Annotated in this window: 52 protein-coding genes (1 of these 52 running past the window's edge); 30 read left to right on the top strand and 22 right to left on the bottom strand. The window is 49.6% G+C overall.

The genetic code is table 11. The annotated features are described in order from the left end of the window. Positions 1 to 5: 5 nt before the first annotated feature. On the bottom strand, positions 6 to 437 hold the full coding sequence (gene mraZ / locus LCH85_15690) for a division/cell wall cluster transcriptional repressor MraZ (protein MCA0353435.1): 432 nt from the start codon (positions 435 to 437) through the stop codon (positions 6 to 8). A 300-nt stretch (positions 438 to 737) separates the two neighbouring features. On the opposite strand from mraZ, the gene LCH85_15685 reads away from it, so the two are divergent. The 3 genes from LCH85_15685 to LCH85_15675 all read left to right on the top strand — a co-directional run bounded on the left by LCH85_15685 (position 738) and on the right by LCH85_15675 (position 5,153). After that, complete coding sequence (locus tag LCH85_15685; protein ID MCA0353434.1) at positions 738 to 3,806, top strand: GAF domain-containing protein; 3,069 nt, start codon at positions 738 to 740, stop codon at positions 3,804 to 3,806. Between the two features lie 2 nt (positions 3,807 to 3,808). Next, on the top strand, positions 3,809 to 4,189 hold the full coding sequence (locus tag LCH85_15680; protein ID MCA0353433.1) for a hypothetical protein: 381 nt from the start codon (positions 3,809 to 3,811) through the stop codon (positions 4,187 to 4,189). 97 nt (positions 4,190 to 4,286) lie between these two features. Next, positions 4,287 to 5,153, top strand: a complete 867-nt coding sequence (locus LCH85_15675) for an intradiol ring-cleavage dioxygenase (protein ID MCA0353432.1) — start codon at positions 4,287 to 4,289, stop codon at positions 5,151 to 5,153. A 245-nt stretch (positions 5,154 to 5,398) separates the two neighbouring features. Here the strand turns inward: LCH85_15675 and LCH85_15670 are convergent, their stop codons facing one another. The 4 genes from LCH85_15670 to LCH85_15655 all read right to left on the bottom strand — a co-directional run bounded on the left by LCH85_15670 (position 5,399) and on the right by LCH85_15655 (position 9,389). Continuing rightward, the gene (locus tag LCH85_15670) at positions 5,399 to 5,839 is read right to left on the bottom strand and encodes a DUF1801 domain-containing protein (protein ID MCA0353431.1); all 441 of its coding nucleotides are present in this window, start codon (positions 5,837 to 5,839) and stop codon (positions 5,399 to 5,401) included. 3 nt (positions 5,840 to 5,842) lie between these two features. Beyond that, on the bottom strand, positions 5,843 to 6,817 hold the full coding sequence (locus tag LCH85_15665; protein MCA0353430.1) for an aminoglycoside phosphotransferase family protein: 975 nt from the start codon (positions 6,815 to 6,817) through the stop codon (positions 5,843 to 5,845). Between the two features lie 2 nt (positions 6,818 to 6,819). Continuing rightward, positions 6,820 to 7,272, bottom strand: coding sequence for a hypothetical protein (locus LCH85_15660; protein ID MCA0353429.1), 453 nt, complete (start codon positions 7,270 to 7,272; stop codon positions 6,820 to 6,822). Positions 7,273 to 7,385: 113 nt separating this feature from the next. Further along, positions 7,386 to 9,389, bottom strand: a complete 2,004-nt coding sequence (locus LCH85_15655) for a PAS domain S-box protein (GenBank protein MCA0353428.1) — start codon at positions 9,387 to 9,389, stop codon at positions 7,386 to 7,388. Positions 9,390 to 9,798: 409 nt separating this feature from the next. Between LCH85_15655 and rplI the strand changes: the two genes are divergently transcribed. The 4 genes from rplI (at position 9,799) to LCH85_15635 (ending at position 14,642) form a co-directional block, all read left to right on the top strand. Next, positions 9,799 to 10,305, top strand: coding sequence for a 50S ribosomal protein L9 (gene rplI, locus LCH85_15650; GenBank protein ID MCA0353427.1), 507 nt, complete (start codon positions 9,799 to 9,801; stop codon positions 10,303 to 10,305). A 130-nt stretch (positions 10,306 to 10,435) separates the two neighbouring features. Then, positions 10,436 to 12,217 (top strand): replicative DNA helicase, encoded by a 1,782-nt coding sequence (gene dnaB / locus LCH85_15645; GenBank protein MCA0353426.1) that lies wholly within the window; start codon positions 10,436 to 10,438, stop codon positions 12,215 to 12,217. A 330-nt stretch (positions 12,218 to 12,547) separates the two neighbouring features. Next, positions 12,548 to 13,123 carry a hypothetical protein gene (locus LCH85_15640; GenBank protein MCA0353425.1) on the top strand — a complete coding sequence of 192 codons (576 nt, stop codon included), beginning with the start codon at positions 12,548 to 12,550 and terminating at the stop codon, positions 13,121 to 13,123. Positions 13,124 to 13,262: 139 nt separating this feature from the next. Beyond that, entirely contained in the window at positions 13,263 to 14,642 is a 1,380-nt protein-coding gene (locus LCH85_15635; protein MCA0353424.1) for a putative DNA binding domain-containing protein, read from the top strand. Here the strand turns inward: LCH85_15635 and LCH85_15630 are convergent. Further along, the gene (locus LCH85_15630; protein MCA0353423.1) at positions 14,639 to 15,565 is read right to left on the bottom strand and encodes a lysophospholipid acyltransferase family protein; all 927 of its coding nucleotides are present in this window, start codon (positions 15,563 to 15,565) and stop codon (positions 14,639 to 14,641) included. The two genes, LCH85_15635 and LCH85_15630, sit on opposite strands and share 4 nt — an antisense overlap. A gap of 7 nt (positions 15,566 to 15,572) precedes the next feature. After that, on the bottom strand, positions 15,573 to 16,349 hold the full coding sequence (locus LCH85_15625; GenBank protein MCA0353422.1) for a GNAT family N-acetyltransferase: 777 nt from the start codon (positions 16,347 to 16,349) through the stop codon (positions 15,573 to 15,575). Between the two features lie 171 nt (positions 16,350 to 16,520). Here LCH85_15625 and LCH85_15620 point away from each other — a divergent pair, with 171 nt between their 5' ends. The 3 genes from LCH85_15620 to LCH85_15610 are packed head-to-tail and all read left to right on the top strand — an operon-like array spanning position 16,521 to position 18,701. Next, positions 16,521 to 16,886, top strand: coding sequence for a hypothetical protein (locus LCH85_15620; GenBank protein MCA0353421.1), 366 nt, complete (start codon positions 16,521 to 16,523; stop codon positions 16,884 to 16,886). A gap of 60 nt (positions 16,887 to 16,946) precedes the next feature. Continuing rightward, on the top strand, positions 16,947 to 17,843 hold the full coding sequence (gene accD / locus LCH85_15615; protein MCA0353420.1) for an acetyl-CoA carboxylase, carboxyltransferase subunit beta: 897 nt from the start codon (positions 16,947 to 16,949) through the stop codon (positions 17,841 to 17,843). A 21-nt stretch (positions 17,844 to 17,864) separates the two neighbouring features. Beyond that, a complete protein-coding gene (locus LCH85_15610; protein ID MCA0353419.1) occupies positions 17,865 to 18,701 on the top strand; it encodes an acetyl-CoA carboxylase carboxyltransferase subunit alpha in 837 nt (278 codons plus the stop codon). Between the two features lie 79 nt (positions 18,702 to 18,780). On the opposite strand, the gene LCH85_15605 is transcribed toward LCH85_15610, so the two are convergent. The 4 genes from LCH85_15605 to LCH85_15590 all read right to left on the bottom strand — a co-directional run bounded on the left by LCH85_15605 (position 18,781) and on the right by LCH85_15590 (position 24,799). Beyond that, positions 18,781 to 20,106: a hydroxymethylglutaryl-CoA reductase, degradative gene (locus LCH85_15605; protein MCA0353418.1), complete on the bottom strand. Its 1,326-nt coding sequence runs from the start codon at positions 20,104 to 20,106 to the stop codon at positions 18,781 to 18,783. Between the two features lie 372 nt (positions 20,107 to 20,478). Next, positions 20,479 to 21,495 carry a hypothetical protein gene (locus LCH85_15600; GenBank protein ID MCA0353417.1) on the bottom strand — a complete coding sequence of 339 codons (1,017 nt, stop codon included), beginning with the start codon at positions 21,493 to 21,495 and terminating at the stop codon, positions 20,479 to 20,481. A gap of 133 nt (positions 21,496 to 21,628) precedes the next feature. After that, on the bottom strand, positions 21,629 to 22,705 hold the full coding sequence (locus LCH85_15595) for a hypothetical protein (GenBank protein MCA0353416.1): 1,077 nt from the start codon (positions 22,703 to 22,705) through the stop codon (positions 21,629 to 21,631). Between the two features lie 177 nt (positions 22,706 to 22,882). Continuing rightward, positions 22,883 to 24,799, bottom strand: coding sequence for a S8 family peptidase (locus tag LCH85_15590; GenBank protein ID MCA0353415.1), 1,917 nt, complete (start codon positions 24,797 to 24,799; stop codon positions 22,883 to 22,885). A gap of 280 nt (positions 24,800 to 25,079) precedes the next feature. Between LCH85_15590 and LCH85_15585 the strand changes: the two genes are divergently transcribed. The 9 genes from LCH85_15585 to hemL all read left to right on the top strand — a co-directional run bounded on the left by LCH85_15585 (position 25,080) and on the right by hemL (position 34,472). Further along, the gene (locus tag LCH85_15585) at positions 25,080 to 25,703 is read left to right on the top strand and encodes a helix-turn-helix domain-containing protein (protein MCA0353414.1); all 624 of its coding nucleotides are present in this window, start codon (positions 25,080 to 25,082) and stop codon (positions 25,701 to 25,703) included. A gap of 93 nt (positions 25,704 to 25,796) precedes the next feature. Further along, entirely contained in the window at positions 25,797 to 27,041 is a 1,245-nt protein-coding gene (hemA, locus tag LCH85_15580; GenBank protein ID MCA0353413.1) for a glutamyl-tRNA reductase, read from the top strand. A 49-nt stretch (positions 27,042 to 27,090) separates the two neighbouring features. Further along, positions 27,091 to 27,789: a chlorite dismutase family protein gene (locus tag LCH85_15575; GenBank protein ID MCA0353412.1), complete on the top strand. Its 699-nt coding sequence runs from the start codon at positions 27,091 to 27,093 to the stop codon at positions 27,787 to 27,789. Positions 27,790 to 27,887: 98 nt separating this feature from the next. Further along, complete coding sequence (gene hemE, locus LCH85_15570) at positions 27,888 to 28,910, top strand: uroporphyrinogen decarboxylase (protein ID MCA0353411.1); 1,023 nt, start codon at positions 27,888 to 27,890, stop codon at positions 28,908 to 28,910. A 155-nt stretch (positions 28,911 to 29,065) separates the two neighbouring features. Further along, complete coding sequence (hemH, locus tag LCH85_15565) at positions 29,066 to 29,983, top strand: ferrochelatase (GenBank protein ID MCA0353410.1); 918 nt, start codon at positions 29,066 to 29,068, stop codon at positions 29,981 to 29,983. Positions 29,984 to 30,124: 141 nt separating this feature from the next. Further along, on the top strand, positions 30,125 to 31,027 hold the full coding sequence (gene hemC, locus LCH85_15560; GenBank protein MCA0353409.1) for a hydroxymethylbilane synthase: 903 nt from the start codon (positions 30,125 to 30,127) through the stop codon (positions 31,025 to 31,027). A gap of 159 nt (positions 31,028 to 31,186) precedes the next feature. Beyond that, entirely contained in the window at positions 31,187 to 31,987 is an 801-nt protein-coding gene (locus tag LCH85_15555) for a uroporphyrinogen-III synthase (protein MCA0353408.1), read from the top strand. Beyond that, positions 31,984 to 32,991: a porphobilinogen synthase gene (gene hemB / locus LCH85_15550; protein ID MCA0353407.1), complete on the top strand. Its 1,008-nt coding sequence runs from the start codon at positions 31,984 to 31,986 to the stop codon at positions 32,989 to 32,991. The genes LCH85_15555 and hemB overlap by 4 nt, the downstream gene beginning before the upstream one ends. 191 nt (positions 32,992 to 33,182) lie before the next feature. Next, complete coding sequence (gene hemL, locus LCH85_15545) at positions 33,183 to 34,472, top strand: glutamate-1-semialdehyde 2,1-aminomutase (GenBank protein ID MCA0353406.1); 1,290 nt, start codon at positions 33,183 to 33,185, stop codon at positions 34,470 to 34,472. A 46-nt stretch (positions 34,473 to 34,518) separates the two neighbouring features. On the opposite strand, the gene LCH85_15540 is transcribed toward hemL, so the two are convergent. The 6 genes from LCH85_15540 to LCH85_15515 form a co-directional block, all read right to left on the bottom strand. Continuing rightward, entirely contained in the window at positions 34,519 to 35,346 is an 828-nt protein-coding gene (locus tag LCH85_15540) for a hypothetical protein (GenBank protein ID MCA0353405.1), read from the bottom strand. A 17-nt stretch (positions 35,347 to 35,363) separates the two neighbouring features. Next, positions 35,364 to 36,323, bottom strand: a complete 960-nt coding sequence (locus LCH85_15535) for an endonuclease/exonuclease/phosphatase family protein (protein ID MCA0353404.1) — start codon at positions 36,321 to 36,323, stop codon at positions 35,364 to 35,366. Positions 36,324 to 36,378: 55 nt separating this feature from the next. Beyond that, complete coding sequence (locus LCH85_15530; protein ID MCA0353403.1) at positions 36,379 to 36,897, bottom strand: hypothetical protein; 519 nt, start codon at positions 36,895 to 36,897, stop codon at positions 36,379 to 36,381. Beyond that, positions 36,897 to 37,748 carry a hypothetical protein gene (locus LCH85_15525; GenBank protein MCA0353402.1) on the bottom strand — a complete coding sequence of 284 codons (852 nt, stop codon included), beginning with the start codon at positions 37,746 to 37,748 and terminating at the stop codon, positions 36,897 to 36,899. Before LCH85_15525 ends, LCH85_15530 begins: the two co-directional genes overlap by 1 nt. A gap of 111 nt (positions 37,749 to 37,859) precedes the next feature. Then, entirely contained in the window at positions 37,860 to 38,339 is a 480-nt protein-coding gene (locus LCH85_15520; GenBank protein ID MCA0353401.1) for a hypothetical protein, read from the bottom strand. Next, entirely contained in the window at positions 38,336 to 39,649 is a 1,314-nt protein-coding gene (locus tag LCH85_15515; GenBank protein MCA0353400.1) for a DUF3696 domain-containing protein, read from the bottom strand. Before LCH85_15515 ends, LCH85_15520 begins: the two co-directional genes overlap by 4 nt. A 179-nt stretch (positions 39,650 to 39,828) precedes the next feature. On the opposite strand from LCH85_15515, the gene LCH85_15510 reads away from it, so the two are divergent. After that, on the top strand, positions 39,829 to 41,748 hold the full coding sequence (locus LCH85_15510; protein MCA0353399.1) for a DUF4139 domain-containing protein: 1,920 nt from the start codon (positions 39,829 to 39,831) through the stop codon (positions 41,746 to 41,748). 101 nt (positions 41,749 to 41,849) lie between these two features. On the opposite strand, the gene LCH85_15505 is transcribed toward LCH85_15510, so the two are convergent. The 3 genes from LCH85_15505 to LCH85_15495 form a co-directional block, all read right to left on the bottom strand. Beyond that, a complete protein-coding gene (locus LCH85_15505) occupies positions 41,850 to 42,404 on the bottom strand; it encodes a hypothetical protein (GenBank protein MCA0353398.1) in 555 nt (184 codons plus the stop codon). A 12-nt stretch (positions 42,405 to 42,416) separates the two neighbouring features. Next, the gene (locus LCH85_15500) at positions 42,417 to 42,923 is read right to left on the bottom strand and encodes a hypothetical protein (GenBank protein MCA0353397.1); all 507 of its coding nucleotides are present in this window, start codon (positions 42,921 to 42,923) and stop codon (positions 42,417 to 42,419) included. Positions 42,924 to 43,057: 134 nt separating this feature from the next. Continuing rightward, on the bottom strand, positions 43,058 to 44,113 hold the full coding sequence (locus LCH85_15495) for a WXG100 family type VII secretion target (protein ID MCA0353396.1): 1,056 nt from the start codon (positions 44,111 to 44,113) through the stop codon (positions 43,058 to 43,060). Positions 44,114 to 44,608: 495 nt separating this feature from the next. On the opposite strand from LCH85_15495, the gene LCH85_15490 reads away from it, so the two are divergent. Then, positions 44,609 to 46,309: a proline--tRNA ligase gene (locus LCH85_15490; protein MCA0353395.1), complete on the top strand. Its 1,701-nt coding sequence runs from the start codon at positions 44,609 to 44,611 to the stop codon at positions 46,307 to 46,309. A gap of 207 nt (positions 46,310 to 46,516) precedes the next feature. Continuing rightward, positions 46,517 to 47,332: a pyrroline-5-carboxylate reductase gene (gene proC, locus LCH85_15485; GenBank protein ID MCA0353394.1), complete on the top strand. Its 816-nt coding sequence runs from the start codon at positions 46,517 to 46,519 to the stop codon at positions 47,330 to 47,332. 61 nt (positions 47,333 to 47,393) lie between these two features. On the opposite strand, the gene LCH85_15480 is transcribed toward proC, so the two are convergent. Continuing rightward, positions 47,394 to 48,275, bottom strand: coding sequence for a polysaccharide lyase (locus LCH85_15480; GenBank protein MCA0353393.1), 882 nt, complete (start codon positions 48,273 to 48,275; stop codon positions 47,394 to 47,396). Positions 48,276 to 48,468: 193 nt separating this feature from the next. Here LCH85_15480 and LCH85_15475 point away from each other — a divergent pair, with 193 nt between their 5' ends. The 8 genes from LCH85_15475 (at position 48,469) to LCH85_15440 (ending at position 56,581) form a co-directional block, all read left to right on the top strand. Further along, positions 48,469 to 50,085, top strand: coding sequence for a hypothetical protein (locus tag LCH85_15475; GenBank protein ID MCA0353392.1), 1,617 nt, complete (start codon positions 48,469 to 48,471; stop codon positions 50,083 to 50,085). Continuing rightward, positions 50,082 to 51,338 (top strand): hypothetical protein, encoded by a 1,257-nt coding sequence (locus tag LCH85_15470; GenBank protein ID MCA0353391.1) that lies wholly within the window; start codon positions 50,082 to 50,084, stop codon positions 51,336 to 51,338. The genes LCH85_15475 and LCH85_15470 overlap by 4 nt, the downstream gene beginning before the upstream one ends. Positions 51,339 to 51,560: 222 nt before the next feature. Then, positions 51,561 to 52,709 carry an acyl-CoA dehydrogenase gene (locus LCH85_15465; protein MCA0353390.1) on the top strand — a complete coding sequence of 383 codons (1,149 nt, stop codon included), beginning with the start codon at positions 51,561 to 51,563 and terminating at the stop codon, positions 52,707 to 52,709. 421 nt (positions 52,710 to 53,130) lie between these two features. Next, on the top strand, positions 53,131 to 53,532 hold the full coding sequence (locus tag LCH85_15460; GenBank protein ID MCA0353389.1) for a hypothetical protein: 402 nt from the start codon (positions 53,131 to 53,133) through the stop codon (positions 53,530 to 53,532). 183 nt (positions 53,533 to 53,715) lie between these two features. Then, entirely contained in the window at positions 53,716 to 54,441 is a 726-nt protein-coding gene (locus LCH85_15455) for a hypothetical protein (protein MCA0353388.1), read from the top strand. A gap of 12 nt (positions 54,442 to 54,453) precedes the next feature. Beyond that, a complete protein-coding gene (locus LCH85_15450) occupies positions 54,454 to 55,332 on the top strand; it encodes an ATP-binding cassette domain-containing protein (protein MCA0353387.1) in 879 nt (292 codons plus the stop codon). Then, positions 55,305 to 56,018: a hypothetical protein gene (locus tag LCH85_15445; protein MCA0353386.1), complete on the top strand. Its 714-nt coding sequence runs from the start codon at positions 55,305 to 55,307 to the stop codon at positions 56,016 to 56,018. The genes LCH85_15450 and LCH85_15445 overlap by 28 nt, the downstream gene beginning before the upstream one ends. An 11-nt stretch (positions 56,019 to 56,029) precedes the next feature. Next, the gene (locus LCH85_15440; protein ID MCA0353385.1) at positions 56,030 to 56,581 is read left to right on the top strand and encodes a hypothetical protein; all 552 of its coding nucleotides are present in this window, start codon (positions 56,030 to 56,032) and stop codon (positions 56,579 to 56,581) included. Between the two features lie 36 nt (positions 56,582 to 56,617). Here LCH85_15440 and der read toward each other — a convergent pair whose 3' ends face one another. Continuing rightward, positions 56,618 to 57,671 carry the 3' portion of a ribosome biogenesis GTPase Der gene (gene der, locus LCH85_15435; protein MCA0353384.1) on the bottom strand. The gene runs 314 nt beyond the window's last position, so only the last 1,054 of its 1,368 coding nucleotides appear in the window; the start codon falls outside the window, past its right edge — the gene reads right to left on this strand; it ends in the stop codon at positions 56,618 to 56,620.

Here is a 57,671-nt window from a genome sequence, read left to right as displayed (position 1 = left end):
ACACCCTAAATCCCAAAGGCGGAGACATGCTCAGCCAAGGCAGGCGCTTCATCAGCAAAACTATCGAGCACCGTTTGCCAGCGCTCAGCCGACCAAATTTCAATAAAACTATCCATGCCCGTAACCACCGCTTGGTTGGTAATTGTGGCATACTGACGCAGGTTGGGTGGCAGCACAATTCGGCCCTGTTTATCGAGGCCCAAATCGCTAGCGCCAGCAAACATCAAACGGCGCAAATTGCGGGCCGATGGTTGGGTAATTGGCAGCGCGTTAATCCGGGCAGCCAATTCACGCCAAACTGGCATGGGGTAAAGCAGCAAATTTTGGTCGAAACCACGGGTCAACACCAGACCTTCGGCCAAACCAGCTCGAAATTTTGCTGGAATCGCCAAGCGGCCTTTTTCATCAACCGTATGTTCATATTCGCCCAAAAACATGGCATGCTCCCACTGTCAAGGCTTTTCCGCTCAGATGTTCGCCTACAGAATTCCCCACATTCCCCCACTTTGCCCCACTTCCATCGCCATTATAGGCCATGGATTATGTTTTTTCAACCGCAGGCCATGGCCCAACATGACAAATCGCTAACAGAATTCAGCTCAAAAGGCTTGACGAAGGCTGTTCAAATCTGCGCTAAAATAGGCCCAAAGCATCAAGTTAAATGCCAATTTTGCGCTTGACGCTAGCATGCTCATCGCTATAGAATGAGAGAGCATCTTCCTGAGACGAGGCTCACCATGACAAGGCCGCTCTTGCTGAGTTTTTGCAGTGCGACCATAACCGCGCTCTTGTTTGGATTGGGTTGGCTAGCCAATCTGCCGATGCCTTGGATTTTAGCCTTAGGGGTTGTGCAAGCAGGCATTATGTGGTGGCGCACACCATGGGCTGTTGGCAGTGCCATCAGCATGGCGCTAATCGCATGGTTTGCGGGCATTAATCAGGTTGGGTGGCTAGCACTGTTGGTTGGTGGTTGGTTGGCTCAAGGCGGCTTGCCAGCCCTCATTTTTATTCTGTATCGGTATCCCTACGATATGTCGCGCGAATCGGCCCTGAATGGTTTTTTGGCCAGTGGGGTGTTGTTCAACACGGCGATTAGCGCATTTTGTATGAGCATTGTCGGCTGGCAAGTCGGCTGGATCGAGGAACATTCATTGGTGGTAACCACAGCATTGATGTGGCTCACCAATAGTTTGGGTTCGTTGATCATCACCTTGCCAATGCTGCGTTTAGGCACGCCATGGCTTTCAACCCGTGGCTGGTTTGGCACGCCCGCCGCTTTGCAACGCAGCATTCATCGCAGCACCATCACCCGTAGCGACGTATTGCAATTGATCTTTATGCTCACGATCGTCGGCCTGATCGGCTGGGGTATTGATCGGGTTGCCTATATTCCTGTGCAATTTTTAAATGTGTTATTCCTCTTGCCAATCGTGGCCTTTACTGCCCGCCATGGGTTTGATGGTGCGTTGCTCTCAGCCACCGGCAGTATGTTAATCGCACTCTCATTTTTCCTCGATGAAACCAGCCGCATGCGCCGCGTTGGTACGATGGGCAACGACCGCGTAGCCTTTGCCAGCATTGTGTTTGAATTAGGTGTTTACTACTTAATTAGCATGATCGGTGGTTTATTAATTGATATTCAACGCGCTGAAAAGCAACGCCTCGCCATGCTGAGTCATGTCAATCGGATTTTCAACCAAGCGCAAAAAGAAGATTTGCTTGATCAATTGGTGCAAACGGTCTGTGAAGCGCTCCAAACTAATGTTGGAATTATGTTTCAATATGATGCCCACAGCCAAAGCCTTAAGCCGCTGGCCTGGCAAATGCCCAAAGATTGCTCAATTGACGTGATTGCAACCGCGCTATTAACGTATTTTCCCGATTTGAAGCAGCTGACCCAAACCTCGGCCAGCGCCTATCATCATAACGACCGTCATGCTGCCACCAACACCAGCGCATTTTGGCTCGAAACTGGCTTAGTGTCGGCCTTGCTCATCCCACTGGTTGGACGCAACGGCACCTTGGGCTTGATGGCGCTGTTTGATCAACGACCTGAGCGCTATTTTGGCCGGAGCAATATCAATTTTGCCGAAGCAATTTGTTCGCAAGCAGCGATCGCCCTCGAACAACGCGATTTGATTACCACGCTCCAGCAACAAACTGAGCAACTGAATGCAGTTTCGAATATTACCGCCACGCTCAACGCAACCCTCAACCTTGAGGTGGTTTGCCATCGCATCGCTCAGCAAATCGAGCGGGTCGTGCCCTACGATTGGGCCTGTGTGGCCTTGGCAACCGAGCAAACCCGCTTTTTCAGCGTGTTGATGAAAACTGGCCGTGCCGAAGTTGACCTGCTCGATAAAACCTTGGTGCTTTCACAGGAAATTTGGCAGGATTTTGGGCCGATCGATGCACCGCCGTATCGCATGATTATGAACTCATCGCCAGTTAGTCGCGCTGCCGAGTTGCGCCAAATTGGCTTGGCGGTCGCCTTGTTGGTTCCCTTGCGCCGTGATGATCGCTGGCTGGGCGTGTTGGTGCTTTCCAGCTTTGATCCTGATGCCTTTCCACCAGCCCATCAGCATTTATTGCAAATTTTGGCGCGACACATGGCCTTGGCAATTTCCAATGCGCAACTGTATCAGGAGCTTGAGCAAGCCTACCGCGCCAAACAAGAAGCCCAAGATGTGTTGCTACAAACCGAGCGCTTACGGGCTTTAGGTGAATTATCCAGCGGCATCGCCCATGATTTCAATAATTTGATTGCGGGCATTTTGGGCCACACCCAATTATTGCTAATCGAAGCGCCCGAAGAGCAACGCGAAGGCTTGGCGGTGATCGAACAAGCAGCGCGTGATGGTCGGCACATGGTTGAGCGGATTCAGCAATTTACCCGTGCTCAGCAGCCCGAAGATCATGAAATGGTCGATTTGAATACAATTATTAATGATGTGATTAAGCTGATTCGCCCACGTTGGCGCAGCCGCCCTGCCAGCACCATGATTCAAACCCGCATTGAAAAAGGCCAAATTCCATTAATTTATGGTTCACCGTTTGCCTTGCGCGAAGTGCTAACCAATGTTGTGCTGAATGCGACCGATGCCATGCCCAAAGGCGGAATTTTGACGATCCGCACCGAGCAAGTTGCCGAGGATGTGATTATGGAAGTCAGCGACACAGGCATTGGCATGGATGAAGAAACCCAAATTCGCATGTGGGAGCCATTTTTCAGCACCAAAGGCGAGCATGGCACCGGCCTAGGGCTTTCGATGACCCATGCAATTGTGGTACAGCATCATGGTGGGCGGGTCGCAGTGCAAAGCGAAGTGGGCACTGGCAGCACAATCTCGCTGGTGTTCCCAATTCCGCGCCCCGAAACTTCCAACGATCCGCTGCAAGTTGGCGGAGCACAAGCCTTGCAACGTGGCACAATTCTGGTGGTCGAAAGCGATACGCGGGTCCAATCGGCATTGGCGGGCTTGCTCGAAAGTTTAGGGCATACGGTGGTTTGCGCCGATAGCGGCACCTTGGCGCTCGATTTGGCTTATGCCCGCGATTTTGATGCCTTGATCGCCGATAGTGGCCTGACCGACATCAATGCTTGGGATTTGACTGAACTACTGAAAACCCGCGACCCTCTGTTGGTAGCAATGTTGCTGACGGTTTGGAATGCGCCCGATCTTGATACGCGCCGCCATGTGTTTGATGCAGTGCTGCCCAAGCCATTTGAATCGCAGGTGTTGGGCGAAACCATCGGCTTTTTGCTGAACAACCGCGCCAAATTGGCCAATAATATGGAGAACTAAGCATGAGTTTGCATCCCCAAGCAGTTCATTTTCCAATTGCACTCTTGCTGGTTAGCTCAATTTTGACCCTCTGGAACGAGCGCCGCCCGCATCACGAACTGGCGATTACCGCTCGTTGGTGCTTGAAAATCGGTTGGTGGAGCAGCTTGCTGGCAGTGATGACGGGGATTTTGGCCGCCGCCCTAGCCTTCGATCAGATTCGCCAGCAATTGACTTGGATCAATAGCCACGCCGTGGTTAGCCTTAGCTTGGTGGCGGTTTATTGGCGTTTAGTCTTAGGCAAGCCACTGCCCGCCGCCGCCCAAAAGCGCCGCCATCTGCTTGGCATTGGGCTAATCGTGCTAGCAGGCTGGCTGGGCGGCCAATTGAGTGAGCGAATCTAAACAATTTCAGCGTTGAATCTTCATCGATCCTTCATCGCCGCGCCTGAGAATAGCTCTTGCAAAGCGGAAAGTTCTTAGCGACGAAGGAGCAGCAACGATGGACAATGATGATATTCCAGTAGGCCGAATTTTAAGCCGCCGCGAGGCGCTCAAGCTTTTTTCAGCGGTTGGCGCAGGCATGATGTTGGCCGCCTGTGGGAGCCAAAGCTCAACCGCAACCACCGCACCAGCAGCCACCGCCACAACTGGCACAAGCGCCGCAACCGCTGTACCAACTGCCACCACTGCCGCAACCAGCATTGCCAGTTTGCCATCGTGTGTGGTCAAACCCGAGATGACAGTTGGGCCATATTTTGTCGATGAACAACTCAATCGCTCGGATATTCGCAGCGAGCCATCGGATAATTCGCTACGAGCAGGCGTGCCGCTGACCCTCAATATCAACGTTTCGCAAATTAGCAGCAACGCTTGTACGGCCTTGGCGGGGGCGATGGTCGATATTTGGCAATGCGATGCAGAAGGAATTTATTCGGGGGTGACTGATGCAGGCTTTCAAACTGAGGGCTTAAAGTTTTTGCGCGGCTACCAAATAACCGATGCCAATGGCGATGCCAGCTTTACCACAATCTTTCCAGGCTGGTATCAAGGGCGCACCGTGCATATTCACGTCAAAATTCGCACTACCAGCAGCACCAACGAAGCCTATGAATTTACTTCGCAATTTTATTTCGATACTACCTTGACCAATGAAATTTTGGCAAATGCACCCTACAAAGCTGGCAGCCAACGTGATACCACCAACGAAAACGATATGCACTACGCCAATGGTGGCGAGCAAATGCTACTTAGCTTAAGTAAAACTAACGATGGCTACACCGCTGGCTTTCCAATCGCGCTCGATTTGAGCGACGCTGAAACAGGCCAAGCTGATCGGTTTGAGCAAATGCAAGCTCCGCCACGCTAATTTTATATGGAATTGCTCCACGAAGGAACGAGGGGTCAGGGGTCGGAGATCTGGAACCACGAAGGACACGAAAAGCACGAAGGAAAGTAAGGCTATGGGCTGGTGGCGATTGTTTGAAATACCCCAAAATATGCCTATAGCCTTCAGCCAATAGCCATGGTTGCTCTGCGCCTCTGCGTTAAATTCATAATTTCTTTCTAGCTCCTGATCCCTGGCCCCTGACCCCTGATCCCTAATCCATCAACTTATCCTCGCATCGCCCGATAATAGCCAATATAGTCGTCAACCGAATAGCGCTGAATGACTTGGGCTAGCACATCGGGCAGCAAATCTTCGAATTTGCGAAAGCGCAAACACGATTTGCCCATATCGAATTTTTTGCCTGCTTGGCTAAATTGCTGCTGCAACCACGCCGCATAGGGTTCATCGTAGGCGACAGGCATTAGATATAACGAATTATAATTTTTCTGGGCGGCCAAAGCGACATAGCTCAACGGTTGGCGATTGTAGGTATTGGGAAAGCGCTCCAAGGGTATTTCATAGCTCAACATGCCCCAATTGCAGGTTTCAACATAGCCCTCGGGCAAATGCTGCAAGATCAATTGGCGCACTGGCTCGATCACGCTGTAGCGCTCAGGAGCCAACTCTGCCAGATATTGCTCGACAGTCGTAGCTTTGCTTTGCATCGATTACCTCCATTGATTGATAGCCTGTTGGGCTAGATTTAAATAGCGTTGATAATTGGCTTGAGCCGTAATCAACCAAGCTGGCGGGCGTTGTACCAGTCGCTCATCCAAGCCGCGTGGCACTTCATAGAGATACCGTTGCCAACGCACAACCCACCAAATCAGCATCAACGTGCGATAAATCTCAATTCGCTGGGCAGCCTGTGGGTCGTTGCCAAAGCCACAATAGGCCTGCACAAACCAAGGCCAATGCTCAGTCGGCACCTCAGCATAGGCCGGATGGGTCATCAGATCAACAATATCAAAGTTTGGATCGCCCCAGCCTGCGTTTTCCCAATCGACCGCGACAAAGCCTGTGGGTGTTGCCAAAAAATTGCGCCAATTGCTGTCAACCCGACATAAACTCATTGGCGGGCAAGGCAACTCAGGTGCAGCCCAAGTTTCTAGCCAGATTAATAGATTTTCGACCGCAATCGGCAATTGATCAGTCGGAATTTTGGCGCAATGTTGCTCGATCAAAGCCTTGCCATCAGCCACACTGGTCATATTGAGGGTTGCTTTGGGTAGTTCAAGCGTGGTTGATGTTTGGGTTATTTGGCGAAGCGCCCAGTAGTGGGCAATTAAGCCTTGCCATTGAGCCGAATCCTGGGGAATGCTCGTCAACGATGGAAAATCGATCCAGGTTTGCACCACAACTGGCTGGGCAAAATTGGCTTCATCAAGCCAAACTGCCTGCGGAGCCAGCGAACGATCAAACTCAGCCACTATCTGGAGCGCTTGATACTCACGCCATGCGCGGCGACGCTCATCACGAATCGTCCACTTAATCGCATAATCGGCATGGGTAGATTGCGCTCGATAGACCCGATTGTTCGCGCCACCAGCAATCGGGGTTAACTGCCAATGCTGCCAACGAGTTGGCTCGACCAACGATTGCTTGGCCAAATATTCGAGCACTTCGCGCAAGCGTTGATCCATAACTAACCTGATTGTGCAGCTGTAACGCGTGGCACAGCCAAGGCTTGGGCTACTTTGACGATATTCAATTCGCCATAGGTTTCGCGCACAAAGCTAGTTAATTGCTGGGTATGCTGGAGTAATTGGGCATAACGGGCATCGCGTAGCCAAATTGCATCAAAAAATTGCGAGGTTTTGTCGTAAAGCTTAAACAATTTGGTCAAATCGCTGCGCTGCCACAGATCACGCATTTCATGATCAAAATCATCGAAAGTCATTTCTTGTACCAGTTGACGCACTTGTTCAGGAGTGTTTTCCAACAAATCAGCGCTGGTATCTTCAAGCAAATCGTGCCAGAGCAGCACAATCGAGCCTACGCGACGGGTCGTTTCAGGCAACAAGGGTTCGGCCAAGATGCTCATGGCACACCAAATTGGGTGCATGGCATACGGCGTGCGACCATCCCATAAACGCACTTGATTTTGCGGTGTTCGCGCTTGAAAAGTATGTGCTTGAATGGTGTGGGCGATCGCCGCCGCTAATTCAGTTGCCCAAATTTCAGTTTCAGGGTTGATACAAACCCCCTCGCTTAGGATAAACGTCGATTCAAGGCGCGTTCGATCCCACTTTGCAAATTGCTCAAGGTCACAACATCACCCAAACTAATGCCCAAGCTAACCAAAGTTTGAGCAATTTCTGGGCGAATTCCGGTTAATACCACCTCAGCGCCCAGCAAACGCACCGCCCGCGCCGCTTGCAACAAAGCACTAGCCACTTGGGTATCGACGACTGGAACCCCAGTTAAGTCGAGAATCACCACGCCAGCATTCATTTGGCTCACACCTTGCAGCAACGATTCGACAATTTGGGTCGCCCGTGCCGAATCAATCGAGCCAATCAACGGCATAATTACCGTGCGATCGTTGATTGGGATTAATGGCGTGGAAAGTTCGCGTAGCGCGGCAGCTTGAGCTTCAATAATTTGACCCTGCATTTGTTCGCGCATCACTTCAGCTTGTTTGCGTTCAGTAATATCTTGCACCAAGCCCAACATACGGATTGCCACACCATCGTTGTTTGGAATAAAGAAACCACGATCTAAGAGCCAGAGCCAATGACCAGAATGGTGTAAAAAGCGATATTCAACCGCGTAGGTACTACAATTTTCTTGGGCAATTTCGAGCATGCGTAAGGCTTCTGGCGCATCGTCGGGGTGTAAACCAGCAGCCCATGCATCAAGGCTCAGGCTAAATTCGGCCTTGGGATAGCCCAAAATCTTGGTGACCGAATCGCTCCATTCAATTTTATTGTTGGTAACATCGTAATCGTACATCACCAACTCGACAGTTGACATGATCAAATCGAAGCGTTGCCGCCAATCGAACAGCTCTTGGGCAATTTGGCGGCGCTCGGTAATATCGAAAAAGGTCGCGATGGCATATTCAATTTGATCATTGGGGTCGTAAATCGGGCGAGCATAAACCTCAATCGCGGTTGCAGGTCTATCAGCATAACGAAATTCGAGATCATCAAGGTGCACCATTTCGCCCTTGAGGGCGCGTTGGGTTGGCAACTCTTCGCGCGGATAAAGCGTTTCGCTGCCAATTTTGTAGGTGCGATAGGTCTCGGTTTGCTGGCTGACTGGCAGCATCACTTGTTGGCCGAGCAACTCTTGGGCTTTGGCATTGGCATAATAGGGCTTACCATCAGGCTCGACCACATACAACCCAACAGGCGTGGCATCGAGAAATTGTTGCAAACGATTTTGCAGGCGGCGCAACGCAGCTTCATTTTCGCGTTGCAAGGTAATATCCATCAACACGCCATCCCACAAAATATCGCCAGCCTCGGTGCGAGTTGGCCGCGAAGCACCGCGTACCCAGCGCACAACGCCATCATAGACCACTCGACCTTCCCATTGCCATGGCTCGAGCAGTTGCCCCGATTCGACAAATGAACGAATAAATTCTGGCTGATCTTCGGGGTGAATCCAGTTATAAAGGGCATCGCGCTCCGAAGTCAGGCGTTCTGGATCAATCCCAAAGGCTTGGCGAATGCCCTCGCTCACGTAGGGAAACTCGCTTGTGCCATCGGGATGCAGCACAAACTGAAAAACCATGCCAGGCACATTCGAGATAATCCGTGAAAGTCGGGCTTGGGTTTCGGTCAGTGAGCGCGAAGCTTGGGCCGCGCTGGTGACATCGCGCAACACTGCCACCAAACCAATGACTTGGTTGGCCTCACGCACTGGTTGTTTGATGCTACGGGTGGTAATCAACGAGCCATCGGGCGCATTCGAGCGCTCTTCAAACTCGCTGCCAAGGCCACTGCGCAAAACTTGGCGATCGTGGCTTTGATATTCTGAGGCATAGGCATCATCGCCCGAACGATCATCGGCTACATGAAACTGCTCAAGCGGCAAGCCAAACCATTCGCGAAAAGCGCGATTGGCATACTCAATCGTGAGATCAGCATTTTTAAACACAATCGCATCAGGCACCGTGTCGAGCATGGCCTGTAAAATGCGATTTTCACGTTCAAGCTGAGCCAGCCGAGCAGCTAAATCGACAGATGAAGGCGGGTCTTGGGCCATAGCTGCACTCCTAAACAATCCTTTGGCGATGGGCGCAAATGCGGAAGCAACTTAATTTTACCATAGACGTTTAGGCGAGGGAATAGCCAGAAGGATGAAGGATGAGGGATGAAGGATGAAGAAAACTATCAACGTCGAAAGGATGAGGGATGAAGAAAACTATCAACGATGTGGTCAATTTATAAATTATGCAGGATGAATGATCAAAGTTCAAAGGATTTCATCCCTCATAATTCATAATTCATCCTTCTAAAAGACTTTGACGAGAAATTATGATCTATGGTAAGATAACGCGCAGCCCCAAATTTGGGGCTATTCTCATGGTATGCTCCCTCACCTGATGAGGGTTGTAAATACAAGCCCGCAGATGTGGCGGGCACCAGCACCGCTAAACTAAAGGAGCTATTCCGTGAAGGTTCTGTTGATTCAAGATGTCGAACACCTTGGTACTGCGGGCGACATCAAAGAAGTATCTGGTGGCTACGGTCGCAATTATTTATTGCCAAAGAAGCTGGCTGTGTTTGCAACACCTGGTTTGATCAAGCAAGCTGAAGAACGCTTGGCCAAACAACGCAAACTCGAAGCTAAACAACGTGAAGAATTACGCGGTTTGGCCGACAGCATCAATGGCGTAACCTTGAAGTTCGTCACCAAAGTGGGCGAACAAGATCGCTTGTATGGTTCAGTAACCAGCTCAGACATTGCTGAAAAATTGCAAGCAGCCATCGGTCAAGAAGTTGATCGCCGCAAAATCCAACTCGACGAGCCAATCAAGCGCACTGGTGTGTATTCAATCGGCGTGCGGTTGCTCGCTGGTCTCGAACCACACATCAATGTGGTGGTCGAAGGTGAAAATGGTGAAGGTAGTGTTCAGCCCGCAGCCGAAGCTGCCGAAGTTGCGAGCACCGAAGCCTAGTTCATTCGTTTGGTCCAACCGCTGATGCCGCGCCAATGAGCGCGGCATCAGTGCTTTAGTCGTTGGTTTCCACAGCTTTTCGACTGTGTATCCACCCGTTATCCCAACATTTTCCACATCCGAGGTCGCTATGGATAAGTCGTTACCCGCCGATATTAACGCCGAACGTGCCACCCTTGGTTCGATTTTGCTTGATCGTGATGCAATTATTCCAGTTGCACCTTGGCTTGCTAGCGACTATTTTTATCTTGAAAAGCATGGCTTAGTTTTTAATGCCCAAGTGGCCTGTTACAACCGCCGTGTGCCACCCGATTTGGTCAATGTTACCGATGAGCTACGCCGCAAAGATCAATTAGAGGTCGTCGGCGGGGTTCAGTATTTGCTTGAGCTTTCAAATAGTGTGCCAACCTCGGTGCACGTTGAATATTATGCCCGCATCGTTGAACGCACCGCACTATTGCGTCGTTTGATCATCGCTGGCGGCAAGATTGCGGCCCTCGGTTATGACGAAACTCAAGAGCTTGAGGCCGCGCTCGATCAGGCCGAATCAGAGTTATTTGCGGTTTCGCAGCGCCGCACCACCGATGGCTTTATTCATATTGGCGCAGTCGTCGATAGTTTCTTCGACCAAATTAGCCAAATGCAGGAGCGCGGCGGCGAAGTTGTGGGCCTCAAAACAGGCTTTAGCGATTTTGATAAATTAACTGGTGGCTTGCAACGCTCCGACTTGTTGATTTTGGCGGCGCGGCCAGCCACTGGCAAAACCAGTTTGGCCTTGAATATTGCCTACAACGCCGCCAAGGAATCGGAGGCCTGCGTAGCGATTTTTAGCCTTGAAATGAGTCGTGATCAGCTGATGCAGCGGATTTTGGCCACCGAAACTGGCGTGGATATGCAAAAACTGCGTACCGGCCAAATTCGCGATAGTGATTTGCAGTTGCTGACTGAGGCGCTTGGTAAGCTCTCCACCATGTCAATTTATATCGATGATTCACCTGGGGCCAGCATTATGGATGTGCGCTCCAAATGTCGGCGCTTGCAAGCCGAGGCGGGCATCGATCTGATTATCATCGATTATTTGCAGTTGATGCAGGGCGGCGGCAAACGCGATGGCAACCGTGTTCAAGAAATTAGCGAAATTAGCCGTGGCCTCAAGGCCTTGGCCCGCGAAATCAATGTGCCAGTGATTGCGCTCTCGCAGCTTTCGCGGGCCGTCGAAAGCCGCACCACCCACGTTCCCATGCTCTCCGATTTGCGCGAATCGGGGTGTCTCACAGGCGATACCCAAATCTATTTGCCTGATCAAGGTCATTATGTCCGAATCGATCAATTAGTTGGGCAACAAGGCTTTAACGTTCTAGCGCTGAATCAAGCAACTTGGAAGCTAGAATCACGGCCTGTTACCAATGCCTTTACAACTGGCACAAAGCCTGTTTTTAAACTCCGTACTAAGCTAGGGCGCAGTATTCGCGCCACAGCTAACCATAAATTTTTAACCATTGATGGTTGGCAACGGCTTGATCAATTGCATCAAACCAGTCAAATTGCCATCTCACAGGAAATTGCCCATGAATTGGGTAGCACCAGCCAGCCAACAGCAATTGAATGGGAAACAATCATCAGCATCGAGCCTGATGGCGTTGAGCCAGTTTATGATTTGACTGTGGATATGCTCCATAATTTTGTGGCAAATAACATCATTGTGCATAACAGTATCGAGCAAGATGCGGATATTGTAATGTTTATTTATCGTGAAGAACTGTATGATCCCGAAACAGATAAGAAGGGCATCGCCGAAATTCACCTCGCCAAGCACCGTAACGGCCCAACCGGAATCGTGCCCTTGCGCTTTTTTCGCTCAACAACTAAATTTTCCAATTTAGAGACCTATCGCCAACCTGAAGGCTACTAAGCCTAACAATTGCCCGATGGCTCTTAAGTTTCTGTTTCTAGCCAAATTGTAGAATGTTTGGTTCATCATTGGATGTTTGTCCAGCGTCCATTGCCCTTTAGGGGTGCAGGGGATGAAAACCCCTGCGTCTCCCGCCTTGAGGCGGGACGGAAGGGTGGTGAACAACAAATCCATTATCAAAAAACCACCCTTGTACTAGCTAGCTATGCCGTTATAATCAACAGCATTGAGTAGAACTGAGGGCTATCAGCTCCCATTTTTCCAGCAGCCAAAGCCGTCAAGCAGCATTTGCGCCAGCTTGGCAAGTTAGTTGAGTAAAGGATGAGGACCATGATGTGCTTGCGCTATTGCTGGTTACTCATAGTGCTGATTGGCTGCATCCAAACCGATCAACCTCCACCCACAGCCAATCAGTTTGCAGTATACATTTTCGATCAAGAGGCCGTGCCAGGGCTTGGCCCCACTGCCGAAACCGCGTGGCAGATTTTACAGGCTGTGCCCTTAGCGCAAAGTGCCTTTACCGTAACCGAAGATTTATTGCTCAGCTATCATTGGCAAACTCAAACCATCACCTTCACCAATCCATGGGGCCAAACCAGTATGGATGCGCCTGGTTATATGTGGGGTGGTGATGGGGCATTTGTTGTAGTCTATCAAGGCCAGCGCTTATTTGGAGGCAAGGTGGTTTCGGCAATTAGTCCACGGCGCTTCGACTATCCGGCAATGGCTCTCCCTACAGATTTTATTCTGATGGAAAATCCAGACCTGCAAGGCAAGTTAGTCTATTCGTTTCATCCTCGTTCAGCGGTGATGTATCCATCACAATCGCAGTTTTTAGCAGATGATCCGGCCATTGCCGAGGCGGTCAAGCAGCATCTGCGCGAACTTGGCAAGTTGGTTGAGTAAGGGGTTCTGACCTTCTCACCTGTTGCTGTGGGTGAGGGTTCGAGAGTAAAGAAGCAATCCGTTCATTGATCGGACGCAAAACCAAGCGCTAGCCTCGATCTGCTATAATTGCAGCCCTATTGAATGTTTGGGGTTGTGTATGCTTGAACAGTTACTTGAAAACGGCGAAAGCGAAATGCTGGCCTGCTTCCGTGAACGGTTTCGGCCTGAAGATTTGGCTGAAACTTTAGTGGCTTTTGCTAATGGCGGTGGTGGCAGCGCAGTCATTGGCATCAGTGGGCGGGTCAGGCCTAAAGTCGAGGGTGTTCAAGATATTCAAGCAGCAGAAGAAGCAGCTTTAGAGGCAGCGCTGGCTTGCACGCCGCCGCTGGTTTTGCCTCTGCCCCAACAAATTACCAGCAATCAACAAACCGTCTTGTTGATCGAGGTTCCGCCTGGTTTGCCCAATGTCTACAGTTTACATGGCAAATATTTACGCCGCGAAGGCCCGAGCAATGCGCCAATTCCGCCCAATGCTTTGCGCCAATTGCTGATCGAGCGTGGCGAGGTTGGTTGGGAGCGCGTGCGGCCCGAAAACGTCACAATGGGCGATCTGAGCGAGATGAAAATTCAATCGTATGTGGCCCGCATTGGTCCGCCCGCCGATGTTGACCCCATGGGTTGGCTCTATCGGCGTGGCTGCCTCGTTCGCGATACCCAAGCCAACTATCAACCAACCAATGCTGGCATGTTGCTGTTCAGCATCACCACCGAGCGCGATTATCCCCAATGCGAACTGACCTTGGTACGCTACACGGGCAACGAGATGAGCGATGAATTCGAGCGGGTCGATATTCGCACAACCTTACCCGACCAAGTGCGTCGCGCCGAGCTTTGGCTGGGTGAACATATGCGGCGCGGTTCGCGCATGGTTGGCCTCGAACGCGAAGATTGGACGGAATATCCGCCAGCCGCGGTGCGTGAAGCCTTGGTTAATGCCGTGGCCCACCGCGATTACACCGTGCGCGGCGAGGGTATTCGCATTGCCATGTTTGTTGATCGCCTAGAAGTCTATAGTCCAGGTCGCTTGCCAGGCCACGTAACGATCGATAATATCGCTGCTGAGCGGTTTAGCCGTAACGAAACATTGGTGCAAGTGCTGGCCGATTTGGGCTTGATCGAACGGCTCGGCTATGGCATCGATCGGATGCAGCGCCAAATGGCCGATGCTGGCTTGCCACCGCCCGAATTTCGCGAAACCGCTGCGGGATTTTTGGTAACCCTGCGCAACAAAGGCATGAACGTCGCCAATAATTCCATCATCGATACGGCAAAATGGGAAGCTTTGGGCTTGAACGAACGCCAAATCGGAGCCTTGGTCTTTTTAACTGAAAATCGCCGCATCACCAACCGCGATTTGCAAGACCTTAGCCCCGATGTTTCGCCCGAAACCATTCGCCGCGATCTCTCGGATTTGGTCGATCGGGGCTTGATTTTGAAGATCGGCCAAAAACGCGCAACCTACTATATTTTGCGCTAGGCGTGCAGCACCTGGCCGACACTTTGCTCTTGCAAACGCAGGTCATGGCCTTCCCAACGCTCTTGGCAATTGAACCAATACAACCATTGACTGGGATTATCACTAATTACCGAGGCCATCCACTCATTGAGTTCATCGGTGGCCTCGCGGCGTTGTTGGCGGCTAAAACTTCGCCCCAGATGCACAGCTTCTTCGCAAATGAGGCGATGGCGGTGGCCTTCACGCACGCTGTAGCATGGCACAATTGGCACATTATCTTCTAGCGCAAAGGTTGCCGCGCCTTGGGGTGTGCGTGATTGCAAGCCAAAAAAGCTGGCCTCAGGAAAATTCGGTCGCCAAAAATCGCCCAGCAAAAAGACCACGCCATTGGCTTTGAGATGCTGGCGCAAACCCCGAATCAACTCACGCGGCGACGTTGCATCGTAATCAAAGCCTGCACAGCCCAAGCGATTGAAATGCTCGTAGAGTGGGCGCAACTCAGGGCTGCCCGCTGTACCAACCGTCAAACAATTGTAGTGTTGAGCCAAACGCCAGTAGCTATAGAAGAAATTGCCTTGATGCGGCGTGTAGAGAATCACGCCACGCCCTTGGGCCAGTGCCGTTTCAATATGTTCAACGCCTTCAAGCACCACCTGCTCCGCCGCCAAGCGATCAATCCCGATCATCACTTCATAGAGCAATAACAGCAGATGTTGCAGATAGCGCACACAAATGCCGGTGCGCCACAGCCACGAACCATCGATCAGCACATACACCAAGTTGCGTTGCAAATGGCGGCGTAAGCGCGGCACGCCCCAATACAAACCCAAGGCTAATGGCCATGTCAACGCAATAATCAGTTGTTGCGGCAGCCAACCACCAAAACGCCGTACTCGCGCCAAGCGTTGAGGGTGGGCGGTCAAATGAGCCAGCAATTGATACATAGCCACCTCATGCTGTCGCTTGATACGAGCTGGCAAAATGGCGTTGATAGCGCTTGGTCATTTGGCTGGTTTCAAATACTACAAAAAAATCGGTGGTATGGAATAAAGGATCATAGGCTGGCTCGCCCGCCAATTCAGCGCCCATCCAACGATAGCCTTTAATTAATGGTGGCAAGCGCCGTACCATTTCACGCTCGCTACAAGTCATGGGCAAACAGCGCAAATCGGCCATACGATGGCTGGCTAAAGGCTGCACGTTATACCGATCAGTAATCACATTATGCTGGCGCAGCATACTATATAAGGCACTTACATCAGGCAATTCATCGTGGTTCATGCTGGCGCAGCCAATCAAATGGCTATGTGGGCGCTCAGCGAGGTAGTTGGCAATCCCGCCCCAGAGCATTTGAATGGCGCGTGTACCACGATAATCGGCGGCGATACAACTGCGGCCAAGCTCCAAGGCATTGGCTAAATGGCTAAATTTGGCAAGATCAAATTCGGTTTGCGAATAAAAGCCTTGATTGGCTAAAGCACGCTCGCCAGGCAACAAACGATAAGTGCCCACTACTTGGTCACAATTTTGGTCGATAACTAAGAGATGGTCGCACCATTGATCAAACACATCATATTCAAGCCCATGGTCGTTCCAAAGTCGCGAGTTATTGGCTTCTTCAACAAAAACGCGATAGCGCAAGCGCAGGGCTTGCTCAATTTCGGCGCTCGTCGTGGCACACTTAACCGTTAAACGTGGGGTCGTGCTGCTGATCGTTGCAAGCGTCATAGCGTTGGCTCCTCTGGTGATGATGGGTCACAGGGCTAGCCTAGGCTGCTTGGTTTAATCAATTGCGATTGAATTGTTAACAGTTATGTTAAATTAAGTAAAGTTTTGGCCCAAGTAAGCTCGCCCAACCATGCTCCGTCTGTTAGATTAACTATTATAAGGAAGCAAGTTATGCGATACCCTCATCAACGAACATGTGTTTTGCGGCTAAGCCTGTTTATCATCCTATTAGCAAGTTTGCTGATTGGGCCAGCATTATTGATGAAGTTTTACTATTTCGAGCGAATTTGCCAAGCGTATGCTCAAGCTCATAATTTTGAGGGCAGTCGCTATAGCCCAAGCAGCAAAAATAGCCCTGAGCAATGCTTTTTTGAAGGGCAACGCCCCGTGCTAGTTAAGCAGATTGTGGGCTGGAAACATCGAGTTATTTTAGTAGTATGGCTCTTATATCAGCCATTTGGCGCATTTGGACTAACCTTTGGGATTTTTTTAGCGCCATGGGAAAAACTGAAATGGTTCAAAAATAGCCGTCCATGACGCACTGCGTGCTATGCTATAATCCCAATACGGCTCAAAAATGACCGTGGAGGTTCCGATTTGAAAGATTTTTTTCGGCGTGCGCCGTTACCCTTCACGTCTTCGCGGCGTGAGCAACAAATACCAGATAATGTGTGGGCCAAATGCGCCAATTGTGGCGAATTGACCTATCAAAAACAATTCAATGATGCCTTAAAAGTCTGTCCAAAATGCAGCTATCACTCGCGGATTAGCTCACGCGAATGGATTGAAGTTTTGGCTGATGCTGATTCATTCGTCGAATATGATGCTGATCTACAAGGGATCGACATTTTGGGCTTTGTTAGCCCCAAAGATAATTACGAAGCGAAATTGGCTGCCACCAGCGAACGCACTGGCACTAACGATGTTGTGATGAGCGGTAGCGCCAGCATCGAAGGCTTGCCATTTGAAATCGCAGCCTGTAATTTTGAATTTATGGGCGGCTCGATGGGCAGCGTCTTTGGCGAAAAAGTGGCGCGAGCAGTTGAACGCGCTGCCGATCGCGGCGTGCCTGTGCTGACGATCAATGCTTCGGGTGGCGCTCGCATGCACGAAGGGATTTTTGCCCTGATGCAAATGGCCAAAGTTTCGGTCGCGCTCACGCGCTTGGCTCGCATGCGTCAGCCCCATATCTCGCTCTTGGTTGACCCTTGCTATGGTGGGGTTTCAGCCTCGTATGCCTCAGTTGCCGATATTATTTTGGCCGAGCCAGGTGCGAATATTGGCTTTGCTGGGCGACGGGTGATCGAGCAAACGATTCGCCAAAAATTGCCACCAAACTTCCAAACCGCAGAATTTTTCCTTGAACATGGCATGATCGATGCAGTTGTGCCACGCTCGGACATGCGGGCAACCATCGGGCGTTTGTTGCGCCTGTATCAACGCCCCGTATCATCGGCTGATCATCGCGAACATGTCGTAGCGGGCCACCAATAAGCCCCACGCAGAGGTCAAAACGTGACAACGTTAACTGAGTTATTGCCTTGGGATAAGGTGCAAATCGCCCGTAATCCCCAACGCCCACGTACCCTTGATTATATTCGGGTGCTGTGTGAAGATTTTTTTGAACTCCGTGGTGATCGCCATCATGGTGATGATCAGGCGCTGGTCTGTGGTATAAGCAAAATCGATGGCCGCAGCGTGGCGATCATCGGCCATCAAAAGGGCAGCGACACCAAAGAGAACGTTCGGCGCAACTTCGGCTCACCGCACCCTGAAGGCTATCGCAAGGCCTTGCGGGTAATGGAGCATGCCAAAAAATTCAACATGCCGATTTTGACGTTAATTGATACTGCTGGCGCACACCCAAGCATGGCCGCCGAAGAACGCGGCCAAGCCGAAGCCATCGCCCGTAATTTATTGGTTATGGCCGATTTGCCAGTGCCAATTATTGCGACCGTGATCGGCGAAGGCGGCTCTGGGGGCGCTTTGGCGATCGGGGTTGCCGACCGTTTGTTGATGCTTGAGCATGCTGTCTATTCGGTGGCTTCGCCTGAAGCCAGTGCCGCAATTCTCTGGCGCGATTCGAGTAAAGCCTCGGAAGCTGCCAAAGCCATGAAAATCACAGCCCAAGATCTCCACAGCTTTGGCATTGCTGATACCATTATTCCCGAGCCAGAGGGTGGGGCGCATATGGATGTGCCAGTAATTTTACAAGCAGTTGCGAGCGCACTCCGTGAGCAAATTACGACCCTGAGTGCCCTAACAATCGATCAATTGCTTGAACAGCGCTATGCTAAATATCGGGCGATTGGGCGCTTTCGCCAAGCTCAAACCACGCTTGTCGAAGGCTAGAACGCTCGTAAGGTTAAATAATTTGGCCAGCACCTTGTCTACGAGGTGCTGGCCTTTTTGGCTTAAGGAGCAAGTTTGATTAGCAGGGAACTCCAACCTCAATCCGTTGCAAGGCGAACAGCTCGTGCATTTCGCGCACAATTTCGGCGGCGCGGGCTGGCTTGATGCAACGTTCAGCAATCAAACGCTCGGCCACTTCTTCGACCAAGGCTGGTGGTGCCCCAGCACTCATGGCAATTTGACGAGCATGCAAGCTCATATGGCCACGCTGAATGCCTTCGGTTGCCAAAGCCCGCATTGCTGCCAAGTTTGAGGCCAAACCAGCACAGACACACACTTCAGCCAATTCGCGAGCTGAACTAACATTCAACAACTTCAAGGCCGCCGCCGCCGTTGGATGCACCTTAACTGCCCCACCCACAATTCCAACTGCCAACGGCATGGTCAATGTGCCAACCAAATTGCCTTCAGCATCTTGTTCCCAAGTGGTCAATGAGGTATAGCGACCATCACGAGCAGCGTAAGCATGCGCACCCGATTCGATTGCCCGCCAATCTTGGCCTGTTGCCAACAACACCGGATCGATGCCGTTCAAAATGCCTTTGTTATGGGTAGTAGCGCGATAGGGATCAACAGCAGCGAAGGCATAGGCCCACAAAATCCCCTCGATCACATCTTCACCGCGCAAGTCCGAACGATCCAAGGCGCGAGCCGGAATAACACAACGGGCAGTTGCCAAACGCCGATCGCTCAAGTTCGAGAGAATGCGCAAGTAGGCACGACCGCCAGTTAATGCTTCGAGCCGTGGGGCAACTGCCTCAGCCATTGCGTTGATCGCATTTGCACCCATTGCATCCAAACAATCGACGATTAAGTGCACCACCAACATCGGCCCCATTGGGCTAGCAGGGAATGAATGCACTTCAACATCTTTGGCACCACCACCCAAGGCCACCAACGAGGTACTTTGACGGTTGGCGATTGCCAGCAAATCAGCTTTATTGCGCAAAATAATTTCGCTGGCTGCCGCGTGATCGGCGATATGCACAAGTTGAATTTGACCAATCATCAATGATTCGGTGCTGCTGGTGGTAAACCCGCCGCCTTCGCGAGCCAATTTAGCCGCAAACGAAGCCCCAGCCACGATTGATGGTTCTTCAACAACCATCGGAATCAAGGTATCTTTGCGATTAATTTGGAAGTTGGTAGCAATGCCTAAGGGCAAGCTATAGGTTCCAACCACATTTTCAATCATTTTATCGGCGCGTTCGATGGTTAAACTGCCAGCGCCATGTAACGCTCGCAAATCATCGTTATTCAAGCCATCGAAAGCCCCCACGGCTTGCAAACGATCGAGCGGCGAAAGTTGGTAGAATCCTTGTAAACGGCTATTTTTTGCTTTCATAAGAACGAAGCTCCTCTGTCGCCAAAAATGGATCGGCATGTTGTAGACGGCTGAAGTGTAGCATGTGACGCATGCCAAACCTAGCGAAAAAGCTGCCAAAACCTCTCATTCCGCTGTCGATTTAGCTACCGCTGCCAGTTTCTACGCAGATCTCAGGCCGTAGGATGGTTAACCGATTAACAAGCCATTAATAGTACTCAAGTAGGAGCGATGTGGAGAGCAATGCTTGAGCAACCAACAATTGCCATACACCAATGGCCGATAGCCTAACAGGAATATATCTCTAGCGCTAGACTACCTTGGTACTACCCTCGAGCACAAAAAAACCCCACAGCATTTAGGAAGCTGCGGGGCCATGGTCAAACGATCAGCTTAGGGCATGACGGTAAAATAAATATCAGCAATATGCCCGCTGGTCTTGCCTTCCAACGAAATCAGCCACAAACCCGTTTCTGAACCAGCCGTTGGCCATTCAGCGTTCTCAATTGAGCCACTTGGCCCAATCGTAGTTCCTTCATCAAATTCATAGACTTCGCCAGCAGGATCGACAACCCACAAAACGACTTCTTCATTTGGTTGGAAACCAAAGAAATCGAAGAAGACAACCGTGCCAACTTGAGGGCATTTGGTGGGCCGAATATTCGCCGACACGGGATCGGGAGTTTGGGCACATTGTTCGGCTGGTGGCAGTGGTTCGCTGACATCATCGAGAATTTCTTTGCCGAGCAAGCCCAAAAGTACCTTAAATTCATCAGGATTGTTTGGATGCCATTCGAGACGGGCACGTTCAAACCATTGGGTGATCACGGTATCGCCGCTGGCGTTGGTTTCAGTTTGGGCACTAGTTAAGGGCAAACCAAATAATTGCAATGAACGAGCATAGGTATCTAAGCCTTCAATTTTCAAGCCATGCGATTGCCAATAACTCTTGAAACCTAAATTGCCTGCTTGGTTACAAACATTATGGCCCGTTTGTTCAAACCACAAACAGCCTTCAACTGGGCCAGCTTCGCGTGGCTCGATCTCACGGCCAAGTTGGCTCAAGCGTTCTTTGCCCAACAAGCCCAATAACACCTCGTAAGGCGTGCCGGCATTTTCGGGGTGCAACTCAAAACGATTGCGTTCGAGCCATTGCGTCCAATAGAAATCATCGCTATCAACATTATATTGATCAGCCGCTTCAGTGATCGGGTAACCAAACACTGGCAAGCCACCGTTATTGCGCCAATAGCTCAAGAAATCGTCGTCCAAACATTCGACAATTCCAGGCACATCAAAACATTGGGTTTCAAGGATAATTGGCTCAGCGGCGGCGGTTGGGCGTGGCTGGATTGCTAAGGCAGCCACTGCCAAGGTTGCAGTCGCCAAACCAAGCATTCGACGGATCACACTCACTATTTCCTCCAAACATGCTGCAAACAGCATCAAAATAATGGAATAGCCTAATCATAACAAAAACCCAGTTTATTGCCACAAGCAACAAACTGGGTTTGAAATCACTCAATCAATTCGAGCAATCAACTTATTGGGTGATCGTAAAATAGATGATTGAAGTATGGCCACTCGATACACCTTGCATAGTAAATTGCCATGTACCTGAGTAGAAACCTCGGGTGTTAAATTGAAGCCCATTGATTCCACCTTGTGGACCAATATTCAAGGTGTCGGCTGTGCCAACATTGTTTCCGCTGGGATCAGTGATCCAGAAACCAACATCTTCGTTTGCTTGGAACCCATAGACATCAAAAGTAAAGACGGTTCCAGCAGGGCCACATTTGGCAGGTTTGATCCGTGCTGAAATTGGCTCAGGTGTGCTGGCACAAGGGTCAGTTGGAGTTGGGCTTGGGATGGGCGCTGGAGTTGGGCTTGGGATGGGCGCTGGAGTTGGGCTTGGGATCGGTTGGCTGCGACCATCAAGGATTTCTTTGCCAAGCAAGCCTAAGAGTACCTTAAATTCATCAGGGTTGCTTGGGTGCCATTCGAGGCGAGCACGTTCAAACCATTGGGTGACAACCGTATCACCATTAGCGTTAGTTTCAGTTTGGGCGCTGGTTAAGGGCAAGCCAAACAATTGCAATGAACGAGCATAGGTATCCAAGCCATCAATTTTCAAGCCATGCGATTGCCAATAGCTCTTGAAACCCAAATTGCCTGCTTGGTTACACACGTTATGACCAGTTTGCTCAAACCACAAACAGCCTTCAACTGGGCCTGCTTCGCGTGGTTCGATTTGGCGATTCAATTGCGCAAGCCGTTCTTTGCCCAATAAGCCCAACAAGACTTCGTAGGGTGTGCCGGCATTTTCGGGGTGCAACTCAAAACGATTACGTTCGAGCCATTGGGTCAAGTAGCTTTGCTGAGTGTCGGCGTTAACTTCATTGGCAGCCGCAGTGATGGGGTAGCCAAAAACTGGCAATCCACCATTCGAGCGCCAATAGGTCAAAAACTTGTCATCTAAACAATTGGTAATCCCAGGAACATCAAAGCATTGGGTATCAAGCTTGATTGGTTCAGCGGCGACGGTTGATCGAGGTTGAACAGAGAGGGTAACTACCGCAAGGGCTGCAGTCACGATGCCTAAAATCCGACGTAAAACCACAAAGTCCTCCAAATAAATGCTGCTCTCAGCAGCCTAAAACCTATCAACGCGCCTCTTCATCAAGTTGTGTACCACGCTGGTTGTTCTCTCGCAACCGAATCGAGCGTCGTTTCCCCATCTTATGTGATACTGAAGCCAGCCCAAGAGACAAGCTGGCTTCAGCCATTCTAAACGAGATTAGCGCCAACTGCGATTGTTGGCATATTCTTTGGCCAACAAACCTAACAGCACACCTTGACCTTCGTGATACTCAAAGCGCCCGCGTTCAAACCATTGGGTCGTGACGGTTGCTCCATCGCGATTGGTTTCAGTAGTTGGCTCCGATAATGGCAAACCAAACAATTGCAAGCTGCGATCATATTTGCTCAAAGCAGGATCATTCAGCCCATTGTTTTCCCAATATTTGCGGAACTCGCCACAAATCTTATGCTGGGTTTGATCGAAATAGATACAGCCATTTTCTGGCCCAGTTTTGGGGAAGTTAGACCAATCGTCGCCGCGATCCCGCAGCACAGCATCGCCTAAGCGACCCAGCAATACGTTGTAAGGTGCAGCTTTTTCAGGGTGAAATTCAAAGCGTTGGCGTTCGAAGTATTGCACCGTAAACGAACCTTCAGGGGTTTGTTCGGTAAATTCTTCGCTAATTGGGAAACCAAAGACCGCCAAGCCACCATTACGATCCCAGTAGTTTTTGAACTCGCCACGCAAGTTATGGCCAGTTTCGGGGAAATAGACTTCGCCGACAGGTGCAGGCAACGGGGGCGCTCCCACAGGCACAAACGCCGGATTACCTGGTTGTGGTTGTGGAGTTGGTGGCTGCGGCGCTGGCGGAGCTGGTGGTTGCGGTTGTGGTTCGCCTGGAATCGTGCGCAAAACAGCATTTTGCACGGTCTTATAGGTATCCAGTCGGCCAAAACCACTATAAACATCCTTGCCAGGAGTCATAATATCAACGGCACTACCAGTAATCAACTTTTCAATTTGATCGACTGAAAGTTCAGGCCAAACACTCAACGCCAAAGCCGCCGTGGCAGCCACAAACGGACAGGCTGGCGATGTACCGCTACCAATTTCATAGCCATCACCACGATCCCAACCAGTCGTCACAATATCTACGCCTGGAGCAGCAATATCAACATAATCGCCATATGACGAGAAGTTTGCAACCCGATCATCGATTGACGTGGCTCCAACCGCAATCACATGATCAAAGGCGGCTGGATACATCCGAGGATTGCCTTCATCGCCCGAATTGCCGGATGAGGCAAACAGTGGAATATTTTTGCTATAAATGTAATTGACTGCATCTTGTTCGGCTTGCGTGCCCCGTGGGCCACCCAAACTCATACTAATGATCCGTGCACCATTATCAACAGCCCAATACATGCCTTCGACAATATCTGCCGAAGTGCCTTGACCACGACTGTTCAGCACTTTGACTGGCAAGATTTGGCAGTTCCAACAAACTCCAGCTACACCTTGACCATTATTGGTTAGGGCAGCGGCAATCCCAGCCATGGCGGTACCGTGGCCTTGATCATCTTGGCTATTGTTATTATTTTGCAAGGCATTGTAGCCAGGCAACACATGGCCAGCCAAATCGGGGTGGGTTGGTGAAACACCAGTATCAATAATGGCAATCACCAAACTGTTGCCTTGGGTCATATCCCAAGCAGCATTAGCGCCAATCTTGGGCAAGCCCCATTGTTCGGTGTAATATTCATCATTGGGATCGACCAAAATCTCACGCACAGCATTGTATTCGGCATAGCGTACTGCGGGATTTTTGAGCAATTGGGCAATTTTGGCATCGCCATTCGTGCCTGCCGGAAGTTTCAGCATTGCCACTTGACCAGCGCCATCAAGTGCTTGGGTCGAGACCAACGGCCCAATGCCTAGCCCATTTTTCAATGCCTTAGAACCTTCGAAGAATGCCCCATTCGCACTGACACGATAGCCATCATTAAACGTTACCAGAATTTCATCGGCAATAATCTGATCATCGAGGGTCGCTGCCTGCGCTGGGCGTTGAATCAAGGGCATTAATCCAAAAGCCAACAACAGTAGCAAGCCCATGCGAACGGTTCGTTGCATACGTTGCCTCACTCATTCAGTTAAATATCTGGGGAGAGGTAGCTCTCCTCTACAAGCTTGCATTATACCAGCAGCCACGCCAAATCGACAATATGCCAAATTTATGCTCGCCCCTAGTACTTTAGAGCGATACGTTATGCCATTGCAAACGTTACAACAATTGTTAGCAATTGTGATGTGTCGTTAATTGCGTGTTTTGTCAACTAGACACTCTGGCAGCTTTTAGATACAATACCAATGATAGATTTCTAGTGGTAGATTTGGTAGAATTTATAGATTCATGACAGAATTAAGCATCGACATCGACCCAGAATGGCTTTCATTGAGCGAGGCCAGCGATTTACTCGGCGCAGCACCTTCGACGGTGCGGCGTTGGGGCGACGCTGGTTTGGTACCAACCAAACGCACGCTTGGCGGCCATCGCCGTTTTCAGCGGGCAGCGGTTGAGCGCATGGTCAATCAGCAACAGCCCGATCATACGCCAGTGCCTGAATTAGGCCAAACCCGCCATTGGCATCTCGATACTCGCGAGTTGATGGGCCAAGGTTGGCACGCTCGTTTTGACACCAACCCAACCACCGAGCGCATGCGTGGCTTAGGCCAACGTTTGTTTGGCATGTTGATGCAATATGTCAATAGCAACGATCTTGATGAGCGCATCTTGGCCGAGGCCAAAGCTGTTGGGGCTACCTATGGGCGCGAAGCTCGCGAAATGGGAGTCTCGATGCACGATACAGTCGAGGCCTTTTTGTTTTTTCGGCGGGCGTTTGCCCAGTTGGCCAAGCCACAATCGGTCCGTCCAATCGATGTGGCAACCGTCGTAGAACTGCGGACACGCCTCGATTTGTTTATGGATGCAACGCTGCTCGGAACAATCGAAGGTTTTGAACAAGCAGGCTCGTAAGTGCAAAAGCAAATTCGCATCGATCATGCTTTGGGGATTCTTGTTGGTTGCGCTCGATGATGATTGCTATTTGCTTTTTACTGGGAGTTTACTGTGCAACTGGTGGTTGTGGGGGCACATCAACGCACGGCCCCAATTTCAATTCGCGAGCGAATCGCCTTTGCCGAGGCCGATTTAGCTCAAGCTCTGAGCAGCCTACGCCAGATCGCCGTTGAGGGCTTTATTCTCTCAACCTGCAATCGGGTGGAGTTGTATGCCTTGGTCGAAGAAGCCGACGGCGGGCGTTCATTGCGCCAATTTTTGGCTCAGCAGCGCTCAATCGATCTCGATGAACTCATGCCGCATGTCTATACCTATCTCGATGAGGATGCTGTGCGCCATTTGTTTCGGGTGGCTTCAGGCCTCGATTCGATGGCGCTGGGCGAAGCTCAAATTTTGAGCCAAATCAAAACAGCCTATAACGCGGCCCAACAAACCGAGTTGCTGGGCACAACCATGCATCGATTGATTCAGGCTGCCTTGACCACGGGTAAGTTGGTACGCACCGAAACGCAATTGGCCCATGCTCAATTATCAGTCGTTTCGGTTGGCCTTAGCCTTGCCCGTCAACACCTCGATCTCACTGATCGTTCAGTGGTGATTATCGGAGCTGGCCGCACTGGCGAGTTGGCGCTCAAACATTATTTGGAATATACCAGTAACATCACTGTGCTAAGCCGCACATTTGAACGAGCAGCGCGTTTGGCGGAGCATCATAAGGTTGCAGCCAAGCCAATCAGCGAACTTTCGGCAGTGTTGCAGGCCAGCGATGTGGTGATTAGCTGTACGTCATCGCCTGAATTGATGCTGGATTTCGAACAAGCGCAAGCCTTGCAAGCGCAACGCCAACGCCAATGGGTACTGCTCGATTTGGCCGTGCCCCGCGATATTGATCGCCATGTTGGGGCATTACCCGAGGTTTGGCTCTACGATGTCGATGATATGCAGGCAATCTGCGAACGCAATCGGGCTAGCAAAGCTGCCGAAGTTGCCGGAGCCGAGGCGATTGTCGAACGCGAGCTGATCAAATGGCAGGAATGGTGGCTAACTCAGGCTGTTTTGCCAACGATTCGCGCCTTGCGTGCGCACGCCGAGGCAATTCGTTTAGCCGAGCTTGAACGCACGCTCGCCCGTTTGGATCTTTCTGAGCAGCAGCAGCAAGCAGTTTCCGCCCTGACCAGCGCGATTATCAATAAATTATTACATCAACCAATGCGGGCGATTAAAGATACTGCGGCCAGCCCACAGTTGGCCCACGCCGCCCAGCAATTATTCCGCCTCGATTTTGAGGCAATCTAATTCAGTGTTGATGGGCAATCCATCACTGTTATAAAGGAATTAAGCTTCCATGGAAGACGTTAAATTGCCAAATTCCACCGAAGGCCAATTGTTTGTTCAATACACCACTTTCAAGGCTGCCCCCGAATGGCGACGCTTGCCCGCCGCAGCCCGCGAAGATTTGCGCGAACAATTCGCCCAAGTGGTCGAAGAGGCCTATCCTTCAATTGTGACCTATGCCTATAGCACAATTGGCTTTAAGCTCAACTCCGATTTGTTGCTGTGGCGCAAGGGTACGTCGCCAATCGCCATGCAAGAAATGACCAGCCGCTTGCTGCAAACTGGCATCGGCGCTTATTTTGAGCAAACCAACCTCTATTTTGGCTTTACTCGGCCTTCCAACTACACCAAACGCCCCACGACCCAAGAACAAGCGATCGACCTCGAAGATCGCGAACCCTATTTGATCGTTTATCCCTTTACCAAAACCAAAGAATGGTATTTGATGAGCCGCGATGCCCGCCAAGGCATGATGAATGAACACATTCGCGTCGGCCACGAGTATGCCGATGTACGCCAAGTGTTGCTCTACACCACTGGCATCGATGATCATGAATTTATTGTGGCCTATGAAACCGATAGCTTGCCACGCTTTGAAGAATTGGTAATTGCGCTGCGCTCAACCGAAGCTCGCCGCTACACCCTCAACGATACGCCAATCATCACTGGGGTCAATCGGCCAATTCGCGAAGCCCTAGCCATGATTTAGGCGGCAAACCGAGCCAGAATAGTTGTACCAACCGCAATTCTGGCTCGGTTGCCTGATCGAACGGATTCAGCAAACCATACAAGGACATATCAATTATTATGCAAGATCGATTTTTGCGAGCCTGTCGGCGCGAAGCTGTGGATGCCACCCCAGTTTGGTTTATGCGTCAGGCTGGCCGTGCGCTGCCCGAATACCGTGCCATCCGTGAGCAATATGGCTTTATGGATATTTGCTATCAGCCCGAATTGTGTGCTGAAGTAACCTTGCAGCCAGTGCGCCGTTTGGGCGTTGATGCAGCAATTATGTTTGCCGATATTATGACCCCGCTGATTGCGACTGGGGTGGGCGTTGATTTGGTTGAAAGCATCGGCCCTGTGGTTGCCAACCCGATTCGCACGATGGCCGATGTTAGCCGCATTCGACCAATTGAGCCAGAAGTTGATGTGCCTTACATCAGCAAATCGATTCATTTGCTCAAAGCTGAGTTGGGCCAAACGCCCTTAATCGGCTTTGCTGGCGCACCATTTACCTTGGCAGCCTACTTAGTCGAAGGCAAAGGCTCGAAGAATTTTCTGAATACCAAAGCGCTCATGTATGGCAGCCCCAACGTGTGGAACACCCTGATGGAGCGCTTAGCTGACCTGACGATCAGTTATTTGCGGGTGAAAATTGCGGCTGGGGTTGATGCGCTGCAACTGTTTGATAGCTGGGTTGGCTGTTTAAGCCCCCACGATTATGCAACCTTTGTGCAACCTTATACCGCCCGCATTTTGAAAACCCTGCGTGAAGAAACCAATATTCCATTAATTCACTTTGGCACCAACACCACCAACCTTTTGCCCTTGATGCGCAACGATGGTGGCTCAGTGCTGGGAGCCGATTGGCGAATTCCAATCGACGAGGCTTGGGAACTAATTGGTGATGACAAAGCGATCCAAGGCAATCTTGATCCGGCGGTTTTGCTGGGGCCATGGGAATATGTGCGCGAACAAGCCGCCGATATTTTGCGCCGCGTCAATCGCCGCCCTGGCCATATTTTCAATCTTGGTCATGGCATTCACCCGCAAACTCCAGTTGCTAATCTCGAACGATTGGTAGCGTTTATTCACGAAAGAGCATAGAACATAGAGCATAGAGCATAGGATTGAGGACTGGAAATTGGAGAACATAGAACATAGAGCATAGAACATAAAATAATTCTTCGCGCTCTTCGTGTTCTTCGCGGTTTCAAGCCTTGGTGTTCCTTCGTGGATCATTAACAGATAAGAGGTAATCCATGTCAGCCAAAACAGCAGTCTTGCTGATGGCCTATGGCACACCCAATCGCATCGATGAAGTTGAACAATACTACATCAATGTGCGTGGTGGCCGTATGCCAACGCCTGAGCAGGTCGAAAATCTCTCAGCTCGCTATCGAGCAGTTGGTGGGCATACCCCACTGACCACATTAACCAAATCGGTGACCGATCAATTGCAAGCCCAACTTGATGCCGAATTTCCAGGCCAATATCAGGTTTATTTTGGCATGAAATATTGGCATCCATTAATTCCTGATGTGGTCAAGCAAATTCATGCTGATGGTATTAACAAGATAATTGGGCTTGCGCTCGCGCCGCATTATTCCAAAATCAGCATCGGCGGCTATCAAAAACAAGTCGATCGCGCTAACGAAGAATTTAACACCAACATCGAATTAACCATGATCAATAGCTGGCAAGAGCAGCCAAAGTTTCGCAATTTAATTGCGAGCCGGATCAGCGAGGCCTTAGCTCAATTTCCTGCCGATGTGCGCGATCAAGTGACGGTGTTGTTTAGCGCTCATAGTTTGCCGCAACGGGTTTTGGCATGGGGCGATCCCTATCCTGATGAGTTGTTGGGTAGCGCCAAAGGCATTGCCGAAATGCTCGAATTGCCAGATTGGCGCTTTACCTATCAAAGCCAAGGCGAAACTGGCGAACCATGGCTTGGGCCTGATGTGCTCGATACCTTGGCCGAATTGGCGGCTGAAGGCAAAAAATATGTGCTGCAAGTGCCATTTGGCTTTGTTTGCGACCACCTCGAAATTCTTTACGATATTGATATCGAGGGCAAGCACAAAGCCAACGAATTAGGCTTACAACTTGAGCGCATTCGGCTGCTCAACGATGATCCAGCCTTCGTCGATTTGCTCAAAACCGTTGTAACTGGCCAATAAGTCTACGTTCCCTCACCCCCTCTTCTGCCCGCGAGGCGAGGGGGAACTGTGCTCGAAGTAATTCCCTCGCCCGCCGCAGTGGGCGAGGGGTTGGGGTGAGGGGAGTATTGATTCGTCGATTACCTAGCAAGAATGATCAGCATGAACACATTAACCATTGGAACGCGCAAAAGCCAATTGGCCTTGGTGCAAACCCACGCCATGCGCGATGCCCTATTGGCGACGCATCCTCAATTAACGATTGAACTTGAACATATCACCACCAAGGGCGATGCAATTTTGGATCGACCGTTGGCGGCGATTGGCGATAAGGGTCTGTTCGTCAGCGAAATTGAGGATGCCATGCGCAGTGGCAAGGTCGATCTGGCGGTGCATAGCGCCAAAGATTTGCCTTCAATTTTAGCGCCCGACATGACCATCGCGGCCTATCCCGAACGGGCTGACCCACGCGATGTCTTGGTTGGAGCCGAAGGGCGCAGGCTAGCCGATTTGGCGCATGGAGCCAAGGTTGGCACGAGTAGCCCGCGGCGTGCCGCCCAACTGCGCCATTTGCGGCCCGATCTGACGATTATTGATATTCGCGGCAATGTTGATACGCGATTGCGTAAACTTGACGAGGGCCAATATGATGCAATTGTGTTGGCGGCAGCAGGCTTGCAACGCTTAGGATTATTGAACCGCGTGACCCAATTTTTCGAGCCAGCCGAAATGACTCCAGCAGTTTCGCAGGGCATTTTGGGCATCGAAGCCCGCGCGGGCGATCAACGAGTTGCCGAATTGCTCAAGGTGCTCGATCACGCTGAATCACGGGCGACTGCTGAAGCCGAAAAAGCCTTTTTGGCCACAATTGGCGGCGGTTGCCAAGTGGCGGTTGGCGCATTTGCCACCTATCAGGCAGGCCAATTGCACTTAATCGGTATGATTGGAGCACTTGATGGACGCTTAGTGCGCGGTGCATTAACTGGCAGTGCGAGTGCGGCGCAAGCGCTTGGGGCAAGCCTAGCCCAACAATTATTAGCTCAGGGTGGGCGAGAACTGCTCTAACTCGGTTGCGATTTAGAGCAGTTTTGGCATAGCCGATCGTGCTTGAATTAACAGCGGGCAGGCCATAATCTTGTATACTACCAAGGCCGACGATTAATGAATTGCATATTGACTACTCGCCTATAGCTGCGTGCTAGCAACAGATTGTGGATTGCAACAATGACGATGCACACACCCTTAACGGGCAAGCGAATTGTGTTGACCCGCGCCCGTGAGCAGATGACCGAGTTCGCCCAACTCTTGGCAGACCATGGAGCCGAAACGCTCTATTGTTCGGCAATTCAAACCTTACCGCCTGACGATTGGCAAGCTTTTGACCGCGCCCTGAGCCAAATCGAAGGCTTCGATTGGATTATCGCCACCAGCACCAACGCCGTGCGGGCATTCTTCGAGCGTTATGGGGTTTTGGGCTTACCCTGCAACGCCTTAAATCAACTAAAAATCGCCGCGATTGGCAAGGCTACCGCTAAATTATTAACTGATTTTGGCCATGCGCCCGATTTTGTGCCGCATGCCTATATTGCCGAGCAATTTCTCGTCGAATTTCAAGATATTGCTGGCCAACGCATTTTTCTGCCGCAAGCTGATATTGCACGCCCACTGTTGCGCGAAGCATTAATCGAACGTGGCGCAGACGTAACGGCGGTGGTGGCTTATCGCACCGTGCCCGATCCACAGGTGGTTGCATTGGCTGAGTTGCTACGTCAGCAACGGGTTGATGTGGTGACATTTACCTCAAGCTCAACCGTGCGCTACACCATCGAAGCCTTGCATGCAGCGGGCATGCGCAATTCACAAGAATTTTTAAATCAGACAATTATTGCAACAATTGGCCCTATCACCAGCCAAACCGCGTTTGATGTGGGCTTGCATGTTGATATAGAGGCGGCGGAACATTCAACCCAAGGCTTAGTTGAAGCCCTGCTTGAATGGGCCAAAACCGAGAAGGAACTGGCATGAGTATGCTCGAAGGCGTGCCAACGCCCAATCGTCGCTTGCGGCGCGGACGGCGCAACGCCACATTACGGCGCATGGTACGCGAAACTCAATTAACTGTTGATAATTTAATTGCCCCATTATTTATTGTTGAAGGCCAGAATATTCGCAAGCCAATTAGTTCGATGCCTGGTCAATTTCAGCTGTCGCTCGATCAGCTTGGCACTGAGATTGATGAACTGGTTGCGGCGCAAATTCCAGCGGTGCTGCTCTTTGGCATTCCATTGCACAAAGATGCCCAAGGTAGCTCAGCTTGGGATGCGAATGGCCCTGTGCCTAGCGCAATTCGGGCAATTAAGCAGCAAGCACCACATTTGGTGGTAATTGCCGATGTTTGTATGTGCGAATATACCGACCACGGCCATTGTGGCATTTTAACCAGCGGTGAGCCAGAAACGATCACTGTTGATAACGACCCAACCTTAGAACTTTTAGCCCGTGCTTCGGTAGCTTATGCCGAGGCTGGCGCTGATGTGGTTGCGCCCAGTGCCATGATGGATGGCCAAATTGCCGCAATTCGCTATGGCCTTGATCAAGCAGGCTATCACGATACCATCATTCTGTCGTATGCAGCCAAATTTGCCTCAGCTTTCTACGGCCCCTTCCGCGAAGCTGCCGAATCAACGCCCCAATTTGGCGACCGCCGCTCGTACCAAATGGATGCGGCCAACGCCCGGGAAGCGATTGCCGAAACCGCGCTCGATGTTGCCGAAGGAGCAGATTGGCTGATGGTCAAGCCAGCTGGAGCTTATTTGGATATTATTCGGGCAGTTTACGAAGAATTTGATCTGCCACTGGCGGCCTATCAAGTTAGCGGCGAATACGCCATGATCAAAGCTGCTGCTGCCAACGGCTGGATCGATGAGCAACGGGTAGCGCTCGAAAGCTTGCTGGCAATTCGCCGAGCAGGTGCAAGTATGATCATCACCTACTATGCCAAAGCGGCGGCGCAGTGGTTGAAAGCCTAGGGACGAAGAACATAGAACATAGGGCTGGGGATCGGCTGTTGGGGATTGGGGATTGGATTTAGTGCAGAGCATAGAGCATAGAACATAGAGCATAGAACATACAGGGTTTCTTCGCGCTCTTCGTGTTCTTCGTGGTTTTAAATCCCCAGCCCCCGATCCCCGATCCTCAAGACATATGGAGACATAAAAACGTGATCAACGATGCTTCTAGCGCGGCGTTTGAACGCGCCCAAGCACTTTTACCAGGCGGAGTGAATAGCCCGGTGCGGGCTTTTCGGGGCGTTGGCGGCGTGCCACGCTTTATCGATCATGGTGCAGGAGCCTATCTCTACGACATTGATGGCAACCAGTATATCGATTATGTCTTGTCGTGGGGGCCGTTAATTCTAGGCCACGCCTATCCAGCAGTAGTCGAGGCAATTTGTGCTCAAGCCCAACGTGGCACAAGCTTTGGCGCACCAACTGAGCTTGAAAGCGAATTGGCCGAGTTGGTGATCGCCGCCGTGCCAAGTGTCGAGATGGTGCGCTTTGTTTCGTCGGGCACTGAAGCCACGATGAGCGCAATTCGGTTGGCGCGGGCTTACACTCAACGCGAGAAAATTATCAAATTTGAGGGTTGCTATCACGGCCATGCTGATCCATTTTTGGTGCAAGCTGGCTCAGGTGTGGCAACCTTGGGCTTGCCCGATAGCCCAGGCGTGTTAAAAAGCGCTACCAGCAACACCCTGACCGCACCATTTAACGATCTTGAAGCGGTCGAAGCCTTGTTCAAAGCCAATGCTGGGCAAGTTGCCGCCTTAGTGATCGAGCCTGTGGCAGGCAATATGGGCTTTGTGCTGCCGCGCGAAGGCTATCTTGCAGGTCTGCGCCAACTTTGCGATCAACACGGGGCGCTATTGATTTTCGACGAAGTGATGACGGGCTTTCGCGTGGCCTATGGCGGCGCACAAGCCTACTTCAATGTGATGCCCGATTTGACCTGTTTGGGCAAAGTAGTAGGCGGCGGTTTGCCAGCAGCGGCCTATGGTGGGCAACGCGAGATTATGCAGATGGTCGCGCCAGCAGGCACAATGTATCAAGCTGGCACGCTTTCGGGCAACCCACTGGCGATGGTCGCAGGCATTGTAACCTTGCGTGAAATTGCCAAGCCCGAAGTTTTCGAGCGCTTAACTGGCGTAACTTCGACGCTGTGCCAAGGCTTTTGGAAGGCCGCCTTCAAAAATGGCATTCCCTTCCAAGCGCATAAAGCTGGTAGTATGTGGGGCTTCTTCTTTGCTGGCGATGAAGTTTACGATTTCACATCGGCCAAGCGGGCAGATACCACCATGTTTGGCAAATTCTTCCATGCGATGCTTGAGCAAGGCGTGTATCTCGCGCCATCACAATTTGAGGCCGCCTTTGTCTCAACTGCCCATACCGATGAACTCGTCGCTCAAACGATCAATGCAGCCCAAGCGGCTTTTGCCAGTATTCGCAGCTAAAACAAATCCAGCGCCAGTTTGATGATTAAACTGGCGCTGCTTTGATTCAACGGGTCAAATACCAAGCAAATCCTGCAATCATCATCACCAAAGCTACTGAAACCAGTGCAAATGGCAAACGATAGGGCTGTGATGATGCCACAGTTGGCACAAACATCTGCTCGTGCTGCTCACGCTGATTATGCTCAATCGCCTGTAAGTTTTGCGGAAATTGGGCCATTAATAAAAAAGCCCAACGAAAAGAAGTTAGTCCAACTGGTGCAATCCAGAATAATTGATTTATATAGATATGTGGATTATCACGTTCAAGCTGCTGGATAAACAAACTAGAAATAATTATTACCCCAATAAATACAACATAGGCCCACATCGAGGCTTTTTGATTTAATGGTGGTGAAAATGAACTTAATTTGGATATCATTTTTGGATTATGTCGATAATAAATCGATTGTAAATAGGGTATATTGCGATTAAATGCTATCTGGTTCTCTTCAGCTTTTTGAATCATATAGGCAACAATTGACCGAAAATCTTTCGGGTTTAACATCGAAGCCGATACTGCGAATATTTGGGTTTTACTCACTGCGCGAATCTGATACATCCCATTATTATGGGTCATATCTTCAACTGCGATAATCTCACCCCAGTTAATTTTTTTACCATCCACAATCGAATCAACTTGCATATAATCATCAGCAGCGATAAATTTCCACTTATAAGCTAACCACGTAAAGCCAACTGGAATTACAGCGAGCAACAGACAAACTATTGCTGCAAAAATTGTACTTTCAATAGCAGCTATAACCGTAACAACGAGTAAAAGAATGGTAAACGGAATTCCATATTTTCCAACAGGCGACTTATAAACCGTCATACGTCTTACCCCTCAAACTATTCAGCTGATCGCTGCAAATCGGCGACCACAAAGCCATGATCCGACAAATTAGCCGTGCCAGTCCAAGCCCGCAAGGGCTGCCAATGGGCGTTAGGCATAATATAATCTAGGCGCACCGCTTTGGGAATAGCATCATTGCTCGGAAAGGTATAGCCCAAACCCCAGCCCCGTTGTTGGTAGGCATCGCCAAGCTGCTGACGTAAACGCACATAATTGGGCTGGCGTTCAGTCGTATTCAAATCGCCTGCCAAAATTAAAGGCTGGCTTTGGTCGGCAATCAATTTCAGCAAATGATCGAAGGTTGGGTCTTGCTGGGTTTTGGTGTAAATGCCCTTGAAACTGGCCAGCGGAATATGCGGGTGGGTGTTGATCAGGCGGGTTGGGCCGTTTGGGGTGGTAATTTCCAAATACTGGCAGCCACAACTATCAACGCCACGCGCAACCGGAGCCAACTCGCGCAGCGGCCAGCGGCTAAGCGTCGCCAAACCACCAGCGCCCGAATGGGGATCAAGCACGGCATAAGGGTACAAATCCTCCAAGGCTTCGGGGAGTTGCGGGTCGAGCTGAAAATTATATTCCTGCAACACCACGATATCAGGCTGTTGCTGGCGAATTGTCGCGGCCAAGCCATCAATATCTTGGGTATTATAAAACACATTCCAAGTCATAATCCGCAAATCGTGCGGAGTCGAATTGGTTGATTGGGGTAGCCAGCGCCCGCCATACAAGCCCAAAACCACCAGCAAATTCAAGCCTAGCACGCCCAACAAATAATTGCGACGCAGACCGACCGCCACCAGGGCAATCGGCAATAAACTGGCATAAACCCAGGCATCGAATACCAGCAGCAGCATGCCTTGCGGCGTAGTGGCCAGCGCAGTCCAGCGTAAAAGCGACCACAAACTGCATGGCACAACGCCCAGCCACGCCAAATAGATCAAGCCACGGTTAATCATCGTAGCATCTCCCTTGCTCTACAAGCTTGAAGTTCATTGATCGTCAAATGATCCATTAATCATCACGACCAACCAAAAATTCATCATGCTGCAAACTAAATTCATTTTTTCTAACGTATTCAAACAATTGTTTGCGCATTTTGATCTTATATTGGCGGCAATATCGATATAATTCTTGTTCAATCGCGACGCAATCTGCTTGGTTAAATATGCTAGCAGAGATTCCATCCTCGCTGATTTTACCATTATTATAAATGAACTTAAATTTCATATAATCAGCAGCCTTGGGTATAAGTTTTTGAGGATAGTAATATGACTCAACCGTCACCAAGCGCATACATTTCCAATCTATTCTCATTCGCTTCAAATATACTTGAAATTCAATATATTCAGCATTAATATTCAAATATCCTTGTTTTTGAATGTAAAATAAATAAAAAGCTAGTGCAGCAGTTAATCCTACAACGATAGCCAAAGCAAATTCATTATTAATTAGCAAGATGCTAGCGATACTTATCAAAAGTATCATAATAACCAGTGGAAAATAGATAGTTTTTCTGTGTTTATAGGTCATTAGAAACCTACAATCCCATAATATATCGAAATCAACACAACGATTAATCCATATAAGCCCAATAAGCGAGCAAATAGGGCTTTATCAAGCAATTTGGGCACATACAAGGCCGATTCTTGTGGATTAATCAACATGTCTGGTTGCTTAATCACATTTGGCAACAGTGCTAAGCCTAATTTGAGCACTTGATAGATTACAAATGCTGCCAGTGCAACAAAAAATTCTTGTTCGGTTACGGCTGCATAGATCATTGCAATTGCCAATAAAAACCAACAAAACCGACGCAAAATTTCAAGTGAATTAATTAGTGGTGGTCGATGCAGTCGCATCAGCTTTTGCCAAATGCTCAATCGCTCTGGATAGATCACAGGATAATCGAGGGTATCGATAGTTTTGTTAGGAATTGCATAGTGTTGAATATAATGCACTAGCTTGGTTTTAAGTAGTGTGCGATCATGCTCAGTAAAGCGCGTATGCACAATGATTGAGCGTTGGGCATCAGAAAAACGCACTGCAAAGGTTGCCCAGAGGTAGCTCAAATCGCGATCCATAAAACGTGGTTCTGCTGGCTCAGCCACAAATTCAATCGCATGCAGCGTATTCCAAGCAAAACTATAATCGCCAGCGTAATTTTTCACCCGAATGCCGTGATCGCTGAGATAGACATGCTGCCACGCTAATAAGCCAAAACGCACCAATAGCCAGAGCCACCACACACTAAAGCAGGCTGCTGACCAAAAGGTATAGTTGCTTAAAAAGCCCAACCCAAACATCAAACCAAGCAACCAAGTTAGGCCGACTAAAACAATTAAATTCCGCGAAATGCGCAAGTGAATAATTGGCGTATCCATTGAAGTCCTCGCTTCTCACAATATTGATTAAGTGTACCAGCGGTTAATACGAACCTTTGAGGAGCTAGGATACAAACCTTAAAATGGTGTTCATCAGCATATTTGCCCAATTTACGCACATAATTGAATCACTTGTACTTGATATTCATCGCGCAGAATCTGCTCAATCTCAGCCCAATCACTATCAGTTGCATTAACAATTGGTGGATGTTCAGGATGGGTTAAGGCAACTGCTACAAATTTGCGATCTTTAAGATCAAATTTGGTCAAGCGTAGATCAGTATTGGGGAATTCAATAAAACTTAGTTTTGCATCAATCTCTATCACATTGATATTTACATGTTCACAACGGCCATTCCATTCATTAATTAAAAGCCATTTCAAAAATTTATCACCCAATCCAGGTTGACCACTATCACTCACATCTTGACGGTATTCGCCCATAATAAAGTAGCCATCATCTATAATGACGATACCCTGTTCTTTAACTATTTCCAGAAAATCGATACAAACTTCCATACAATCAAGGCCTTTGTGGTCAGCAGCACCATTAGCAGTCACTAAAACATTTGTATCAATGATGTATTTCATCGCCCAGCCTCGGCCTTTTTACGGCGAATTGTCTCCCGCGAAAGTGCCGCTAAATCAGCCATTTCATCACCAAAGAAATCTTTGGGCCAGTTGCGAATATTGCCATATTTATCAACATCAAGCGGTACGGCATGCGAAGTACCAGTATCATCCATATCGCAAAAATAGAGCGCGGTGTCGGTATTGCTCAACTTTTCTTCGGCAATTCGACGTTGCAAGCGGTGCAGCAGATGTTCGCTATGGCTTTCGAGCACAATTTGCACGCCACGTTTAATCGTTTCAATCAAAATATCGGCCAAGTTTGATTGCACCACTGGGTGCAGGTGAATTTCGGGCTGCTCTAAAATAATCGTTGAGCCATGTTTGGCCGAGGCACACAACACCAGCACAGGCAAAATTTGGGCAACTCCAAAACCAACATCAGTCAGTAATACCTCGGCTGCATTGGATTTGATTTTCACCCGAACTTCATGTAAATCAACATTAGGGGCAATTTGCTGTAAACGAAAATCAGCAATTAAGCCTAAGTCCTTCAACCAGCTTGCTACTTGTTTAGCTAAGCGTGTCTCTGAATCACGCTTTTGATCGGCTAATAAGACTAAAACTGCATGCTCACCCCGATTGCCCAAACTGCGAATTTCACCAGTCCACTGATAAAAGCGCTTGGGATCTTCACGAATTGGCCCGAGGTATTGCACATCGCGAAACTGTTCTTCAAAGATTTGAATAAAGTATAGTAATTCTGGCATATTTATTTTGCCTGCTAAAAGGCTAGTTGGATTCCAGAAATCATGGGGAAGAGTATAGAATTTACTCGCAAAATAAGGGTTCCCCTTTTCAATTACGATATTGGTTTCTGAATCAGTATAAGTATAGGTTTCTTCAAATTCTACAACTTTATAATTCCGATAAACTGATTTATCTTTTTTTAAAAATGTATAAATATTCCTAGTAATTGATGGACTTTCATTTTTATAACGCATAGCTGATTCTAGATTGATCTCAAAGATCTCTGTAAAATGTATTTGCTGGGTATGTATATTCATAGAAATATCAAAATCTAATTTTTGGTCTAAGTTTTTTTGATAAATTACATCCTCAAAACTGCCAAGCTCAACATAGCCGCCATTCAGATTGAGCACTAATTGCTGATCATTTGACTCAACCGTTTGCTTGAGCATCAAGAGAAAGCGCAAAATCGCGGTTTTACCAGAGCTATTGCTGCCAAAAAAGCCAGTTAATGGGGCAAAACGCAATTCGCCTGTATCATTCCACGATTTAAAATGTTGAAAACGCAAATTTGTAATCATCTGCTGAATCTCCCTGGCTAGCCAATGGGTTGATTGTACTTGCAAGCTTGGGGCTTGGCAACGCTGCTGGTTAGGTCGTTGCCAAATCGTGTACAATAGCGCTAGCTACACACCCAAAATTCCGCCCACCCAACAAACAGCCCCAAAATTTCAGCCGATTCAGCCGAGGAGTAACGATAATGACTGAACTTCCACTGCGACGATTGATTTTGTACAAACATGGCGTTGGCTATTTCGAGCGGCGCGGTCAGTTCGAGGGCACGAAACTGGCCTTGGCCTTCAGTCGCGAAGCCATGGACGATGTGCTGAAAAGTTTGGTGGTGTTGGAAAAAGGCGAGGGTCATGTTAAGGGCATCGATTATGAACGACCTGAATCATGGAGCAGCCGACGGATTGAGCTTGGCGCTGGCCGCCCATTGCGTGATCTCTTAACCGAGTTGCGTGGGCGACGAATTCGCCTAGCCTTGCGTGATGAAGCCGCTGCCGAAGGCTTGATCGTCGGGATCGATGAGCCACCGCCAGAAGAGCCAATTTCGCAATCGCTGGTGACCATTTATCGCAGCGATGTGCGCCAAATCACCTTGCATCGTTTAAATGATATTCGCGGCGTGCAATTGCTTGATGCGGCTGCCGACGAAGTGCTGTGGTCATTACGCGCCAACAGCGATAAACAAGATTCGCGCACGGCCACGATTCAGCTCGATGAGGGCAAGCACGATCTTTTGGTGGCCTACCTTGCGCCAGCCCCCAGTTGGCGGGTTTCGTATCGGATTATTGTCGATAATATCGAAACCGAATTGCCCGATGTGCTGCTGCAAGGCTGGGGTTTATTCGATAATGTGCTTGATGAAGATTTAGAAGATGTGCGGATTTCGCTGGTTGCAGGCCGCCCAGTTTCGTTCCGCTACCCGCTCTACGAGCCGCAACAACCGGAACGCCCGTTGATTGAAGATACAATTCGGCCTGCTGCGCCACCAGCCTATACTTTGGCGGCTCCGGCTCCTGCTGGCGCACCACGACCAAAAATGATGCGAGCCATGGCCATGCGTGAAGAAGCATTCGGCGGCGCTGACCTTGATGCTCTAAGTCTTGGTATCGATGAAATGGCATCAATTGCGCCGGTTGCCGAAGGTGCTGCCCAAGGAGCATTATTCCGCTACGATGTGCGCGAACCAGTCAGCGTTGGCCGTGGTCGTTCGGCATTAGTGCCATTGCTCAATTTACGCACCGCCTGTCGGCGCGAGTTGGTCTATCGCGGCGCGGCGGGCGAGACCCATCCCATGGTCACGGTACGCTTTGAAAATAGCAGCGGCCTAACCTTAGAACGCGGCCCAATCACAATTATGGAAAGTCGCTCATATGGCGGCGAAGCGGTCTTGAATTGGACAGCCGAAGGGGCAATGGTCACAATTCGCTATGCCCAAGCCTTAGAAGTTTCAGTTAAAGAAAATCAAAACTCGGCGCATCAAACTCGGCGTATCCGGCTTGGTCGCGATGTATTAATTCACGAAGTTGAAGAATCGCTAACTACGATTTACACTGCAACAAATACTGCTGGCGAAGCCCGCGTGATCAAAATTGAGCATCCCTTGCGCCACCCCTACGAGCTATTTGATACGGTGCAACCAGCCGAAGCCAATAGCCAATTGGCCAGTTGGTTATTGCCAATTCCAGCGCGGGGCGAAGCGGCCTTGCGGGTGCGCGAACGACGCTTGGTCGAACGCCGCGAACACATTCGCTCGATCAATTTCGAGCAATTGCGCCGCTATTTGATGGATCGCATGCTTGATCAAAATACCGTCAGCGAGTTGCGCGAAGTGCTCACACTGTATGCACGAATTGACAGTATCATCCAACGCTATAACGAAATCGAGGCCTTACGCCAGAAGATCTACAATCAACAAACGCAAATTCGCGGCAACCTCGATGTACTCAAAAACGAAGGCGGCGAGGGCGAACTCCGCACCCGCTATATCACCACCTTGGCCGAAACCGAGGATCAACTCAATGCCCTGCGTGAGGAAGAAGTGACGTTGCGCAGCGAAGAAGCCGCTTGCCACACCAAACTCGAAGAACATCTCAGCCGCTTCCCTGGCTAATTATTCCCTCTCTCCCTTGTCCACACGCGAGCGAGGGGGCAACCGTAACTCCCCTCGCCCGCTCAGTAGGCGAGGGGTTGGGGTGAGGGCATGAACTTCCCTTACTCAACCAACTTGCCAAGTTGGCGCAAATGTTGCTTGACGGCTTCGGTGAGTGTTGGATCGGGGTTAGGAAAACTATGGGGAGCATCACTACGAATCGTTCCACTATTTGCGCGTAACTGATAAACCGAAATCGCTTGCTGATTGCTATACGATTCGATTGTATCAAGCAATAAGGGATAATCGGCGGCCATTGCGGTTGAGTTTGAACGCACGCGACCCATGACAATGCGTTGTTGATTAAAGACCAGCACAAAAAAGCCCTCAATATCCATCTCAGCAGGGCGATTGTTGGCAAGTACGCCTTGGGGATTACGAATCCGCAGTTGTTGCTGAGGCCAATGATAGTCAACGAGATCAGTTTGATCGAGAACAATAGAAGCTTCAGCTAAATCAATTGTCTGGAGTGCTGTCGTTGGATTTTGATTTGGTCCTTCAAATTGACTGATTGCTGTCCGTTCGAACATATAAATCGCAAACTGATTGGCTGCGGGTGGAGTTTGATCGGTTTGGATGCAGCCAATCAGCAATAAGAGCAACCACCAATAGCGCATGGTCAGAATCCCTTACTCAACCAACTTGCCAATTGCACGCAAATGCTCTTTAACGGCTTCGGTGATGGCCGGATCAGCTGCTAAAAACTGCGATTGTGGCGGGTACATAACTGCCGATTTTGGATGAAATGAATAGACCAACTTGCCTTGTAATTCTGGATTCTCCATCAGAATATAGTCATTTGATAAGGCCATCGCTGGGTAGTCAAATCGCCGAGGACTGATTGCGGCTACGACCTTGCCACCAAACAAGCGTTGTCCGTTATAGATTACGACAAATGAACCTGCACCATTCCACATATAACCTGGCGCATCACGATCAGTTTGCCCCCATGGATTGGTAAAGGTGATGGTTTGGGTTTGCCAATGATAACTGAGCAATAGATCTTCGGTTACGGTAAACGCACTTTGTGCTAAAGGCACAGCTTGTAAAATCGGCCATGCCGTTTCGGCGGTTGATCCAAGTCCCGGCACGGCGGTTTGGTCGAAGATATACACAAAAAAACCTGTATCATTCATAGGAGTTACCTCGCTAGAAGGGAGTATTGAGTTATTCGATGGTCTTGATTGATTGCTACAACTAATCATCATTACAAGAAGAATTAGAATAACAATATTTTTAATTATATTTTTCATCATAAGCCTTATTATCATTATGGCTGGCAATATCCAGCATCAACACATTGTTGCTTATAATCTTCAAGTACATCTTGTGCATATCCATCAATTTGTGATCGTTGAGCCTGATCATAGAAATAATTTGGACCATACGTTGTATGATCGGTAATTTCTGTAATAGCATCAGGATCATTCATAATCGTTTTCCATTGTTCAATAGTTAGAGGTCGGTTTGATAACGAAGGGTCTATAACCATTGGGACATTTATATCACCTTGACGTACATTAATAATGGGCGCAACATGCCAACCCCAATTAACTGTGCCATCAGCAGTTGATGATGTATCAGTAGTACCACCTATCGTAACTTGATCATAAATAAAGCTAGTTTGCGCTTCTAGATTGCCATAGATAAATACTTTATCGACATCATTAATATTAATTCCATAGCGTTCAGCAATTCGATAAGCCATAAAATGGGCACGAGCATAACACCCATCATCAGGAAATTGAAAAGGGATATCAGGTTCATTCGCCATATCATCAAAAATCAAGGTGGCATCGGCATAACTGACCGAGCCGTCGGCATTGACTTGCACGCCATCGGCACGATCGTTCTGCCATGTTTCGACCGCTTGGAGAATAAAATCAATTAATTTTTGGAAGAATGGCGGCAGCAGCGGTTTGTCGCTCGGTGGCGTTGGGGTTGGGGTAGATTTCGATCGTATCTCGCCATCAACGAATTGGGCAAACATCGCACCATTACCACCTACGGCCATCGCGCCAACATCGCCGCGAAACAGTGCGGCGGCTTCAGCCTCGGCATCGGCCATGATTTTCCGAATGGCCTTGGTGGTTTCAACACTGCCTTGCAACGAATGCAACAAGCGCTGAAAAGCTGGCTTGACTACATGGTCAAATTCTTGAAAACAGGCGTTGGCGGCGCTGCCTTGCCATTGGCCGGCTTGTAACGCGGCCATGGTTTGGCAGAGGCTGGCTTGAATGGTTTGGCTCTGGTCATGCAGTTTTTGGAAACGTTGGATGATCGTATCGACAACGGCATAGTCGATCTGCACAATCGGTGCGGACATAGCGTCAGACCTCACAACGAGGAGGGGAACTCTGGCAAGCATGCAGGAAATTGGAGAGGATCGCCCTCAGTTCTACTCAATCAGCTTGAGTATAATGCCAGAAACCGCAATTGCAAGCTTAAATTTTTAACTAAATCGGTCAATTGACAGGTTTGCATAAGCTATGATAGAGTTGCAGCCACAAAGTTGATAGCAAACGTTGATGGGGATTAGTAGCGCAGCAAGAGCCAACCAGCGATTCGAGGATGGTGTAAGCTCGAAATGGACTAGGCTGCCCGAACCCACCCCAGAGTTACCGCCGAACCAAGTGTGTACCCCACACCCAAACAAGGTTGGTCGGGTTTGTCGCCGAGATCACGACACGTCAATTCACTGGTTGACGACCAAGGGGAGGCTCATCTGAGCTTCAACTAGGGTGGTACCGCGGTTTTTTAGCCGTCCCTAGATGCAACAGCATCTGGGGACGGTTTTTTATTGGCTGCAAGGAGGTTGGTTATGCGGATGAGTAGTGGTTTCGGGCGCACCTTGCGCGAGGCTCCAAGCGAGGCAGAATTAGCTGCGCATCAATTAATTTTACGCGCTGGCTTGGCACGGCAATTATTAGCTGGTGGGATGGCGCTGTTGCCACTCGGCATGCGGGTGTTTCGTCGAATCGAAGCAATTATGCATGCTGAATTGGCTGCCATTGGTGCTGGTGAATTTCGCACGCCAGTTGTGCATGCTGCCAGTTTGTGGGAGCAAACCGGACGTTATGACCAATATGGCGAGGCCATGCTGCGTTTCAACAATCGCAATCAACAGGCGTTGTTATTTGCGCCAACCCACGAAGAGGCGGTTGCCGACCTCGCCCGTCGCGAAGTTGATTCGTATCGCCAATTGCCAAGCCTGCTCTACCAAATTCATACCAAATATCGCGATGAATTGCGGGTTCGTGGTGGTTTATTGCGGCTGCGCGAATTTACCATGCTTGATGCCTATTCGCTCGATGCTGATTGGGCAGGCTTGGATGGGGTGTATGATCGGGTTGCCCTCGCTTTTGAAACAATTTTTGCGCGGTGTGGCGTGCGTTTTACTGCTGTCGAGGCCGACGGCGGCGAGATGGGCGGACGCGAACCACGCGAATATATGGCTTTTTCGAGTAGTGGCGAAGACACCTTAGCGGTTTGTGCAAGCTGCAATTACGCCGCCAATAGCGAAGTTGCAGTGCGTGGCCAAGCGGTTGCTAATATTGATGCCGTGCCAGCCATGAGCGAAATTGCCACTCCAGCCTGCACCACGATCGCCGAACTTGCCGCGTTTTTACAAGTGAGCGCAGCCCAAACTGCCAAAGCCGTCTTTTTTAACTCAGCCGAAAAGGGCTTGCTTTTTGTGGTGGTGCGCGGTGATCGTGAAGTCAACGAAATTAAATTGCGGGCTGCGGCAGGTGTTTCGGCACTTGAGCCAGCCACGCTTGAGCAAATTAGCGCGGTTGGGGCGGTTGCTGGCTATGCTTCACCAGTTGGCCTGAGCAATGTCACAGTAATCGCCGATCATTCGGTGGTTGGCGTTGGCGGCTTGGTCGCAGGAGCCAATCGCACTGGCTACCACCTACAAAACGTCGTTTATGGCCGTGATTGGCAGGCAACCGTGGTTGCCGATATTGCCAACGTCGAGGAAGGCGATGCTTGCCCAGTCTGTGGTGCAGCCTTGAGCTTGGAACGGGGCATCGAAATTGGCCATATCTTTAAATTAGGCACCCGCTACACTGAAGCGCTCGGCGCAACCTACCTTGATCCACAAGGCCAAGCCCAGCCAATCGTCATGGGTTCATATGGCATTGGCCTCGAACGCTTGTTGCAAGTTATTATCGAGCAACATCACGACGAAAAAGGCATTGTTTGGCCTGCATCGGTCGCGCCATTCGATCTGCATTTGGTACAACTTGGCACCAGCGCCACGGTCAGCGAGGCCGCCAATCAACTTTATCAACAATTGAGCGATGCTGGCCTCAGCGTGCTCTACGACGATCGCAATGAATCGGCGGGAGTCAAATTTAACGATGCTGATTTATTGGGCATACCATTGCGGCTTACGGTTGGCGAACGTGGCCTCAAGCAAAATGTTGTCGAGCTACGCCAACGGGCAACTGGGGTGGTCGAGACAATCGCGCTTGATCAAGTGGTGAAGAGTATTAAGAACATAGAGCACAGAGCATAGAACATAGGAACGAGGGGTCGGGATTCAGGGGCTAGGGGTCAGGGGTTAGGATTCAAGGGCTAGAGGTCAGAAGCTTAAAACAAGCTGCATTAACTCCTCTGATCCTTCGTCCCTCGCCCTTCGTGGATCAACATTAACATTTCCGCAGCGTTGCGGCTAGGCAATGGAGCCTGTGAACCTTCAGCCAATCATGGAGAACACCAGACCATGTTAACCAATCTCAATGTTGCAGTTATTGGCACAGGCACCATGGGCGAGGCCGTCATCGGTGGCCTGCTCCAAGCCGAATTAGTGCAACCAACCCAAGTTTTGGCCGCCACCCCACGCCCTGAGCGTCGCCGCGAGCTATCACAACGCTGGGGCATCGCCACTACTGGCGATAATCGCGAGGCCGCAACCTGGGGCAATGTGGTCATTTTGGGCATCAAGCCTCAGATGACTGAGCAAGTGCTGCCCCAACTCAACGGCGCATTTCAAACCGATGATCTGATTGTTTCAGTGTTGGCTGGGGTTAAGATGCGCCAAATTGCCGAAGCCACCGGACATAGCGCAATCGCCCGTTCGATGCCCAACACTCCAGCCCAAATTGCTGAAGGAATTACGGTTTGGACAGCCAGCAAGGGGCTTGATCAAGCGCGACGTGGTTGGGCCAAAATCGTGCTCAGCGCGATTGGCGAGGAAGTTGAGGTTGAGGACGAGAAATTTATGGATATGGCCACAGCGCTCTCGGGCACAGGTCCAGCCTATGTTTTTATGGTAATGGAAGCCTTGATCGATGCTGGCGTGCATATGGGTTTTCCTCGTCGGATCGCAGCGCAACTGGTCGAACAAACCGTGATTGGGGCAGTGCGCTACTCGGCCCAATCGGGCAAGCATGTCGCCGAATTACGCAATATGGTCACTTCGCCAGGCGGAACCACCGCCGCAGCGCTTTACGAACTCGAAAAAGGTCGTTTGCGGACGGTTTTAGCCGATGGAGTTTGGGCGGCGTATCGTCGCGCTCGTGAGCTTGGTGGCGAATAATTGCTGATGCAAATCAACCCCCGATCTGAGCCGATCGATCGGGGGTTGATTTGATTAAGGGTTAACGTCGCGCCAACGGCAAATAGAGATTGACAATTGGTTGGGTTGGAAAGGCCGCGTCAACCACTTCATCAAAGCTGGTTGCCCGACTAAATCCATCAAGCCAAAGCACGTTGGTTACCCGAGTTTGCTTCGAGCGATAAAAGCCATGCTTCCAATAGTGGTCGCCAACGCTACCTTCGCTTGATTTGTATTGCAGAGTTGGCAGATTATCAAGGCTGAGTACATGGCGAAAGTCGAGTTCTTGCTCATCACGTCGCCACACATCAAACGTGCCAGTAAAATCTTCGGCAAAATCAATCCGAAAAACAAAATCAGTCCAGCGCCCTAAATTCAGGGTTGCATCCCATAAAGCAAAGCGCTGGTTGCGCAACGATTCAGTGGTTGAATCGAGATCGCCGCTATAAAATACGACCGAATAGCCATCAAGGGCTTGAAACGAAAAGGCTGGTGGAAATATCAGGGTATCTGGGCCATGCAGTTGCGCCAAAATCCCCCAACGCCCAGCCCCAGCTTCAATTTCGGGGGCTTGCCAATCGTGAGCCAAACGCACACTAAACGCAATATATTGCACGCCACTTTGAGTATTTTCTTGAATTGCGCGGCCATCCAAACCCTTCAAGATCGAGACCTCAGCCCGCTCGCCCGACGAACCTAAGGGATCATCGCCAGGCCGAACTTCCACGCGCACCGCATACTGACCCTTGCGCACTGGTTGCTGCACCCGTTGAAAACGATCATCGGCCATAATTTGGGTATGATTCCACATCCCATTGCCCGTAATTCCCTGCTCCCAACCATTGGAATACGAAACCACCTGCGGCGTAGCTGCCGCAACCCCTACCAACCCCAACAAGGCGATACAAGCCAAAATAACCCGCACAACAGCATTCCTCGCACTACATAAATTGCACTTAGTAATTACAATGTAATTACTAAGTGCCAACTATAGATGAAATAGTCTTTAATTGTCAAGACTCAACATTATGCTGAGCGTAGCATTCTGGTCAATTGCTTTTTTGGGCGGTGTATGTACCATTAAGCCTAGATTCGCGCTGAATTAAGGTTGGTGGCCTATGCTGGAGTTTCGTGATATTCGGGCCTTAGAAGGGCCAAATGGCTATGCTCATGCCCCGGTTGCTTTAGTTCGGCTGGTTGGCGAAACTGTGGAGATCGATGCTTGGCTCAAACAAGTGGCGCTAGCCTGTGCCAACTATGGCATTGCCCATGCTGAGCCTGTTTTACAACACCACCCAAGCTTGGGCGAATATGCAATTACTTGGCGAACCGCCACGCCCGAAAGTTTAGCGCTGCTGCTTGAGCAATTGGCAAGCACAGATGCAGCCGCTAGCTCTGCTGAAATTCAGGCTATGCTGGCGCAGGAGCAAATTCCAAACGAATTGCACGATTTAGCCAAGCAACACTTGCCACTTTGGCGCGAGGCTGAAGCTTGGTGGATTGGCTATGGTCGTTATCGCCAAAATGCCGCTCAATTCGACCTTAGCACGCACCAAACCTTGCCAATTATTGCGATTAGTGGCACTAACGGCAAAACCACCACGACCCGCTTGATCGATTTTAGCCTGCGCACGGCGGGCTACCAAACAGGCCGCACCGATACCGACGGCGTTTGGATTAACAACCAAGCAATTGAGCAAGGCGATTGGACGGGTTTTGGTGGGGCGCAACGGGTGCTGAGCCATCCAGCGGTCGAGGTGGCTGTGTTGGAAACTGCTCGCGGTGGTTTATTGCGCCGTGGCTTGGCCTTCAACCATTGCGAGATTGCGGTGTTAACCAATGTTGCCGACGATCATCTGCCAGATCGCGGTTTGGCAACCGTCGCCGAAATGGCTCATTTCAAGGCCACCATCGTGCGTGCCGCCCAAAAAGCCGTTATTTTGAATGCTGATGATCCAGTGTTAGTTGAGGTGGTTGCCCCTCAAGCAACAGCCCCTATTATCTGGTTTAGTTTGCAAGCCAATAATCCCTTGATTGTGCAAGCGCAACAGAACCAACAAACCTGTTTATATCTCGATGCTAACCAATTAATCCTCGCCAATGCGGGCCAAACCCAAGCATTAATTGCGGTGGCTGAGTTGCCCTTGAGCTTTGGCGGAGTGGCTCAGCACAATATCGCCAATGCTTTGGCTGCTGCTGCCGCACTGTTTGCGTTTGGATTAAGTGCTGGCCAGATTGCGCTTGGCCTCGCTGGATTTCAACCAAATGCCGAGCATAATCCAGGCCGTTTGAATCAATTTCAGCGCGATGGCATCACCTTGTTAATTGATTATGCGCACAATAGCGATGGACTGCGGGTATTATTAGCCAGCGCCGCGCCACTCCGTACCGCCAATGGAAAAATTGCCATGGTGTTCAGTGGCACTGGCGATCGTACCGACCAACAAATTCAAGAGCAAATGACGATCATCGCTCAGCATGTCGATCGCTTGATCCTCAAACGCGACCCATGGTTTTTGCGTGGACGTGAACCAGGCGTTTTAGAGCCATTGATGATTGCTGCGGCCAGTGCTGCTGGCCTTGATCCTGCCGCGATCACTGAGCTAGAGGGCGATGAAGCTGCTTTTAATGAACTGACCCAACCAGCCAAGGCGGGCGATGTGCTGATTTGGATTGTTTATAAAGATCGGGCTAGCAAAATTGCCATCGCCCAAGCGTGGGAGCGCAACTTATGAGCGAAGCCATGATCGAGCCTACAACCATCCAAGAGGAATACTTGTGGAATAGCGCCCGTGAGGATCAGCCACCCAAGAAACCATTGGTTGAAATTGGTTGGGTGTTAATTGGCACATTTGAAAAAATCGACGAAGGCGCAATTCGCACGGCTCGCGAACGAACTCGCGAATATTTACGCCAGCACTTCCCTGAATTTTCGTGGCGTGTGCCAATTGTGGTGCGCCCCGACCCTGACCCTGGCGATGTGCTGGCCGAGCCAATTCGTTTAATTGATATGGCGGTGACCGAGCGTTTGACCAAGGGCTGGGATTTTGCGATTGCCTTTACCGCGACCGATCTGCATTCCCTGAGCAAACAATATACGCTTGGCACGCCCGCCAGTGGCCTTGATGCAGCGGCGATCTCGACTGCGCGGCTCGACCCAACTGCTCAGCGCTCGATGGTCCGCAAAGCTGAGCGCGAATTGGTGCTGAGCAATCGAATTTGGGCTTTATTTTTACATTTGCTGGGCGATTTATTGGCCTTGCCGCATAATGACGATCACAGTAGCCCAATGAGCGTGCCGCGTGTGCCCGAAGATCTCGATGCAGTGCATGATTTTAGTAGCGAGGAGCATGAGTGGATGCTCGAATCGCTGACCGAAGTTGCCGACCTGCGGGTTGAAGAAACTGGTCAATCATCGCGCAATCCATTCTTTTTTACCTTGCGGGTGCTGGTGCGCTCAGGTCGCGAAATTATCGCCGCAGTTGCCCGTAACCGCCCATGGATTTTGGTTTGGCATCTGACTAAATTTACGGGCGCAGCATTATCAACCTTGCTAATTCTGCTCTTTACCGCCGAAGTGTGGGATGTTGGCGTGCGCTTGCCATTAGCTGAGGTAGCTGGCGCTTTAGGAATCACGATTGCGGGAACCACCACCTTTGTAGTGACGCGCCAACGCTTGCTCACCCGCCGCACCCGCTTTCGGCTGACTGAGCAAGTTGTCGTAACCGATTTCGCGATTATCCTGACGATTTTAGGTGCGATGCTTTCGATGGTATTGCTGCTAATCAGCGCCGCAATGCTGGTGATTTGGGTAGTGCCGAATGAGCTAGCCGAACGCTGGACTGATTTTGCGCTTCTGTCGCTTGAACATAATCTGGCCTTGGCTGGCACGGTTACGATCATTGGGCTGATTGTGGGCGCACTTGGGGCCAGCATCGAAGACCAAACCACCTTCCGCCATGTGGCCTTCATCGATGAAGAAACTTAATTATAAGGATGAATGATGAGGAATGAAGGATGAAATTTAACCACGAAGAACACGAAGAGCACGAAGGTCGATAAACTTTGTATTCTTACAATATTCCCAAGCTCAATTCTGACTTTTGGCTCTTGCTTTCATCCCTCATACTTCATCCTTCATCCTTCCGACAACTTCTTGGTATACTACAATTAGGCAACGAAGCCGACCAAATCATAGGAGATATGCTCAATGGATTTCCAGTTAACCCAAGAACAGCAAGAGTTACGTCAAAGTGTGCGTGAATTTGCTGAGCGCGAGTTATTGCCCAAAGCCAAAGACGTTGATGAAAAAGCCCAAATTCCAGCCTCGACCTGGCAAAAAATGGCCGATATGGGTTTGATGGGCTTGCCTTTTGCTGAAGAATTGGGCGGCGCAGGAGCCGATGCGATTAGCGCAGCGCTTGCAGTCGAAGAAATTGCCCGTTGTTGTGGCTCGACGGCGCTTTCCTATGCAGCCCATGTTGGTTTGGGCAGTGCCCCAATCGCCATGTTTGGTAACGATCAACAAAAAGAGCAATTTCTACGGCCAGCTGCTGAAGGTCGTTACCTTGGAGCATTTGGTTTAACTGAACCCCATGCTGGCTCGGATGCTGGCTCAACCCGCACCACCGCCGTGCGCGATGGCAACGAATGGGTGATCAATGGCGCAAAAATGTGGATCACCAACGCCGCCGAAGCAGGCCACCTGATTGCCACCGCCATTACCAACAAAGATCGCGGCAAGCGTGGCATCAGCGCGATCATCATTCCTAAAGGTACGCCAGGCGTGCATTTCGGCAGCCCTGAGCACAAAATGGGCTTACGTGGCTCGAATACCCACGCCATCACCTTCGATAATGTGCGGGTTCCGCTTGAAAACCTACTAGGAGCCGAGGGCGATGGCTTTGTGCAATTCCTCAAAGTGCTCGATGGCGGGCGGATTTCGATCGGGGCAATGGCGATTGGTTTAGGTGTGGCTGCGATGGAAGCTGCGGTCAGCTATGCCCGTGAGCGCCAAGCCTTTGGTCATGCGATTGGCAGCTATCAATCGATCAGCAATATGTTGGCTGATATGGATACTGAGCTAGAAGCTGCCCGTTTGCTGATTTTACGTGCCGCATGGCTCAAAGAAAACGGCAAACCATTCACTCGCGAAGCAGCGATTGCCAAGCTCTATGCCTCGGAAGCCTCAGAACGCGCCTGCCGCAACGCCGTGCAAATCTTTGGCGGCTACGGCTATAGCAGCGAATATCCAGTTGAGCGCTACTATCGCGATACGCGTTTGCTGACGATTGGCGAAGGCACATCGGAAATTCTGCGCATGGTTATCTCGCGTGGTTTACTTGGCGAATTAGCCTAATTGATTGGCTCGATTGCGCTGCTGATCGCCCCCAAATTGATCAGCAGCGCAGTAATTGCTTGACAGGCACAATAATCTCGTTATAATCGTGGGCAACGGTTTGCTGCGAGAGAAGCCCGTCGATTATATTGCATAATCACTCATCAAACTCCTCCATCATTTAATCCCTCGCCAAATGCCAATAATTCATTGGTCTTTTCGCTATATCTAAAAATAAGCCTTTATAAGGATATATAAATACGTCAAGATTTTTAATTACATTCATTTAAATACCAGAACTATTATGCATATAATAAATATGCTATTATTTTGTATTTAAAAATACAAAATATAATTCTAAATCAAATAAATTAATACTTGACAAATAAAATAATTATTAATAGTATAAATATAATGATTATTAGATCAGGAGTGAAGATTTATGGTTAAGTTCATTGGTCGAGGGATTATCGCATTAGCAATTGTGTTAGGCGCAGCGAGTGCGGGAGAAGCGTTTGCAGCAACAAATGCTGCTACGATTAATTACGGCAGTGGTTCCTGGCGGGAATGGCCAGCACGCGTAGCAGGTGGTGGCTCTAGCTCGGTTGATGATCCAACTGGAGCAAGTCATGGTGTAACAGTTAATGGGTCGTTAAAAGTTAGCGGTGTATATGCAAATGGAACCTGCGCCTTCTCTGATTCGGATACAGGTTCATCGGTGGGGGTTGAGGATTCTTGTTCATTTTATGCACCAGGGCTACACAATGCCGATGTTAGTGCAAGTCATACATGGTCAAATCCGACCGTCACTAAAAGTACAAGCTCATCCAAAGCCCATCCATAATTCTTTAACCTAAGCTTCCGATGGATGCTAAATAATATTAGCATCCATCGACTTGAGAATCATCCTATGATACGAACATTTTGTCTTGGATCTCTACGAACTATTAGCCGTAATCGCTTTTTATGGGTTATGCTACCTTTATTAGTAGTATTCAGTACGTTTCTTGGTTTACAGGGTGATGCTATGTATACATTAGTCACTCAATGTTGTGCCTGTTTAGCAATTGTATTTGTACACGAAAGCAAGCGCGATCTACAAGTGCGTGAAATCTTATGGAACACCCGCTATAATTTATTCAACTATAGTCTTGGGCGCTTACTAGCGTATAGTATTGCAACACTGATTATTATTGTGATATGTGCAATTATCTTGTTATTTTTTGGTGGTAAGGGCAAAATAGGTGCTGTTCTCCATCATAATGGTCAGAATGTGCTTATTTCAATGCGTTTTCCATGGCAATTATTCTTCAAGACCTTCTTTAGCATGGTACCAATATTTGTGTTGTTATTATGCTTGCGACGACATTATTGGCTAGGTCTGATAACATCGGTCGGCTATTGGCTATATATTTTCGCCTTTGTTATCCTGCTTAGTCCAGAAATTCTCAAAGGGACGCTTACGCCAGGCTTTAATCCGTTACGCTGGTTAGCAATTATTCCCAGCACCAATGTCTTTTTATTTGCCTGGGCTGATCCAATTCCATGGATTTTGCCAAGCCTTGGGTTGGCTGGTTTGGGCTTGTTTGGCTATTTGGGCAAATGCTTATGGTTTGGTCACACTGCCGAACCACTCCAGATGCAACCAGCATGGATTGGGCTAGGACTTGTACTGAGTTGCCTCAGCCTCTATCTTGGTTATCAGCAATTTATCGCAATGTTACACATCTATAACCCATCAACCGTGTTTTAAGGAAACAACACCATGAGCTTGATTCAGCTTGAAAATATCTCCAAGCGTTATGGTAAGTACCAAGTGCTTGAGCAATTGAATGTGCAGCTTGAAGGTGGAATGATCGGCTTGCTTGGGCCAAATGGCGCAGGCAAAACCACCTTAATTCGGGTTTTGACAGGCTTTTTACAACCATCACAAGGCCGCGCTAGCCTCGCAGGCTGCGATTTAGCCCAGCCGGAGCAACTAGCGCAACTGCGCCAGCAACTTGGCTATGTTCCGCAACATCCCGCCTTTTACCCAACTTGGACATGTAGCGAATTTGTCGATTATATTGCTCAGCTCAAGGGCATGCACAATTCGGCTGAGCGCAAAGCAGCGGTCGAACGCAGCATTCAGTATGTTGGCCTAAGCGACCACGCCAATAAAGCAACTCGCCAACTTTCCGGCGGCATGCAACGACGGCTTGGCATTGCCCAAGCGATTGTCAACGATCCTAAAGTGTTGATCGTCGATGAACCAACCGCTGGCTTAGACCCCGAAGAACGGCTGCGTTTTCGGCATTTGCTAGCCGGACTGGGCAACCAACGCTTAGTGATTTTCTCGACCCACATTGTTGAGGATATTGTGCAAACCTGCCGCCAAGTGATTATGCTCAAAAAAACTATTTTATATGCAGGCGGCTTAAACGACTTGTTAGAGCAAGCGCGGGCGGCCCAAGTAACCTGGGAAATGACCAGCCCAACCCCGATCTACGACCAGCAATTAGCGATTGTTAGCAGCAGCAACGATGAACACGGCTACCATTATCGAATTGTTGGGCAGCCGCCAGTTGGTAGCAATGCCAAACCAGCGAGCAGCATTGGCCTAGAGGAAGCCTATTTATGGATGATGCAACGAGCCAGCGCCTAAATCGCGTACCAACCATGCAGTCACTAGCACTCTGGCGCAGCCAAGCGCGGATTGTGCGCTGGCGCTGGATCAGCAGTTTGAGCAGCATAACGGGCTTATCACTCTGGGCGATCACTCTCAGCTATTACAATGCAATGCTGCTAATTCAAACAATTATGCCCACGATTATCGTCTGGCTCAGCGTTGGTTGTTTAATCGACGACCCCACGATTGAATTGAGTGCAGCCACGGGCCTTGGCATCCGGCGGCTCTGGTGGATGCGCAGTAGCCTGATTATCGGGCCAAGTTGGCTGGTGATCATGCTCTGCACATGGGTCGTTGCCAACAATTGGTTGGTGTTTGGCTATAGCAATTTGGCGATGTTTACTGCATTCAGCCTGAGCCACTGGCTAGCGCGAATGACCCGCAATAGCTTGATTGGGGCCATGCTCCTTTCCTTCATGCTCTTAACCCAGTGGGTTGCCCCATTTTGGTGGCTGCCTATGGTTATGGAGCAGCGCAGCGGCCTTGAACAATTTAAGCAATATCTCTTTTTCCCATTAGATAGCCATGAAATGTATCTTAAACTGCATCATGAGCGCATGTGGAATATGCTCACACTGGGCAGTTTGGGGTTAGTTACTGCGCTTTGGGGTTGGTGGTTGTATGGCCAAGAAGAAGCGCTAATTTTGCCTAAAACTGAGTAAAGGAATCGTTAATGTATACAATTCCGTCATCAAACATTTCAGTATTCAAAATATTTTGGTTTGGAATCAAAAAATCATTATTATATGCATTAATCGGTGTTACAACTTATATCCTTTTATTATTTATGCTCGGCACGCTTAATCTTCATCTCAATATTGTGCTTTATGGAATTTCAATAATTTTCTCAATGTATATTGGTTTATCTTTCCTCTACTCAATGATCGCCCTAGTTTCATTAATAAAATCAGATATGCTGTATATTCATCATTATATGTGCATTTTCGTTTTAGTATGTGAGTTTCATCTGTTTACGATGAATTCGATTGATCGATTCTTTTCAAATTTCGCAAGAGAGCCTATGTCAGAGCAATTTATTAATACAAATAAGCAAATTTTCACAAATATTATTAAACCAGAAAATATTAATCAATGGATCAATAGCATCATGTTTATATCTCCAGCCATAATTGTGGTATTAGCAATCTATCGTTGCCAACAGCAAAAACAATTTTATCAACAAGATCACACAATTCCAAACAAAAAGCACCTTAATCGTGATTGATTAAAGTGCTTTCTGCTTGATCGAACGTTAGGAAAGTTAGCGTTTGCCGGAAACCGAGACGGTTTGCTCTTCCTCGCGACCCTTGAACACCAAAATAATTGGCGTGCCAATAAAGCCATATTGCTCGCGAATGCGATTTTCGAGGTAGCGCTTATAGCCAAAGTGTACTTGTTCTGGCGCATTCGAGAAGAACAAGAACACTGGTGGCTCGACTTGGGCTTGAGTTGCATAGAATAAGCGCAAGTGAGCGCCTTTATGCATTGCTGTTGGTGGATGTTCGCGCACCGCCGCCCGCAACAAGTTGTTAATATCCGAGGTGCTTATTCGTTTGTTGCGTTCGCTCTGGATTGTTTGGGCAATATCGAGCACTTTAGTAGCGCGTTGGCCAGTTTTCGCCGAAATAAATTCAATCGGCGCATACGGCGCAAAGTGAAACACCTGCGACATCGTAGTTTTAGCATCTTCGTAGCTGAATTTGGCTTTATCGATCAAATCCCATTTGTTGACGATAATCGCCAAACCTTTGTTGGCTTCCAAAACCATGCCTGCAACGTGAGTATCTTGGGCGGTTGGGCCTTCTTGGGCATCGACCAAAATCAAGGCAATATGGCAACGCTCGATTGCTTTCATCGTGCGTAACACGCTGTAGCGTTCAATTCCTTGCTCAATCGAGCCACGCCGCCGAATCCCAGCGGTGTCGATCAAGGTGATTGGAATGCCTTTATAGGTCAATTTGGTGTCGATTGAATCGCGCGTTGTGCCTGGAATATTGCTGACAACTACCCGCTCTTCGCCGACCAATTTATTCAATAAGCTCGATTTACCAACGTTTGGCCGCCCGACAATCGCAATCTTCAGCGAATTGTCGTCTTCCTCTTCTTCTTGGCCAGCTGGCAAATTGCGGACAATTTCATCGAGCAAATCGCCTGAGCCAGTGCCATGATAGGCGCTCAAGGCAATTGGGTCGCCCAAGCCAAGGTTATAGAATTCGACAGCATTTTGGCGGCGATCTTCGGTGTCGGCTTTGTTTACACCCAAAACCACGGGTTTGCTGCTGCGGCGTAACAAGGCGGCAACCTCTTCATCAGCA

The organism is Chloroflexota bacterium, assembly GCA_020161265.1.
In the GTDB taxonomy this organism is placed as follows: domain Bacteria; phylum Chloroflexota; class Chloroflexia; order Chloroflexales; family Herpetosiphonaceae; genus Herpetosiphon.
This window is presented reverse-complemented; position numbering and strand designations above follow the sequence as displayed.

What these genes read in the sequence shown, in the direction of transcription:
- mraZ (MCA0353435.1), bottom strand. Translation starts at nt 437, where the DNA reads ATGTTTTTGGGCGAATATGAACATACGGTTGATGAAAAAGGCCGCTTG.
- LCH85_15685 (MCA0353434.1), top strand. Translation starts at nt 738, where the DNA reads ATGACAAGGCCGCTCTTGCTGAGTTTTTGCAGTGCGACCATAACCGCG.
- LCH85_15680 (MCA0353433.1), top strand. Translation starts at nt 3,809, where the DNA reads ATGAGTTTGCATCCCCAAGCAGTTCATTTTCCAATTGCACTCTTGCTG.
- LCH85_15675 (MCA0353432.1), top strand. Translation starts at nt 4,287, where the DNA reads ATGGACAATGATGATATTCCAGTAGGCCGAATTTTAAGCCGCCGCGAG.
- LCH85_15670 (MCA0353431.1), bottom strand. Translation starts at nt 5,839, where the DNA reads ATGCAAAGCAAAGCTACGACTGTCGAGCAATATCTGGCAGAGTTGGCT.
- LCH85_15665 (MCA0353430.1), bottom strand. Translation starts at nt 6,817, where the DNA reads ATGGATCAACGCTTGCGCGAAGTGCTCGAATATTTGGCCAAGCAATCG.
- LCH85_15655 (MCA0353428.1), bottom strand. Translation starts at nt 9,389, where the DNA reads ATGGCCCAAGACCCGCCTTCATCTGTCGATTTAGCTGCTCGGCTGGCT.
- dnaB (MCA0353426.1), top strand. Translation starts at nt 10,436, where the DNA reads ATGGATAAGTCGTTACCCGCCGATATTAACGCCGAACGTGCCACCCTT.
- LCH85_15640 (MCA0353425.1), top strand. Translation starts at nt 12,548, where the DNA reads ATGATGTGCTTGCGCTATTGCTGGTTACTCATAGTGCTGATTGGCTGC.
- LCH85_15635 (MCA0353424.1), top strand. Translation starts at nt 13,263, where the DNA reads ATGCTTGAACAGTTACTTGAAAACGGCGAAAGCGAAATGCTGGCCTGC.
- LCH85_15630 (MCA0353423.1), bottom strand. Translation starts at nt 15,565, where the DNA reads ATGTATCAATTGCTGGCTCATTTGACCGCCCACCCTCAACGCTTGGCG.
- LCH85_15625 (MCA0353422.1), bottom strand. Translation starts at nt 16,349, where the DNA reads ATGACGCTTGCAACGATCAGCAGCACGACCCCACGTTTAACGGTTAAG.
- LCH85_15620 (MCA0353421.1), top strand. Translation starts at nt 16,521, where the DNA reads ATGCGATACCCTCATCAACGAACATGTGTTTTGCGGCTAAGCCTGTTT.
- LCH85_15605 (MCA0353418.1), bottom strand. Translation starts at nt 20,106, where the DNA reads ATGAAAGCAAAAAATAGCCGTTTACAAGGATTCTACCAACTTTCGCCG.
- LCH85_15590 (MCA0353415.1), bottom strand. Translation starts at nt 24,799, where the DNA reads ATGCAACGAACCGTTCGCATGGGCTTGCTACTGTTGTTGGCTTTTGGA.
- LCH85_15585 (MCA0353414.1), top strand. Translation starts at nt 25,080, where the DNA reads ATGACAGAATTAAGCATCGACATCGACCCAGAATGGCTTTCATTGAGC.
- LCH85_15575 (MCA0353412.1), top strand. Translation starts at nt 27,091, where the DNA reads ATGGAAGACGTTAAATTGCCAAATTCCACCGAAGGCCAATTGTTTGTT.
- hemE (MCA0353411.1), top strand. Translation starts at nt 27,888, where the DNA reads ATGCAAGATCGATTTTTGCGAGCCTGTCGGCGCGAAGCTGTGGATGCC.
- hemH (MCA0353410.1), top strand. Translation starts at nt 29,066, where the DNA reads ATGTCAGCCAAAACAGCAGTCTTGCTGATGGCCTATGGCACACCCAAT.
- hemC (MCA0353409.1), top strand. Translation starts at nt 30,125, where the DNA reads ATGAACACATTAACCATTGGAACGCGCAAAAGCCAATTGGCCTTGGTG.
- LCH85_15555 (MCA0353408.1), top strand. Translation starts at nt 31,187, where the DNA reads ATGACGATGCACACACCCTTAACGGGCAAGCGAATTGTGTTGACCCGC.
- hemB (MCA0353407.1), top strand. Translation starts at nt 31,984, where the DNA reads ATGAGTATGCTCGAAGGCGTGCCAACGCCCAATCGTCGCTTGCGGCGC.
- LCH85_15540 (MCA0353405.1), bottom strand. Translation starts at nt 35,346, where the DNA reads ATGACGGTTTATAAGTCGCCTGTTGGAAAATATGGAATTCCGTTTACC.
- LCH85_15535 (MCA0353404.1), bottom strand. Translation starts at nt 36,323, where the DNA reads ATGATTAACCGTGGCTTGATCTATTTGGCGTGGCTGGGCGTTGTGCCA.
- LCH85_15530 (MCA0353403.1), bottom strand. Translation starts at nt 36,897, where the DNA reads ATGACCTATAAACACAGAAAAACTATCTATTTTCCACTGGTTATTATG.
- LCH85_15525 (MCA0353402.1), bottom strand. Translation starts at nt 37,748, where the DNA reads ATGGATACGCCAATTATTCACTTGCGCATTTCGCGGAATTTAATTGTT.
- LCH85_15520 (MCA0353401.1), bottom strand. Translation starts at nt 38,339, where the DNA reads ATGAAATACATCATTGATACAAATGTTTTAGTGACTGCTAATGGTGCT.
- LCH85_15515 (MCA0353400.1), bottom strand. Translation starts at nt 39,649, where the DNA reads ATGATTACAAATTTGCGTTTTCAACATTTTAAATCGTGGAATGATACA.
- LCH85_15510 (MCA0353399.1), top strand. Translation starts at nt 39,829, where the DNA reads ATGACTGAACTTCCACTGCGACGATTGATTTTGTACAAACATGGCGTT.
- LCH85_15505 (MCA0353398.1), bottom strand. Translation starts at nt 42,404, where the DNA reads ATGCGCTATTGGTGGTTGCTCTTATTGCTGATTGGCTGCATCCAAACC.
- LCH85_15500 (MCA0353397.1), bottom strand. Translation starts at nt 42,923, where the DNA reads ATGAATGATACAGGTTTTTTTGTGTATATCTTCGACCAAACCGCCGTG.
- LCH85_15495 (MCA0353396.1), bottom strand. Translation starts at nt 44,113, where the DNA reads ATGTCCGCACCGATTGTGCAGATCGACTATGCCGTTGTCGATACGATC.
- LCH85_15490 (MCA0353395.1), top strand. Translation starts at nt 44,609, where the DNA reads ATGCGGATGAGTAGTGGTTTCGGGCGCACCTTGCGCGAGGCTCCAAGC.
- proC (MCA0353394.1), top strand. Translation starts at nt 46,517, where the DNA reads ATGTTAACCAATCTCAATGTTGCAGTTATTGGCACAGGCACCATGGGC.
- LCH85_15475 (MCA0353392.1), top strand. Translation starts at nt 48,469, where the DNA reads ATGCTGGAGTTTCGTGATATTCGGGCCTTAGAAGGGCCAAATGGCTAT.
- LCH85_15470 (MCA0353391.1), top strand. Translation starts at nt 50,082, where the DNA reads ATGAGCGAAGCCATGATCGAGCCTACAACCATCCAAGAGGAATACTTG.
- LCH85_15465 (MCA0353390.1), top strand. Translation starts at nt 51,561, where the DNA reads ATGGATTTCCAGTTAACCCAAGAACAGCAAGAGTTACGTCAAAGTGTG.
- LCH85_15460 (MCA0353389.1), top strand. Translation starts at nt 53,131, where the DNA reads ATGGTTAAGTTCATTGGTCGAGGGATTATCGCATTAGCAATTGTGTTA.
- LCH85_15455 (MCA0353388.1), top strand. Translation starts at nt 53,716, where the DNA reads ATGTATACATTAGTCACTCAATGTTGTGCCTGTTTAGCAATTGTATTT.
- LCH85_15450 (MCA0353387.1), top strand. Translation starts at nt 54,454, where the DNA reads ATGAGCTTGATTCAGCTTGAAAATATCTCCAAGCGTTATGGTAAGTAC.
- LCH85_15445 (MCA0353386.1), top strand. Translation starts at nt 55,305, where the DNA reads ATGGATGATGCAACGAGCCAGCGCCTAAATCGCGTACCAACCATGCAG.
- LCH85_15440 (MCA0353385.1), top strand. Translation starts at nt 56,030, where the DNA reads ATGTATACAATTCCGTCATCAAACATTTCAGTATTCAAAATATTTTGG.